This is a genomic window from Sphingobacterium tabacisoli (genome assembly GCF_017908035.1).
GTDB lineage: Bacteria > Bacteroidota > Bacteroidia > Sphingobacteriales > Sphingobacteriaceae > Sphingobacterium > Sphingobacterium tabacisoli.
Genome location: NZ_JAEQMU010000002.1, coordinates 57,672 through 115,342 on the forward strand (window position 1 = coordinate 57,672; position 57,671 = coordinate 115,342).

Here is a 57,671-nt window from a genome sequence, read left to right on the forward strand (position 1 = left end):
ACTCCTAAAATTCGCCTCCTGCCGATCCGCAAAATACTTGGAAGACAATCAGGCGCTCGTTACGGATGTAGATATGAGTGGTGTGCCCAAAGAACTGAAAGAGTCTGCTTATGCCCATGTCTCGAATGAAATCAGACCCAATTCGGTACTGAATTTAACCATCTATAACCTCTTTAATACAAAGAAAGGACGTTATAAGACCCAAAAAATAAGACAGGTTGGCGAAGCGCCACATATGCTAGACTCTTCGCTTGTTGAGCTTTCGACCGATCAGATCCAACGTTTTCTCTATACCAAAGGATACTTTAGAGCTCATGTTTCTCCGTATTTACAAGTCAACAAAAAGAAAGCCAAGATTGACTTTGTATCACAACTGGGCGATCCTTTCTATGTTCAGAAGATAAATTATGATTTTGAAGATTCTGTTTTCTCCCAGATCTATGCAGATGTCGTCAAGCCGTCCAGTATGTTGCAGGAAGGTATGCAATACGATGCGACAAAACTCGGAGAGGAACGGGAGAAGTTTTTTCATGCCGTAAAAAACAAAGGATATTTTGATTTTTTGCGACAGTATATGCGAGTAGGTGTCGATACGACCATGGAGGGAAATAATACTGCGCTTTTTTTCAAGGTATCCAATCCGGATAATGGCACACATCAACGTTATAAGATAGGGCAGGTCAGTTTGCATGTGCTTCCTGGTGATGGCAAGAAGCGTGAGGTTGCTCAAGAACGGGATCCAGTTACAGGTATCGTCTTTGCCGATCAGACCTCTCGGTACCGACTGAAGCCCATCGCACGCTATATGTATATACGTCCCGGGCAAACGTATAACCTGAGTAACGAAAACCTATCGTACGATCGTCTATACGAGATGAATGGGTTTCGCAGTGTAAAGATCAGCTATGAAAAAGTAGACAGTAACCTGTTGGATGTGTCCTATGAGCTTATTCCACGCCCATTAATGGCCAATCAGGTCGAGGGAGAGTATACCTTTAGTTCCGGGATGAGCGGTTTTAATATCGGTAATACATTTTCGCATCGTAACGTTTTTGGTGGCGCTGAGCTTCTAGAGGTGAAGTTGCGGTATGGCGTTCTATTTGACCCAAGGCTGGCTGGGAACCTAAAAGACAAAATTTTCAACAATGATTTTCAAGTCGGTGTTAATCTGGTTGTCCCACGGTTGCTATTGCCGTTTGGTATTCGCAGTTCCGGTCAATTTGGGCTTCCGCGGACGATGTTTTCTTCGAGCCTACAGCTGTTCAATCAGGATGGGACATATTCCAACCGCTATTTTATCAATACCCTGAATTATTCTTGGTGGCAGTCGCGCAATCTGCAGCACAGCTACACCCCTTTAGTACTCGAGTATAGGGCCGGGCGATTTGATCCTGGATTCAGGGATCGATTGATAGAAGAAGGATATCAGCTGTATGTAGAGTCCAATGACCGGCAGTATTTTGGATGGGGGTCGCAGTATGCTATTACTTGGAATGCCCCCAAGCTTCAGAAACTAGGAGATTTTTCCTTCGCCCGTGGGGTTGTAGACCTGAGTGGTAATACTTTGGGGATATTGAGTTCTTTGTTCCGTTTTAGGGAGAATGCAGCAGGGATGAAGACTCTATTTGGAGTCGCTTATCTTCAATATGCCAAGGCGGAGGCAGACTACAGGCTCTATCGTTATCTTGGTGGCAATCGGCAGTTTGTATTTCGATTCAATGCAGGAGTGATTGTGCCTTATGGTAATAATTCTGAACTATTGATTTTTGAAAAGAGTTTGTTTTCCGGAGGTATGAACGGTATACGGGCTTGGCAAGCGAGAACGTTGGGACCCGGGGGATATAACAGAAGTAGTATTAAAGCTTCGGATGATGCTAAAACCGAGCAGTTAAGGCTCAATCTGCGGAACCTAGATCAACTCGGAGAGTTAAAACTGGAATCTAATTTTGAATACCGTTTCCGTCTTTTGGACAATTTTTTAGGTGCCAAGATGAATGGGGCCACTTTTGTGGATATGGGGAATATCTGGAGACTACGCCCCAATACCCTAAACCAGGAGGGAGAGTTCAAATTTGATAAATTCCTGTCCCAGATTGCAATAGGAACAGGCTTTGGCCTGCGTTTCGATATGGACTATTTTACGATGCGTCTGGATGCCGGTCTGAAGGTCAAGGATCCCCAGTTTAAAGATGGAGACCAATGGGTGATCAGGCATCTTTTCGATGCCAAGGATTTCAAGGATAAGTACCGGCAGACCAATAGTCCGGATCGTTACGGTTTTTTTCAGTACAATTTCGGAGTAGGATTGCCTTTCTAGAAAAAACTCTTTAACACTTCAAATGCACTCTCCAGGATTTGGCTGATGGATAGCCCTTTACTGAAAGAAAAGTAACCATAAATAACAGCTAGTACAACAAATGTAGTTAACAGGCGTTTGAATGCATAGGCCAATAAAAGTAATACCCCTGGGATGATAAGGAGTAGAAGACCGTTTATTTTTACGGGGGTTATTTTATTTTCCTTTTTGTAGAGAAAATAGAATTTTCCTGAACTGCCATTTTGATTTTTATGCTTGAAGTAGGCAAATGTCGATCCATCTATAGGATGTGTTGGTACACCTACTCCTTGATGAAAGGATAGTGTCTGTTCAAAGCCGTTGATACTGAATTTGAAGGTTCCATTGATAGCTTCATTTGCAACTTCGTTAGAGTCAACAGCGATTATGGCTACTTTCCCATTTGCGGTCAAGTTTTCTTTGACAATAAAGTTGTCGATATACTGCGGGCTGTTCTGACCGTGGCTATAGGTAGAGGCGCATAGAAGGGCGAAAAAAAGGAATAGTATTCTCATGTCTGTAACTTCGGTACAATATTACTAAATAATTCGGCTAAAGAATTGTGCCTTTGTTTTAAATCGTCAAAATATTTTTAAAATGTAGATATACTTTGTACCTTTGGCGAAAGAAAAAATAGTATACAATATCATGGAAAATACAGCAGCACATAGACAGCCTAAAAAAACAGATAACAATGCCAACCAAACGCATTATTACGTTACGTTGACTATCGCCATTATTATTGGTTTGTTTGGCGTTTTTGTAAGATTTGTACCCGATGTGATTAGCGCATTGGATCAATATACTTTCTTGTTTTCATTGATCGCAAACGTTTCTGTTATTATTGCTACCCTTATTGCATTCAAAGTCGTTTTTGGAATCTTAGGTTTCGGAAGCAAAAAATAGCTTATACAAAAAGAATAATATCCTAATAATAAGAGAAGGGCAGTGTCGTAAAGACATTGCCTTTTTTTATGCCCTCTATTTTTTTCTTAACCGATTCTTAATTGCGACAATTTCGTTAGAATTATTATTTTAATGAATATTCGATAGTATTAATTTTGTTTATTTACAAAAATCATAACAATATTTAAATATTGTTATGATTTTTGTAAATCATTTTGTTTCTTTGTTCTGTCATTAATAATAAAGAGCATTAAACAAGAATATTATGTGTGGAATAATAGGAGCATTTGATTTAGTAGAGTCCGGGTCGGCAATCAGATCCCGCGTGCTGGAGATGGCTAAACGGATCCGTCACCGCGGACCGGATTGGTCAGGTGTGTTCAGTACAGAAGCAGCAGTCTTGGCGCATGAGCGCCTTGCAATAGTCGATCCCCAGTCGGGTAGTCAACCCTTGTATAGTAGCGATGGGCAAGTTGTATTGGTTGTCAATGGTGAGATCTACAATCATCAAGAGTTGCGAAGATCCTTGCCGGACTACGATTTTAAGACAGCATCTGATTCAGAGGTTATACTAGCACTCTATCTTCAGCGCGGGATTTCTTTCGTCGAAGAGCTTAATGGTATTTTCAGTTTTGCACTTTACGATTCCCGCGATGGTTCTTATTTTATTGCCCGTGATCATATGGGGATTATCCCTTTATATTACGGTCGCGACAAGTTGGGGCAACTTTTTGTGGCTTCCGAGCTAAAGTCTCTCGAAGGGTTTTGCGTAGATATGGATCAGTTCCCTCCAGGCAGTCAGCTGTATAGCCGAAGCGAGAGTGGGGAACCTCAGCGCTGGTATTTCCGTGATTGGGAATCATTTGATGCGGTCTCTGCTAGCGTGGCGGATTACAACGTACTTCGTCCTGCATTAGAAGAGGCGGTACAGCGGCAGCTGATGTCCGACGTGCCCTATGGCGTACTGCTGTCTGGAGGTTTAGATTCATCTGTTATTGCGGCGATAGCCCAAAAGTACGCCTCATCTCAATTGCATTCATTTGCGGTCGGCCTCAAGGGAGCGCCTGATCTTTTGGCGGCTCAGCGTGCCGCCGATCACATTGGTACAATCCATCACGAGATCAATTTTACAATTCAAGAGGGATTGGATGCCATACGGGATGTAATTTATCACCTAGAGACCTACGACGTCACTACGGTAAGAGCGTCGACTCCGATGTATCTTTTAGCGCGGGCTATCAAGTCTTTGGGGATTAAGATGGTGTTGTCAGGCGAAGGATCAGACGAGTTGTTTGGAGGCTACCTCTATTTTCATAAGGCGCCCAATGCGCAGGAGTTTCACGAGGAAACAGTGCGTAAGTTGAAAAAACTCTATCTATACGACTGCCTACGGGCCAATAAATCCCTTGCCGCCTGGGGCGTAGAGGGAAGAGTGCCCTTTTTGGATAAGGAATTTATGGACGTCGCTATGCGTCTCCACCCTGCGGATAAAATGATCAGCGAACAAAGAATGGAAAAGTGGGTGTTGCGCAGGGCATTTGAGGATTATCTTCCTGAGGCTATAGCTTGGCGGCAGAAGGAGCAGTTTTCTGACGGTGTTGGTTACAGCTGGATTGATACCCTAAAAGTCCAGGCAGAAGCATTAGTTGCCGACTCGGATTTTGAGATGGTTAGTTTGCGCTATCCTATCAATACACCCAAGAACAAAGAAGAATACTATTACCGTACGATATTTGAATCACATTTTCCGTCGACTACAGCGGCCAGCACGGTGCCTTCCGTCAAGTCGGTAGCCTGCAGTACGCCGGAAGCGTTGTTGTGGGATGCCTCGTTTCAGGGGGTGAATGACCCTTCCGGTCGGGCGGTAGCTCATGTGCATAAAGAAAGTTATGTCAATGCGGATTCTCAAAGTGGTTTAAAACGAGTAGGTTAGTCTGTGATAAGCTAGCCTATGATTAAATAAACGCATAAAATGTAAAAATATTTTGGAAAACTCTAGTCTAAGCTGTATCTTTGTGTCACTTTAGAAGGAAGTACTTCTAATATGATTCCTGAATAGCTCAGTTGGTTAGAGCATCTGACTGTTAATCAGAGGGTCGCTGGTTCGAGCCCAGCTTCAGGAGCGAAAAAGTGAAACCGACTATTATTAGTCGGTTTTTTTTTTCTTAAAGTATTTAATCTTAATGGACATCAAGAACTTTCATGTCTGTTGGTGATCCAAAGGAATCATGAAAGTTTTGTTTTACGTATAATGTACAGATCATGAGTTTGGTTATTGTCGGTACGGTGGCCTTTGACGCTATCAAAACACCTTTTGGAGATACAGATAAGATTGTTGGAGGTGCAGCAACCTTTGCTGGATTGGCCGCTTCTTTTTTGTACGATAATGTGAAGCTGATCAGTGTTGTTGGTGATGATTTCGGAGACAATATGGATCTTTTTAAAGGCGAGAATATTGATACTTCAGGGATAGAGGTCGTTGCTGGTGGAAAAACCTTTTTTTGGTCCGGCAGATATCATAATGATATGAACAGTCGGGATACCTTGGCGACAGACTTGAATGTGTTGGCCGATTTTGATCCTAAGATACCAGCGTCTTACCAAGATTGCAGTTATCTGTTGTTGGGGAATCTGACTCCTCAGGTGCAGATGGATACCTTGGCCCGTCTTCAGAATAAACCTAAGTTGGTTGTTTTAGATACGATGAACTATTGGATGAACGTTGCTTTGGATGATCTTAAGCTCGTTTTGAAAAAAGTTGATGTATTGACGATTAATGATGCTGAGGCGAGACAACTTTCTGGCGAATACTCCTTGGTCAAAGCTGCTCAAAAGATAATAGAGTTAGGTCCGAAATATTTAATTATTAAGAAAGGTGAACACGGTGCTCTGTTATTTGGTGAGGGACAGATCTTTTCTGCACCGGCATTGCCACTTGCGGAAGTCTTTGATCCAACCGGTGCGGGCGATGCATTTGCGGGCGGTTTTATTGGTTATCTGGCGCGTGTGAATACGGTCAATTTTTCTAATATGAAGAATGCTGTTATTTATGGTTCTACTATGGCTTCCTTTTGTGTAGAACGGTTTGGTACCGAGCGCTTGCAGAACTTGACACAGGACGAGATCCGTAACCGGATACAGGATTTTATTTCCCTTTCAAAATTCGAGATAAGCGAATAGCAATTCGCTTATCTCCTTTTATATATTGCTTAACCTAAGCGGCCCACCACCGGGAATTTTTGAAATACACTTTCTGTATGAGGTGCGTCAGCCAATTCTGCAGTTAGATCTTGCCCTGCCCAGTGCTCATAGTGCATACCCCTCTTCCATAGTCTACTAGTAGATACGTCATATATCAGGCCCTGATAAGCGACCCATATGGCAGGCTTGTCCTGACCGTTTCTCAGAGCCAGTTGTCCTTTTGTATAGTAGGGGAGTTCTTCACCATCTATTATCATGGTGCAAAACTACAGAACTCAATTGATTTTATAGGCAGATAGCGATTTTTTCATCATTTTACGTGCTACGTGTATCCTCGTTTTTACCGTACCTATTGGAATGTCCAGGTGTTCGGCTATTTCATGGTACTTGTACCCCTCAAAATACATTGTAAATGGGGTGTAGTAGTCTTCCGACAGCATGGTGAGAGCTGTGTTGATGTCCTCCATGATAAACTTGTTTTCGCCATTATTCATCGTGGCCGAAACAAGTAGATTTGATGGAGAGATTTCCTCTTCTTGTGTAATGAAAGTGTTGGTTTTGGTAATCCTGCGGTAATTGTTAATAAAGGTGTTTTTCATGATGGTGTAGAGCCAACCTTTGAGATTGGTTCCATCCCTGAAGTTCTTGAAATAGGTAATCGCTTTTACTAAAGTGTCTTGTACTAAGTCATTTGCGTCATCCTGATCCTTGGTGAAATTTCGGGCATAAGACTTTAACGAAATCGAATGCTGAGTCACAAGGTTGTTAAATTCCATTCTGTTCATAGCGGTAGTGTTTATTCGTTATTACAATAATTCGTTTTTATTCCAAAACGATGGCTTCCCTCCCGAGGTACAGAAAATATACCGGCTCTCTCAGTTTATTAAATGAACTGCAGTTCGGTAAATGAATAGCAAAGACTGTGCTAGTTTTTATTGAGAAATATTAAATTTTTGTTATTATAGGGTAAATTTTAGTCAAAAACTACGCTCACGATTATTCTAACGCATATTTTGCGTTTTTGTTTTTGAGAAGTTATTAAGAAATGTGGAAAACTTTTTTAGAAAATGTTCACTTCCCGTTCTAATTTAATACCAAACTCCTGAAATACAGATTCAATGATCCGTGTGGATACATCAAAAATTGCTTGTCCTGTGGCCTCTCCTTTGTTGGTTAGGACCAGAGCTTGGTTCTTCCAGACGGCGACTTCTCCGATTTCTTTGCCCTTCCATCCCGCCTGTTCGATGAGCCAGCCGGCTGCTACCTTGGATTCGTTGTTTCCTACTGGGTAAAAAACTAGCGTTGGATGCCGCAGGAGCAAATCATTTAGTTGTTGGTTCGGAATAATGGGGTTCTTAAAAAAACTACCTGCATTTCCTATGGTGCTGGGGTCAGGGAGTTTTTCAACACGTATATGAGATACGACCTCTGCGACATCTTTGATTGTTGGTGCAGTGATACCTCTTTGTTTAAGCTCAGACTCTATTGCTCCGTAGCTGGTATTGAGTTTGGCATGTAGGTGTAATCTATAGGTTACGGACAAGATGATAAAACGACCTTTATATTTACTCTTGAATATACTGTCCCTATAGGTGAAAGCACACTCTTTATTGGTGAATGTCTTAAACTCGCCTGTGCGTGTGTCGAATGCACGGCAGCTATAGAATACATGCATCAGTTCTGTGCCGTAAGCACCAATATTCTGCACAGGTGAAGCACCTACAGTGCCTGGGATTAGTGCCATGTTCTCTAGCCCCGGAAAGTTATGTTCTATGCAATACCAGACCAAATCATTCCATACTTCGCCACCTGCGGCTGTAACAAATATGTGCGAACCTTCGATAAAGTGCTGTATACCTGTATTGGCTACTTTGATGACGGTGCCGTCAAAGTCCTTTGTGAACAGCATATTGCTGCCGCCACCGAGAATAAGGAATTTTTGTTGGAAATAGCCTTTCCTGTAGAGGTTTGTAAGTATTTTTTCTTCTCGTATCTCGATGAAATTTTTGGCTATAGATGGTACACCAAAGGTGTTTAGATTCTTTAAAGAGATGTTGCTTAATACGTCCACAGAGTATTGATTTGACTTTTACTTTTAGAAATTCAAATTAAAGTACTACCTTTAATCGTTTTGTTGCGTAAAGATAGCAATAAAGCGTACGATTTGAACAAACTTATTTTATTTCGAATATGCCGAAAAATGCAGATGAAAAGCGACTGAAGATTTTAGAAACGGCCAAGCGGAGATTTGCACACTATGGAATGGCCAAGACGACAATGGCTGAGATCGCTAAAGATCTTTCCTTTTCAAAAGCCCTTTTATATTACTATTTCCCCGATAAAAATAGTTTGTATGCCGCTGTCCTTGAGCATGTGATGGAAGAGCTGGAAGAAGATATTACCAACTCCCTAAAATCTATCGTTTCTGTTTCCGAGTCCATTGTTATCGTATTGGAAAAACGTATGGAATTCGTGAAGAAGTATTACTACATTCTCGAATATACGGTTCTCATGCGCAAAGATTTATCTTCGGAGCTCGACCAGCTTTTGATTGATTCCTTCGAGAGCCAAAAAGAGATAATCCGTAGTGTTTTTCGTCAGGGAGTGGAGCGGGGCGAACTGATGGATGTCGATCTAGAGGAAATCTCCAAGATTTTCCTGTTTTCGTCTATGGGTATGCGTCTAGTCGTAGTCAAAGATCTAAAGAGTAGCTTTATTCCCGATAAGGAAGAATTTGATGCTATCCTCGCCATGCAAAAGAAAATGGCAACGATTTTCATCCGTGGACTTAAGGCTTAGTCTTAGCCCGGATCGAGGCGACAATCAGATCAGCGTGTATTCTTGAGTTTTCGATAAACCATAGGTGGGTATTCAATCCACCACATACTACCCCCGCAAGGTACAGACCTTTGATATTGGTTTCCATTGTGGCCGGGTTGTGGTTGGGTATCATTGGTGCTACTTCCGGAATATCGATATTGAAGCGACGCAATAGCTCAAAATTAGGACGGTACCCCGTGAGGGCGATTACAAAGTCGTTCGCAATGGTTTCTGTTCCTTTTGGCCCGCTGATATGCACCTGCTGTTCCTCTATTTTTGTGAGGTTACTGTTGTAGCGTACATCGATCTCTCCTGCGGTAATTCTATTTTCAATGTCCGGTTTTACCCAATATTTTACCCTAGGGCTGATTTCATTCCCGCGGATTACCAATGTTACTTTAGCCCCTTTTCTATAGGTTTCTAAAGCCGCATCGATAGAAGAGTTGCTGGCACCTACCACTACTACACGTTGCCCGGCATAATAGTGCGGGTCGTTATAGTAATGACTTACTTTAGCTAGATTTTCTCCCGGGATATTCAGGTACATCGGGATATCATAAAAGCCTGTGGCCACAATAATGCTTTTGGCCTTATAATTTCCTTTTGAAGATTGTACCTGAAAAATGTCACCTACCTTAGTGCAACTTATCACCTCTTCAAACAGCCTGATGTTTAAGTCAAAGTGGGTATAGGCCCTCCGGTAATATTCCAGTGCTTCGGCGCGTTTGGGCTTCGGATTGGTAGATACAAAAGGCACATTGCCGATTTCAAGCTTTTCGGCCGTAGAGAAAAACGTCATATTTACCGGATAGCGGTACAGCGAGTTGACCAGGCATCCTTTATCCAGAATGAGGTAATCCAGGTTTTCATTTTTTGCTGCGATTCCGCAGGCCAGTCCTATAGGTCCAGCCCCTATAATCAGGACATCATACAGTTTCTCCATTTGCAGGTGGTTTTATACGTTCTAGGTCTTCACTTTTAGTGATGAGGTCCGCTGTTATTTTCTGTATATCTGTTGCTATTTTTATGAGAAATTGCAATTGCTCTGTGATGAGTCGTGCATCATCACTTTCGGTTTCCTCCGTATCTAGCCGTTCTATTCCTTTGAACGGTTGGAATGGAGTGTCTTCTTCCTGACTAACTAACGCAATTGTTTTCTCTAAAGTCCCTAGCGCTTTATAGAGCTGCCTAAGGTGTGCATTATTGAAATGATGGTCATCTGCATCCTGTAGTTGCGTCATTAGGGTCGCGGTGTACGAAGAAAATACGTGATTCAGGATTACAAAACGGTTTACTTCTTTGGTTACATTCTGTCTCCACTTGGGTTCGGTCAGTAGACGCTGAAAAGTAGAGCCCATATTGGCAGAGGCGATGTATACTTCCTTGCGGGCCAGTTTATATGATGTAATATCATCCATATTACCAGACAATACCCGTACAGCTTGCGCAAGGTAGTGGTAATTCGCTATTAATAAGCCCCGGATATTGGTACGGATCTGGAAGCTTTCCCAGTTCGGAAAGATAATGTAACTGGATAAAAAGGCTAGGGAGCCTCCTATGAAAGTATCTAGGATCCGCTCTTGCGCCATCTCTAGGGTATTGACCCCAGTAAAACTGAGCATGATCAGTACATAGGGCGTCATAAAGATTACTGCCATGATATAGTTGACGCGGAATAAACTATAGGCAATTAGGAAGAAGATGATCAAAATAATGAATCGTGCCGTGAGGTCCGGTATCATGACCAGTACAATACCTCCTAGGATACCACCGATTACCGTTCCGATCAATCGCTGTACATTTCGTTCCTTTGTCAGTCCAAAACCAGGCTTCAAGATGACGAGTATGGTCAGTAATATCCAGTACATCCCAAAGTGAGGGTAGTTGATCAGATTGAGCGTGAGGTATGTTCCGGAAAGCATAATCGACATACGTAGTGCATGTCTGAAGTTACTGGAGTTTAAACTAAGGTTGTCCCTGAATTTTTCCCAGTTGAGGGCCTCATTTCTTAAAAACTTACGGCTATGCTGTATTTCCTCTTTTTCGACACTGACAGACTTAAATTGACCATAGTTGTATATATCCCGGATATGCTTGGTGATCGTCCGGATATTGATCAATATCTTCTTCAGGGGGATCGCACTCTGTTCAGAGGACTTATCAAACTCGTCTACTGCAACTCGGAGCTTGTCGATTTCCGCTTCCAGATCGTATATAGGTTTTGGGATACGGTTGGCGTTGATCTTGTAGGCGATATTATCCAGTTCATGTGTCGCTTTCAGGATCACCCCTTTGATATTGTCCAATATACCTGATGGGCCATAGTTTATCCTTACCTTGTCGTAATCATAATGCGTAGTCATGCTCTGTTCGAAGAGATCGATGACATCATTGAATATTAAGGAAAGAAAGCGACCTTCTTTGGTCGTATCCTTTATGGATCGTTTACTACGGAACAGGATATCCCTTACATTCTCCTGATGCGAGTTGACGGCTATCTGGCTTTCTATAAGCTTGATATAATTGTCGTCTACTCCTATGCGTGTGTCATAGAAGTTAGCCTTTAGTCGGAGGTACTCTGCTACTTGGAGTATAGTCTCTGACAGCTCCTGTTGTGCCAGTCGATAGGGGCGTACCTGCATGATCGAAAAGCTGATGAGCATATACCAGGAGGCGCCGATCAAGAAATAGACGAGATAGGTCATTTCCTCTTTCAGGGTATGTACGTCATCTACATTAATAAGCATGATCAGCAGACACATAGTGCCAATCGTAGCGGCACGGGTATTGAATACCGCTAGCATAGAAAATAGAAAGGCCAGTATAGCTATAATAACCGTCATCAAAGGCAGAATGCCGTTACATAGTGCTGTAATGAGAATCGTTACACTACCTAATAGGGTACAGTAGGCCATCCCGAATTTTCGGTGTCGGGGAGCCCCTGGTGTATCGGATAGTCCAACGATCAGTGCACCTAAGGAAATGAGCGTACCTGTTTTGAATTCACCAAAGAAGGCACATATCACCACCGGGATAATCGTACCCATCGTGATCCGTAGTCCTTCAGCAAAGTATTGACTGTAAAAAAAACTGGTTATCTCTTCCGTCTTTCTCATATTGGTCTGCTAAAGCTGGTCTAGGTATTTTCTGTCCATTTTTTTGTCAGAGCGGAAAGTCGAGGCAGATACCCCTACAATTTCCTTAAACTGTTTACTGAGGTGTGCCACACTACTATAGTTTAGGCGATAGGCGATTTCTTTCAAGGACAGTTCATTGTAAGAGAGCAGCTCCTTAGCCTTTTCAATTTTCAGCTGTATATAATACTTTTCTATGGTAATTCCTTCCTGTTGGGAGAATACCGAGCTTATGTTGTGATAGTTGATCCCCAGTTTTTCGCTGAGATAAACCGATAGCTTGATCGATTCCGTATCTAAGGCACTGACCAGTTCAATCAGCAGTGTTTTTACTTCTTTTATTAAGTTGTCTTTGGGATCCTCAATGAGCTCAAACCCGATGTTTTCCAGTGCGGCACGAATCCGCTCGGTCTGCTTTTCCGGTATAGCCGATTCAAATTGGATCGTACCTAGCTGTACGTTTGAAAAAGGGATCTCCAGTTGGTTAAGAATGTCCTCCACTGCCGATACACAACGCTTACATACCATATTCTTGACAGCTAATTCCATTTGTACCTCTTCTATTTTTGTTTAGATTGTTTTTCGAGTATAAACTTAACGAAAATTGCCTTTATATGCAATATTGAAAGCTTGCATATAAAGGCAATTTGTAGATAATCCGCTAACTGGATTATAGCGAGACGACTAGTTTTTTACAGCCTCTACATAGACAATGATTTCTACTGTTGGAGCGACTGCATCTACACCCGTAGGAAGCTTGTCATTATATTTAATGTTGTAGTCAAAACGGTTGATCGATGTTGTTGCTGTAAAGCCTGCGCGGGTTTTGCCCCAAGGATCCGTAATGATACCTCCATTTTGTTTCACCTGGAATGTTACTTTTTTAGTGACATCACGGATCGTCAGATCTCCGGTTAGGACGAACCCACCTTTTCCCTGATTGAGGGTCGCATTGGTCAACGTCATCTTAGGGTATTTTTCCGCATTGAAGAAATCGTCACTTTTTAAGTGGTCATCACGCATCTGTACACGTGTGTTAATACTATTTACATCAATAGAAAAGTTTACTTTAGCCTTGTCAAAGTTGGTCGCATTTGCTGTTTCCACTGTGCCTTCCAGTTTGGTGAAAGCGCCGTCTACGATAGCGATACCTAAGTGTTTGACCTCAAACCTAGCATTAGTATGTGCAGGGTCTATAGTCCAACCTACTTGCGCGAAGCTGATGTTCGTAAAAAGGACGAGTGCGATAAATACGTTTAATACAGTTTTCATATTTTCTTGTTTTTGTTTGTACACTGCAAAGGTCGATCAAGTTTTTGGTACGAAACTTAATCTACATTAATAAACAAAAAAAAACAGGATAGGTTTTTATTCGAGTCCTTCCCACCAATGTGGATAGGATTTATACTGCTCTAAGGATACAATTTGACCTATTTTGGGAGTTACGATCGCTATATGTTGTGCTGTTGCAGCTTCCGTCACCCGCTTTAGGGGTTCGTCCCAGGCATGGTTGGCTAAGGGGAACTTGGCCGAATGTACCGGGATCAGGTAGTGAGCCTGTAGATCTTGCGTTGCAGTAATCACCTCCTCAGGCATCATATGTATATATTTCCACATCGCATTGTACTGTCCGTTTTCTAAGATCGCAAAGTCAAACGGACCATGCGTATTCCCGATCTCTTTAAAATGCTTGCCATAACCACTATCACCTCCTATAAATATCCGTTTAGAGCCTTTCAGTACAAATGAAGACCACAACGTTGTGTTTCGCTTGAAGGTACGTCCTGAAAAATGCCTTGCGGTGGTCGAGTGGATCTGGAACCCATCAATTTCCGCATGCTCTCCCCAATACAGTTCCGTGATCTGTCCAGCGGGATATCCCCATTTTTCCAGATGTGCACCTACACCGAGTCCGGTCACAATGTGTTTGACCTTGTCCTTGAGTTTCATAAAGGTATTATAGTCCAGGTGGTCCCAGTGATCGTGTGTGATAAAAAGGATGTCGATTTCTGGTAGGTCGTCTACCTGATAATTGTATTCACTTTCAAAGGCACGTACACTCACCCGAACTGGCGTAGCATATTTGCTGAATACCGGGTCTACCAATATCTTTTTTCCATCCAGTTGGATATAATAGGATGAGTGTCCAAACCATACATAGAGATTACTGTCTATCGGCAGGTGATGGAGATCATTTTTTTCTACAGGAATCAGGTCTTTCGGGATATTACGCACCTTCTTGGCAAAGAAAAACTCCCTTAGCATTTTCGAATAGCTGGTTCCTTCGGCCAGTGCAGGCGTATGTTCCAGATTATCAAAAGCTCCCTCCTTATAGTTGGGTTTGCTCTGCATGAGTGCCAAGCGTGAGCCACTGGCGTTTTTTCCAAATCTATCGTGTTGCATGTACAATAGTGTCGCCAGGACAAACAGTACAATGAGGGCTAGGATTACCTGCATACTTCGTTTTAAAAACTTTATCATCTCTTCTTAATATCTAAAGTTATGCGAAATATTCTAATCTAAAAGTCATAACTTTAGGAAAATACAACGATGTATAAGATACTTATGATGATACCGCTGGCTTTTAAGAGGGTTTTTCTATTTTTTTTCCTGACCCTAGGGCTTTATTTTGGTGGCTATGCGCAGGTGCTGCAGCCTGGATTTGACAAGGCCGAGTTTACAGAGATTTTAGCTATTAATTCACGTTTTTCGGAGAGCCCAGAGATGGCCCAATATATTCCGCCACCGGCGCGATCCAGGTTGCTGTATAAAAGCGGTGAGTTCGGTCTGGTCAATCATTGGCAGTTGTGGCTTATGGACGAGCGTGTTGCTGTTATTTGTACCCGGGGTTCTACACGAGAGGGCGAGAGCTGGCTGGCGAATCTATTTGCCGCACAGATTCCCGCCAAAGGAGTCCTGCATATCGAGAAGGATTTTGAGTTTGACTATACCTTGGCCGCGCACCCCCGTGCAGCAGTACATGCGGGTTACGTCTTCAGTTCGGCTTTTCTGCTTCGTGATGTGTTGCCCAAGATAGATTCTTGTTATCAGGCCGGTGTAAAGGATTTTATCCTGTCCGGGCATAGTCAGGGGGGAGGCATCACCTATATTATGAGTGCTTATCTATTGCAAATGCAAAAAGCAGGTAAGCTACCGGCAGATATGCGTATCAAGGTATATACCAGTGCAAGTCCCAAGCCCGGAAACCTTTATTTCGCTTACGACTATGAGCATAGCGTAGGAGAGGGCTGGTCACAGCATGTAGTTAATACCGAAGATTGGGTGCCACAGTCTCCTTTTACGGTGCAGACTATTGCCGATCTGCCCGACGTCAACCCCGTACCCGCCCTACGTTTTACGCTTAAAAAACAGAGCTTTTTCAAACGTTTGTTTTTTAACTCACTTTATAAGAAGATGACAAACCCATCGCAAAAAGCGGTAGACCGTTATCAAAAATACCTGGGCAAGTTTACGGGTAAGCAGATCAAGAAATATTATCCCGATTTCGTGATCCCTGATTTTGTCAATAGCAACGAGTATGTGCGTACCGGCAAGCAGGTAGTATTATATCCTGATAGTGGTTATTTTGAGAAATTTGATTATAGCAAGGATAAGACTAAGATCATGCTGCATCACTCGACGGTTGTGTACTATTACCTGCTCAAGCATACCTATGGCAAGTAAAGAGTCAGTTTTTTTAATAACTTTTCAGAGCTGTTAATTTAAATACTTACAATATGCCATCTGTAAATTTTCGTTTAATGTCGCCTTAGCGGATTGGTAATAGCACTGAGAGGCACCTCCGTTGTGCCAATACGGTACAGCGACGAGTTTTGCTCCACTTTTGAGGAAAAAGTGGATTGCCCGTCCGGCAAAGAGGACGACAAGCCAAACTGATAATCTATATATGATTTATGATCTGTTAAGTATAAGTAACTAAATGAATATCTCTATAACTTTTATTATTCGTAATACTGAGCACGTATTGTAAAGCGATTTGTCGTTCTTATCAGACTTCTTTAATTTTAATCCCATAATACGTTATAGCGAGCATGGCAAAACAAATAAAGGCATTGAAATGTCCACAATGTGGTAGTGTAAAGAAGCAGAATGTTAAAGAGGACCATTATATCTGTAACCATTGCGGTACCGAGTATTTTTTGGACAACGACGATATCAACGTTAATATCAGACATCAGTACGGAGACAATGGTCTAGATCCAAAACTTAAAAAACGACTTATCATTATATTGGGATGCTTTCTGTTTTCCATTTTTCTGATTAGTCTAATCCGAAACTGTGGAAGTAGTAATAGTACATCGACGGCTGTTTATTCAGCCATATCAACCAAAGAAAAATCCTATGTCGAGCGAATCAAGGGACACCTGGCTTTTACGGCTTATAACAGCAGTAATCCAATGTTGCTCTTTATCGTAGCCCGTGGTAAGGATAGCTTTGATAGAGAAAACGCCGAGTATTTTGCCCGTTTCTATGATCCCTTGAAGGAGAAAATTGTCAACGATATCCTATTACCAGGATGGAAAGATGACTTTTATATACAGAGTCGAACTTTCGCTGATGGCGTTCTTTATATCTGTGCTGATAAAAGTAATAAGGTGCTCAAAGTCGATCCCGCAAAGAATGAAGTCGTAGATGTAACCGAGACCTTTTTTGCAGGGGTATCCGAGTTTGCATCTGGGATTGCTACATTAAAATTTACGCAGGAAGTAGAGGGCGACGGATTCCGGATCATGACCAATGATGGTAAGGAATATTATTATTACCCTCTGGTGCGCAAAATCTATAAAGATCACTCCGAACGTCGTAATGCAGGTATAGGTATGTCATCTTTATTGCCGGGAGCAAAGCCTTTGATACGGTATGCGATTTCTGAAAAAAGTAGAGATTATCCGGACGAGAAAATCCAGTTGCTCAAATATTGGTATCAGCACAATCCTGGGTATCCTATTATGCTTCCCTATTCCTATCAGGTTGTCTGGGAAAAGGTATATAACTACCCCAAGAAATCGGGAGTTTATTACGGTTCATTTCCTTATGTCAAGAAACTATTTAAAGAACCACGGATTAATAAATTCGTAGATCTCACTCCCGACCGCTTGTATTTTGATGCCAAGATCGAGTATCAGGACAGTGTTAATGTCTATATATCCGGATTGCCCAATGCCAATCCAGAGGGTAATAGGTACCTGCAGAAGATAGATACAGAGACGGGCAAGATTGTGTGGAACTATACGCCAGCGAGTGATAGCTATTCTTTCGATACAGACATGTATGGCTATGCCGGCGGTCTTGTATTTGCCTATTATGATAGAGCTTCTACAGCCCGTTCCAATCGGCTGATCATTATGGGCAACGATGGTACAATTGTAAAAGATATAAATAAGGACGAATTATTTAAAAAGTAAAAGATGGGATTATTCAATTTTTTCAAAAAACAAGTTGCTACAGTCATCGAATGGCAGCCTCAGGCTCCTGGATTGTTGGTGTGGAAATACCCTGCAGTGACAGACGAAATAAAGAATGCAAGTAAATTGATTATTGCTCCAGGACAAGGATGTGTTCTGGTATATGAAGGCAAGATTACCGATGTGATCGATACCGAAGGAGTTTACAATATCCGTACGGACAATCATCCCTTCATCACCTCCTTGCTCAAAGTCGCTCAGTTGTTTGAGAGTGAGCACAAGATGGGGCTTTACTTCTACCGCAAGGCGGAAGTCGTTAATCAGGGCTGGGGTACGTCTTCGCCGATCAAATATATGGACGACTACTATAAGATTCCGATCCAGTTATCTGCCTTCGGTAACTTTTCATACCGTCTTAGCGATGCAGGGCGATTTTTTACAGAATATGTCGGTTCGCAAGATACCTACAGTACCGAAGCATTCCGCGAGGCGATACAGGCCCGTATCCAACAGGTGCTGACCTCCTGTTTTGCAGAAGAGAAAATGCCTTATACCAAGATCGATGCGGAGATTGCGCGGTTGTCTACGACCATGAGAGATCGGCTTGTATCGGATTTTGAAACCTTTGGTCTTGTACTCCGCGACTTCAGGATCGAAGGCAACTCATTTGATGAGGAGACACAGACCCGTATCGGTAAGATTGCAGATATTACGGCCGACAGTCATGCCGCTTCCGAGGGGGGACTGAGCTATGTCGAGCTCGAAAAACTAAGAGCTCTCCGTGATGCTGCCAGAAATGAAGGCGGTCTTGCGGGAGCAGGGGTCGGCCTTGGTGCAGGTATGAGTCTGGGTAAGGTTTTCAGCAATTCCATTGACGAGGTCACGCAACCTACCATCGGTGTAGATCCGATGGAACAATTACGCAAGCTCAAGCTCCTATTGGATGAAAATATAATTACCCAGGAGGAGTTCGAACAGAAGAAGAAGGATTATTTAAATAAACTGTAGACCATGAAGCATATTATTACATTTTTATTCATTGTATCCTTACTTGTAGTAGGCTTTGTTTCGCTCAACTATATGTGGGGCTGGGTCGAGGTCGATTATACCCAGCTTGTCAAAGTGGCTATTTCCGTATTTGTAGTTATTTTCATCGCTACCGGGTTAGCTATGGTGTTTAGTGCTGCATATGCACGTCCAAAGAACCAGCAGGACGTCGGTAAGAAAGATTAATACAAACAGCTATTCAAAAAAAGCACCGCTCTCTGAGCGGTGCTTTTTTTGAATATAACTTATATTACTTGATTGTTATTGGTGTATCAGGCCGAATAAGTTTTTTATTAAAATAAGTCTGGTCTCCTGATACCATTAGATGTCCGATGTTTGGATCATTAGATGGTCTGACTTCTGCATTCCAGCGCGAATCTGTAGGCAAATAGATATTTTTAATCGCACTTTTTCCACTTAGGTGTATTTTTAAGGAATCGATGTGTATACTTTGCTGACAATTTAAAAAAGCATCAGTTAGATTGGCTGTACATTCTTCCGTTTGTATTCCATTTAGGTAAGCTTTGGATTGATTAGACAGGTTTAGTGTTAGATTCCTAATTTTTGTCGGGCCATACGTTCTACTGATCGTTCCGTTTCCATAGTTTCTCGTGTATTCTCCTGTTCTGAGCACACAATTGTCTGCTAAGGTTACAGTTAGTTGCGCTAGGCTGTCTGTAGATTGCACCGGTATTAAGTTCAGGCCAGCTTTATTCGTACAGGAGATCGACTGTATGGGCATCGGCTGTTCTAGATGTAGATAGCTTTCTCCATTTTTCAGCTTTATCTCTAAGGTGTCTTTGTACAGTTTATATTCAAAATTCTGTTGATCATCACTCTTCATATGCTGTTTAGCTCCTTTGTTTATCTCTAAAGATAATGTGGCATCTTTGCTGCCAATGATTTTTATATGACTAATTGTTTGGTCGCTATCAAGACTGATATTACGAGGGTATAGGTTAAACCAAAATTTAGACATAATATCGGTAGGGTTTCCTTTTTGGTCTATGCTGATAACACCAAAGACTGAAGGACATAGAAAATATAGCACAGCAAAGACTATGCTGAGAAGTAGGATTATATTTGATTTTTTCATTATAAGAGTGTTTTAATGGTCTGTAGCCTTAGTTCTGTTATTGTACTTCGCTAATACTTCATCCATGGCAATATCGAGTATTTCCAGTTGGTCGAAAAACCGTGGCAGTTCTATATTCATAAACTGTTCCTTTTGTAATGCTGTTATTTTCGCTTTGGCGGCGGGATCCACGAAAAGACCCAGGCCACGTTTGTTATATACTAGGTTTTGCTGTTGCAATAACTCATATGCCCGCATTACGGTATTCGGAGTAACCTCCAGTTCAGATGCTAGATCCCGTACAGAAAGGATCTTTTGGTCCGCAGACCATTCGTCTTTCAATATTTTTTCTTTGACAAAATCAACGATCTGGAGATAAATTGCCTTTTCTTCTTTAAACTGCATTAGTGCTCCTTTTCTTTTAGTTTATAATAAAAGCTAAGCAATATCATGAAGATCAGAAATAGATAGTAGATATACCGCCATAAGGTTACAGCTATACCATTAAGTGTATATACCATATTTCCATCTGAGTTTTTTACGGTGAAAGTCATCAAAAAGATATACGTGCCTATGCCTAATATTAGAAATACTACCGTAGCATATCTTTTGAACATGAATACAAACAGGGTATAAGCAGGTATAATCATGAGTACTATTGCAGAAAACATGGACAACTGAAATTTCGTTATCGTATTGAACACACTATATTCACCAAACTGATAGTAAAATTGACCTTGACCCTCCAGATAGGCTAAGGTGTCTTCAAGATATAGGTGTTTATACAAGGAAACCAACAAGTGATCGAATAATATGATCGATCCAATCGTAAACAGATAGGTGAATACCGTAAATAAACCAATACCAATCACGCGTTCAGAAGGTTTGATGGGGTAGGTCAGTGTATTAAAACTCTTATTGAGTTGAATGAGGTACCCATGTAAGATCAACATTAGAAAAGCAGGGATTGTCAGCATAGAGAACAATTTCCCTTCATGAGTACCATGTAGTAGACTTTGGTAGAACTCGTCAGAGTCGAGGTCGCCCTTGTTTATAAACTGTTCATAGAACGGTGCTCCCGACCAAAACCCCGCTGCGGCGAAGATTGTAAATACAATGATCGGAATGCTAATAATGATGTTTTTATTCATTGCCCACATTTCATAAAGTACCACTTTTAGGGCGTTGGTTTTATTATATGGATGCATAAGTTTTAGTATTGTTAAGGTCAGGGATTGTTGTTGAGTCTGGATTAGTCATTATAGCGTTAAAGAACAATTCGATGTCGAATACATTTTCTTCGAGGTTGTCCAAAGTTTTTACGACGTACTTTTTGCCATATAGGCTTTCCTCCGAATATATAACAGTATCTTGCTCTTGTGGTGTAGCCGTTACTTTGAATAATTTCGATAGCTGTTCAACCGTTTGGTCCACGACAAAGTGATGGTCTTTTAAAATCAGCAGATGATCTATCAGTGGATGTATATCTCTGATTTGATGGGTAGATATTATTATGATTGCATCCTCGTGCGTATGTTTGGCCAATACTTTCCGTAGTTGACTTTTCGAGGGGATATCTAATCCATTCGTCGGTTCATCCATCAATAATACCCGAGCACGGGTAGCCAATCCAAAAGCGATGTTCAATTTCTTTTTCTGCCCGTACGACAGATTGCTTATGTGCATATCTGGATCTACGTCAAATTGGGAGAGGAGTTCGTCAAATAACACATGGTCAAAGCTTGTATATATAGAAGAATATATTTTTAGCCATTTTTGTAATGACCAAAAAGGTAGTTTTACCTCATCTTCAAAAAAATAGATGTCACTAAGAAAGTCTATTTTTCTTTCTTTCGGTATTTTGTCGAATACTTGAATTTTGCCTTCTTTAGGAAAAGCTATACCTGCTATTAATTTTAAAAGTGTGGTCTTGCCCGCACCATTAAGCCCCAATAAACCATAGATCTGTCCCGGTAAGAGAACGCTACACAGTCTGTCAATGACTGGTTTTTTGTTTCTTAAATAGTTAAAATGTAAGTTTTTAATGGTTATCATACTTTTATTGTATTAGTGTGTTACTTATGTAATACACTTCAAAGGTAATAATAGTTTTAATAACCCAAAAAATATTATTTCTTTTTTTAGATCAATGGTGATTATGTATTATGCTATAGGATGCTTGTGAGGTGTCTTATTTTTGTGCGATAATCGGATTTTTACCGATTATCGGTATGTAGGATGACAGGATTTACGGTTGATTATTTTTTTATTAGTACTACTTCCTAGACGTATTTTTATGACTTATTGCTTTGGTACCCTATTTTTATGCTTTGCCCCCCACTGGCTTAACTGTTTCCATATAGGGACTAATTCAAGAGCAATATCCGTTAGCTCATAATCTACTCTTGGTGGCACTTCTGCGTGTACGGTACGGGTTATTAAGCCTTCCTTTTCTAGTTCACGCAGCTGTAACGTGAGCATACGTTCTGTTATACCTGTTATCTGATTGCGGAGCTCACTAAAACGTAATTTTCCATTTTCCAGTCGACAGAGTATAAGGAGCTTCCACCTACCACCGATTTTACAGATAGCATAGGTCAGATCGCAACTTTCTACGATATAGCTTTCATTTAAGCTGTTAGTTGAGTTTTCTTTTCGTTTTCCCATTACTTACAAATTTGTTTGTACCGCACAATTAGACGCATGCTATGCGAATGTATGGAATACCCGATAAATTTGCCTGCTGTCTTAAAAGAAAATAGTATGATATTATCAGAACAAACAAAAAAGGCCTTGGCATATATTCAACATATTGAGGTGCCAACAGATCTTAATCCTTGGGAATCCGGCAGAGCATTTTATGAAAAGTTTATCCCGTTAGCAGGAGATAAGGAAGCTGTTTTTCTAGTCGAAGAGCACACATTGCTTACAAACAATCAGTCCATACCGGTACGGATTTACCGTCCAGATGATCATAACGATCTACCGGTTATTATTTATTTTCATGGAGGTTGGTTCAATGCCGGAAATCTTGAAACCCATGATACTCCATTGCGTCAGTTGGCAAAATTATCACAATCGGTAATTGTCAGCGTAGCCTATCGGCTTGCGCCAGAGCATCCATTTCCAGAGGGACTTGACGATTGTGAATTTACGGTACAATGGCTTATTGAAAATGCTTCATCACTCCACGTCAGGCCCGATCAAATAATCATAGCTGGAGATAGTGCCGGAGGTGCATTGGCCGCAACAATTACACGAAAATTCAGGCACAAAGTTGCTGCACAGTTACTTATTTACCCTGTCACTGATAATACACTGAGTAGTGCTTCTTGGACTCAATTTCAGAATGGTCCTCTGTTGGATTTAAAAGGCGGTATCCAGGCATGGGAGTGGTATCTGCAAAAAGAAGACGATACGTGTAATCCTGATGCTATTCCTTTATTAGCAGATGATCTAGAGGGATTGCCACCCACATTTGTCGCTATAGCCGAGTATGATCCGCTGAAGGATGAAGCAGTCCAATATGCCGAAAAACTAAAAGCAAGTGGGGTATACGTAAAGCTCAAACTTTATAGGGGAACTACGCATGGTTTTTTCCAGATGGGTGGGGTTATTGATGATGCAAAATCTCTAATGAAAGATATCGTTGATTTTATAGAAAGCTAGCCTTTTCATCATGAAGAAATACGCCTACATAGGTTGTCTGGGATTTATCGCTGTCATTACTACCGAATTTGGTGTTATCGGCATCCTGCCCCAGATAGCAGACCATTACAACGTCAGCATTGATAAAGCAGGGCTGTTATTGAGTGTTTTTGCCTTAGTAATCGCACTGACTGGGCCTTTTATGACTTTATTGGCATCGGGGTTCGATCGCAAAAAGGTTATGACGATAGCTGTCCTTCTTTTCCTTTTTACGGGAATTATATCCGTATTCTCTCCACCCTTTTGGTTGTTACTGCTGGTGAGGATACTGCCTGCTTTTTTACAACCCGTTTACATTGCTACGGCTTTGTCTGTTGCGGTTTCAAAGGGAGACAAAGACCATGAAAATGAATTGATGAGCATTGTTTTTAGTGGTGTAGCTATAGCGATGGTTTCTACTGTTCCCTTTGCAACTTGGGTAGCGAGCCAGTGGTCATGGGAATATTCTTTTGTCGTTCAGGCTATTGTAAGCGGTATTGCTCTATTAGCTATATGTTGCTTTCTACCGAAGATGCCTGTTGTGGAGAGAAAATCCTTTAGAAGTGAGTTGAAGATACTTGGTCAGCCTATATTTATAGTCAGTACCGCGATGAATTTTTTTATGATAGCAGCATGGTTTTCGACCTACAGCTATTTTGCCGAATACCTTAATAAGGCTAAAGGAATGGATAATACGATGGTCAGCTATATGCTCTTTGTTTTTGGGATTATTGGCGTTATTGCCAATCGTATCTCTGGAAAAATGCTTGGTAGAAATGTAACCCGTACAACTGTGTTGTTTTTGTCAGGCACCATCCTGATTCCACTTTTACTATATTTTTCGGGGCCCCATACCATAGCCGTAATTTTCGTGATTATATTGTGGGGCTTTCTGTATTCTCCCAGTTTTCTCAATGCTTCTACTTACATGATCTCTGCGGCACCTGACTCTTTGCAATTCGCCAACAGCCTTGCGACATCTTTCGGTAATATGGGGATTACATTAGGTACTACAGTAGGAGGTTGGGTAATTATGACCAGAGGGATTCAGTTTACACCGTGGATTACACTTGTTTTTGGTCTGCTTGCATTTGCTATGGTAGCCCTTAGGTTATATTTGGAAAGGACGAAACCTTAAGCTAGAGCAACTCTGAGGTTACTGATAGCTTTCAGTAATAAAAACACGCTTGGATTACCAAGTGTGTTTTTGTGAATACAGGCCGTCGTATGCGAAAAAGAATTATTAGATCTGAGCATCCGGATCTGATGATTTTTTTCTAATTTAACCTCATAAATTTATAATACGATGAAGTCGCCCAAAAGATGAGAGCCTTTATTATTTTACCGTTGGCCGTATTTTCCATAATTGGTTTCGTTCTCCTTTTTTTTGCTATTACCCAAGGTTGGGAAGTCGGTGTCGCAGGCTGGATTACCATTTCTCTATTTGCTTTTTTTCCGTTGCTTATTCTTTACGGTATACTGTTTGGTTTCTCGGTCTCTGCGAGACAGCAAACGAGAATCGAGGAGAGGCGAAATAAGCTATCTGCCGATAGAGATGGGCTTCGTATTGATATGCCGCTGTTTGATAAGAGCTGTTTTATAAGCTGGGAGTCTGTCGAAGCTATCATCTATTACAATTATATTGTGAGTAGTGATTTTACGACAATCCACCGCGGTTTTAGGTTCTATCTGAATAGCTCACCCATCTATACAAAGTATGATAGACAGTGGTGGCTCAATCGCCTATTCAGTAAGGATCCCGTAGGTAACTGTATAGATGTGTCAGACGAGACCAAGGGGTATCAGGAGATACCAGATATGATAACGAAATACCTAGGAGTAGAAGTCACTGTCGATTGCTTTACAGATTCCAGAAAGGGAAAGCTGATTTCCTCCGAAACAAAGCAACATAAAGATAAGGTTACGACTGTTGAAAGATGGAAACCGGACAATGGCGATCGTGAATCAATTGTATACAGTAGATCTAGCCAAAGTATGGAGGAAATAAAAAGAGTATTTGTATAGCTAGCAGATAGCTCTTTTTAGGTTACCTTATTGTATTCTTTTTATTTTGACTATGTAATAGTATCAATTAATTATGTGTTGCTTACTACTGAAACGATGTTTGCTCCTTGCGGTATTAATTTGTGTTTGTAACAACTTCTCACAAGGTCAAATCCGGCAGATAGAGCAGCAATTGCGAGGATTACCTTTCATCAAAGACAGTGTTGACCTGATCAACAGTTTAAACAGGCTAGGAGTACTTTACCGAACCCGAAATACGGATAGCTGTTTTTATTATGGCGTTAAGGCCAAAAGTATGGCTGTCAATTTACGTTATAAGAGGGGACAAACTGAGGCAAGTCATTCCATTGCCTATGCTTTTTACAAAAGGGGATTGTATGCAGAATCATTGGAGTTGCTCGGAAAGATATTACCAAGGTATGAAGAGCTTAATGATACCGAAAAAATCATCCAGGTACACCTGGATATGAGCGATGTTCTGAACAAGGGGGGGCTCCGATAGGAAAAAGATTGTTTCACTTTTGCAAAAGACCATCCAAATCGGGGAAACATTGAAAAAAGATAGTATCATGTCCAGGGTATATGCACACTATTGTCTCCGAAACCCGGATCTTCCTCAGGATAGCGTCCAATACTACATGGACAAATCTACAGAGATTGCAAGCCGTTACAAAGAGGCAGATATGATGGTTTACAATCAGTTATGGTACTGCGATTTATTGTTTTCAAAAGGGCGGTTACAGGAGGCTTTACCACTTACAAGACAGTCTTTATTTGATGCAACACGCATTGGCAACTCAAACCTAGTGATCAACGCACTCTTCCTCCTGACAGGAATTTACGAAAGCAATCCTAAAAAAGCACTTGAGTATCTTTATCAGGCTTATGAGGTGGCACAAAAAAGTGGAGACAGCTCCATAGAAATTTACATTCTACATAGTGCATTAGAAGTTGCAAAACAATTAGGAGATAAGGACGAGATTATCAAAGTCTATTCCGATCTAGACAAGTCGATAACAGCAGATTGGGAAAAATCAAAAGAGTTTATCAAGGATTATGTCGAATACAATGCAGTACAGGACCAAAATAAGTTATTAAGCGAAAAAAATGCACAACGCGCCTTATGGTTGTTGATTATTTCTATTTCCGCAGCGATGATTGTGTTGGCCATATATTTGATCATGCTCCGTCGGGACAGAAGGGCGAAAGCTCGGATAGAAGCACTCAATGACGTTGCAAATATGCAAATCATGACTATGGAAGAAGCAAAACATCAAGCTGTAAAAGAAGAGCAACAACGGCTTGGGCAGGATCTTCATGATGGGCTTTCATCGTCTATTGCCGCCATTAGATATCAATTAGAAACGCTAATGATGGATACCAGTGATATCGAACTGAAAAAGAGACTAACTATGCTTCAAAAGCAAGTAGAAGGTGCTTATAAAGCCGCGCGAAACAAAAGCCATGAATGGTTCAGTGCAGCTGACGGAGAGCAAGAGCAGTCTTTTGAAAAGCAAATCATATTACTGACGGACAGTTCTCTACCTGATAGCAGATATAGCAAGAATATTCATATCGACAACAGCAGCTTATCAGGTGTTGATATGGATACACGGATAGCATTACTCCGTATTATTCAAGAGGCCATCACCAATATTATCAAACATGCCAAGGCTAAAAATGTAGGTATTCTGATTTATGAAGAAGATGATAACTTATTATTAATCATCAATGATGATGGAATAGGCTTACATGAAAAGAAAGTTAATGTTGGAAGAGCTACAATAGGCTTGAAGTCTATTCACCGTCGTATTCAATATCTAAATGGTGAAATTAGAATTAATTCGGATGCCAGAGGCACTGAAATTATGGTGTCCATCCCATTGGAGAAATCTTGAAAGATAGATTTTCCAGCCGCTATTTTCTAGCAGCTGTGATGTGTAGTTTGGTACATTATTGGAAAAGAACTCATTTAAATTGGAATTACTCAAGAAACCTAATATCTACGTCATATCTGGTTGCAATGGTATAGGCAAAACTACTTTTAGCAATACCGTTTTGTCTAAAATTCTTAATTATAAAGAGTTTGCCAATGCAGAAAGTATTGCAGCGTGGATGTTTGGTTAGGAATGATTTATCTCTAATAATACAATTCAATATTGAGCGATTTTAGGTTTTAAAAGTAGGTGGAAACAAAAAACGCTATTTTATCCGATGCTTATATTGAAATTATTTAATGGCGTTTATTTTATTTAGGATGTTTTTTTCAAAATCTTTCATTTCCCTGAGATTGGCAAAAAAGCCAAAATCTTTATTCATCAAACGGAGATTACCTGTTACCGTATCGACGAAACTAACTAGATAGATGCTAGTGTTATCACCATTATCCCTAATTAGAGCATGAACAATTTCCTGTCTGTCTTTATAGTAAAAATCTACTTTTTTCCAATACCCTGTATGGTCCTTTTTAAAGGATAATTTGCCTTTTTCAAAAAATAAGTCAGGTTCTATTTCATGAAGTTTTATTAGTTTACGCTCAGTATCTTCTATAGATCCAGCAATTTGCCATACTTCAGCAAAAGGATAAGAACCTGCGAAACCTCCTATTTGTCTTCTGAAAAATTCAAAACAAAAGAAACCGATAACTAAAAACAAAACTCCTAAAAACAACTTTTTTAAGTGGCTTTTATTTGATGTTAACATATAAACGAATTTGATTTTACGAAAAGTAAGCATTGATCTTTAAGCTGATGTTAATAGGAGGTTAACTTTTAGTAGAGAATAGAGGATGGTTTTCTTTCTCAGGGTAATATTCGTGTTGGCAATAGCTTAATAATCCTGTGCAGACCGGTTTTGTTCAGGAAAGGCCTTTTGGGTGTTATAGTGATGCGGTAGATTACAGTGGCGGGGCAGGAGATTGGTAAAGTTGAAAGCTTTGTGATAGAATAGATGATTTATAATCACCATTTTAGGGAAGTGATGTCAACGGATGGCTTTTAATTTTTGTTAATATTCTCTTAATCTTAGAGTGTTACATTTGAATGGAATTATCACGAGAATAAGGACAATTAGACTTAAGTTATATTTCATGCTTATACTATCAAAAAGAGGTGTTTTTTATGCTCTATGGCTCACATGTTTAATTTTTAGCGGCTGTAGGGATGGATTCAAGTTGAGATTTGGAGATAGTTCAGACATGCCAATATATCGGTATACCGATTCGTCGTTCTATTTTCAAGAGAAAAACTTTACGATTCTACCTCGAACGAACCCTTATATACCAATCAATAGTCGTATAGTTTATGATAAAAAAGGTAATCCGGATACCTTGGAAGTTTATTTGGCAAAAGCGGGTTTTGATTCTTTACGTCATAAACAGGCTGTCATAACTGTTTCTAGAGTGAGTAGTTTTGCTGATGTCTATAGCCCTAAAAACTGTGAAGATGTGATTGTCAAGGGAAAGGTTTTTTTGAAATTGAAATATGAACTTGCTACAAGGAAGGGAAATAGTCTTTTCTTTTTTCCTACTAAAGATTCGTTGGTGAGATTATATTAAAAGAATTAGACAGCTTCATTCTGGATACCAATAACAACTGTTCTTGCCTTAGTAAAGCTTTTTATTATTGCTTTACTACTATTAATGATGATTTACCTATATAAAAAAAATAACTATTATAATAGACATTATCGTATTCCAGATACAATATGTGTGTTATTTTTATTAAACCAGGTTGGTTATGTTATTTCGGACATTGTTAATCAGTGATGTTTTAGATAACAGCAATTCTTTAGAAGATGGATTTTCTGATGTATCATGCCCAGTCATTTAAATCTTATTTTTCGTTCTTCTAATGATGAACTCCAGCGATTATTACAGGATTTTAAGAAATATATAGCAAAGCAAGTTATTCAGGCGATCAAAGATAATATTCAGGAAAGTCGAAGAGAATGGCTAACTTGAATGATGGAAAGAGCAGGAATAAAAATAGAGTGACAACATCAATTTTGGCAACATCATAATAAACCAATTGAACTTTGGAGCAGGGAGATTATAAATTTCAATATCACGGAGCAGCGTGTAGATTGGAGAAACATGGTGTTATTTGTGAATATGACCTTTTACCGGAAAATGAATATCCTGTTAAGTTTTCGAATTGGGAGTTGAATGAATTTATCAATACCAGTGAGAAGTGGAAGACCGTAAAATATAGTTTAGAAGAACTTCATGAGATATTGCTTCAATTGGTTGAAGATAAAAAAGCTTCTTCTTTTGGAGATAGAGTATATAACATTTTCTGTCTTTCAAATAAGAGATACGAATGCATTTAAAGATTAGGTAGAGTTCTATACCAACCGAAACAGCCAATCATATGATAAAAATTCAATTAGGTAACCCTGAGGTTCTTGTATTAAGAATCGATAAATCAATGGGGGTGGAAGATGTTCTTGAAAATATCTTCCCTTTAGACACCGATTATTCATTTCTTATCTGGAATAATATTTTTATTCCACTTTCTTACAAATATGATATTCCAGTTATGGTTTTTGATTTTATTAAGATTTTATCTTTCCTCAGGGATGACAATGTTTTAGATTTGGAAGTACATTGGGCTTCCAATACTTTTGCAAGTATTTGGATCTTGAGGAAAACCGATCATCATGTCCACATTAAAGCAGAATGGAAAGATGTAAATGGAGGATTGGAAGGCTTACTAAACAACTCGAATTATACAAACGTAAATGTCTGTGAGTTCGATGAGCAGATAAAGAAGGTTTTAATGTTCTTACAAGCAGCTATCGTAAAAAGTAAAGCTAACCTTGACCTTATATATGATTACAAAAAGCTACATCATTGGGTAGGATAATTTTTTTATTTATGAAAACGAAATGTAATTTTTTAAAAAAAACTATTATCAAGAGGCTAGTAGAGAAGGCTTATTTATTTGGAAGTTCTGTCGTTCCGTTAGTAATTCCTATATTAAAACATAATTCTTAATTAATATAAATGAGATATATTAAAGTCTTATTAGTTGTTTTATTGATAGTGGTGGTTTATGTGGCCTTATTTAAGGTAGCGAAGCTTGGACAGCAATATTTAGATAAGAAAATGTCTAGTTTAACATCAGCTATTCCCAAAGAATGCTTGGCTTTATTGAGCATTGATTCAACTGATATTAGTTTTTCAAAAACTGTATTTGTGGATCAATCCGCGATTTCTTCATTTGCATATAAAGATTCTATTTTTATTACTGCGGTGAGGCTGGATGCTTCTCCAATGTTGAGCTTGACTAGAGGTGTCAATTTGCATAAGGATCTCATAAAAACTGGTATCGATGGAGGAGTCTTTTATGCTGGCGTTGAAAATTTAATGACAAAAATTTCTTACTCTTATGATTACGAACTTGTTCGTGTTAATTCGATTGATATTCATCTTCCTAGATCTGGTGATATTAAAAGCTTAATCCAAAATGATACCTTATGTTCTTATTTTATACCCAATAGTTATGGTTTTAAAGTGAGATTGAACGATAGAAATCATAGTGATATCGTAATTGAGACGTCTCCAAAAAGTATATTTGAAGAAAATAATGAGAAGAATAATGGCACTATGAATATGTTGCTTTGCTTAAGAAGGTATCAGGATCATGTTTATTTGTTTTTGTTTAATAGATTGAACAGAAGCTCGAAAGAAATTGATGAGAGTGCGTTGAATAGGTTTATTGTAATAGAAGACTAAGTATGGATAAAGTTGCTTTTTCACACAAAAATAGATTTAGAATTATTTTGTTCGTGATTTTTTCTGTTGTTTTTATTCTTTCTGGAATTCCTGGAGTATATAGAGAGTCTGTATTATTTGGTACAGGATATTTCATGTCCAATACATTTCTGATAACACTTCTATCATTTGTCCCCTTTATTTTGTGTACATTATATTTCTTTTTAGTAGCACGTCGCAAATATGTTCTCCTGCTAGATGAGAAGGGAATCTTGGACAAACGTTATTTATTTGGAAAAGTCTTTATACCCTGGGAGCGTATTGCATCCATAGATTTAAACCGAGATAAGAGAAGTGAATGTCTTTTAATTAAAATAGGGAAAAATGTAAAGATGGATGCTGATTATGTTATTGACCAAGATGTAATAACCTATAAGATTCCATTAAAATATATTGACTATAATGAAAGTGAGCTTAAAGGTGTTTTATTATATTATATTCCTGCTAAGCCGACTCTCTGAAAATTATTGTAAATGCTACCGATACTTCTATTGCTATTCAGAGTCTGTCACAAAGAGTAATCGACATCGCATATACTAGTATGTTTTATTAAGTCAGCTTTAATCTCATCAAAATATTAACTATGGACAAACAGACAAAAATCAATTATTTTTACTACTACCATATTGTTGCATATTTTGTGTTAATTGGGGCTTTATACGGGCAATCTTTTGTCGGTGAGTTTTTCTGGGGGGAAATAATTCAATTTCTGCATTTATTTTTATTAATCATTACTCTGCCAATAAATTTTATTAGTCTTGCATTGGTGTATTTTGGTTCTGCAAGTTTACTTTCTATTACAATTGTTCAAGGTTTGTTTTTCGTGATAAGTTTGCTGATTTTTAATTCTGTTGTTAAGGAGTCGAATCAATCCGATGAAATTTCAGAATAATAAGAAACAGTTGAGCAATTATATTATAAAAAGATAGTGGTTGCGTTTGATTCGAAGTTGAAAATATTAAGGCAATTGGGTGGATGTATTTGTCCGAAAATTATACGCTGACATTGCAGTGGATTCGTTAAATTACTGCGTTAGGGAAAAAGGAATGCAAGTTTATTCTTGGTGTATCATGCCTAGTCATCAATCAGGCACCTCAGCGATTGATACAGGATTTTAAGAAATATACGGCAAAGCAAGTTATTCAGGCGATCAAAGATAATATTCAGGAAAGTCGAAGAGAATGGCTAATTTGGATAATGGAAGGAGAGGGGATAGAGGCAGGTTTTGTTCGGGAAGGGCATTTTTTGCAATATTGTAATGCGATAGATTACAGTGGTAGCAGGGGATTGGTGAAGTTGGAAACGGTGTGAATGAATAGATAATATATATTCTGATAATGCAAATCAATAGGCTGTAATTAATAGGCTGATAGAGGTTAATAAAAGTTTAAAAAAGTAAAAATGCAATTTAAAATAATGTTTCCTGCACCATATCAAGTGCTTGATATCTACAATGATAACCTTGATTTAAATATTGTTCTAGAGAACGGTGAAGTTTATTTTGGAACACTGTTTACTTTGCAAAATATTAAACATCTTATGGAGAGCGATAGTGATATATATTTTTGGTCGACAGATATGCTTATTCTGAAAGATTTGTCCTATGAGAGTATATCTATTGTTGTTAAGAAACTATTAAATGACGGAATACTAAAACAGGTGTTTTCAAAAATAGGTACAATAGAATCTGTTTTTTCACATTTAGGTTGGAATGATTATTCTGACGTATCATCGTAATTTTAATGAGTGAGATTATAAGTTAAATAACAACAACGCCCAATCCGATAAAGATTGGGCGCTGTTGTTGAAAAAAGATCCATTGTTGTTAAAAGATAAGAAAAGTGGAGTTAGTGAAGTAGAATGGCATTTTTTCCCTGGAAAAACTGGTGTTGGACCAACGCCGCAACTGGAGGATTTACTCCGAAAGAATGATTTTAGTATTTTTATTCACAAATAATATTTATGGCATATCCACTTTTTATACCACCAGAGAAATTTTTTTCGACTAAAAACTTCGATTGGTCATTGAAAGATTCTAAAGAATACTTTAATTGGTTTATATCTACAAAGAGCAATAGATCAAATTATTACTTAGAATATTTATCTATTCAAAGACACGAAATAGATTTTGATATCTTGTGTGACCGGATACGAGATACCTTATTTAGTGAAGAGTTTTCATTAAAGACTGAGGGCGGTGTTTTTGATCTGACAAATGCAGGATATGCTTTTGCTGCAGATACTTCTATTGTACTGTCTGATTATGTCATAGATAAGTATAAGGGGAAGGTTTATTGGGATATTGTTAAGAAACCTAAAAGTGATATATCTTTTCATTTACCTGCATTATTTGGTTTTAAAAAATTACCTTACGTGGAGTTAATGAAAGCGAGCATTGGACATGCAAAGTATATTTTAAGAAAAAAAGAAGATCCTCATGTGTGGAAAATGATGGTTGATCTGGATTACCTGTTTTAATGGATATAGCTTGATCTTCTGCAGCCCAATCTTTCACCGGATTGGGCTGTATATTTTAAATGTATTTGTTTATTCTTTACTTATGGATTACTCAATTTCGAGAATCTTTTTACCATGTTCAGTAATGATGTAATAGGAAAGGAGACCTTCTTCTGTGTTTTTTTGTTGAAGTTTTAGCCAGTCTGCCTCGACACAGGCTTTTATCGTTGCAGTCATTTTAGCACTTTTACGCTTGAGGCCAAGATGTGAAAGTAATTCTGATTCGAGCTTTTCTTCCTGGCAGAAAGGAAGAAATTCTGATATACGTTTTATATCTTGTGTAGTCAAACTAAACTGACTTATTAAATTCTTTTCAGTAAGCTCTTTTGTAATGTTATTAATAACCTTTTCAGAAGGAGTAAACTCTTCTTTTAGTTCTAGATCATCAAAGAGGTCTTTGTGCATCTCGTAACCATTTTCGTTTATAGCTTTTGCTATTAATTCTAGTTCGCTAGAACGTAAATAATGGATTGATTCATAGCATAGCCAAGTCATCCTTGTTTGGTGGATGCCAGTTCTTCTAGATACTTGAGCCTTATTGACTGATCTTTTCTCTAGATACTCTCCTAAAGCATTTAAAACTCGTTTTTTCTTTTCCATAGTACTTTTATAGAATATTTAAAAGTACTTGTTGCTTTAGTTTATACATATTATAGTTGTTTTTATACATATAATATGTATATTTGTTTTGATTAGTGTTTGGTAAAAAAATGTAATATCACTAGGTGGTATTATAAAATATTATACTTTAAAAATCTTGCGGAGAAAAGTAGGACATTCGAGTGCAAGGAGTAGGAAAGACCTAGGTCTTATGCTATATTTGTATAGTCATAAGACTTGGTCACTCTGCTTGCTCTGTGCTCGGCTGTCGAAAGACAGTGGCTGTCCTACGCCTTCTCGGCAGAGCAAGCAAAGGGGTGGCTTTTTTTATGCCCGCTTTTATGTTCTGCTGAATTTCTCCCCGAAATAGAAATATAAAAGCAATGATAACAAAGAATCAACAGTACAAAAACATTTTTAAAGCTCCCGAATAGTTTGGGTAAGCTTAGTCATTAGCATGACTTTTCTATTCTTGTGATGTGTATCATATACCGATTATTAAAACTTAAATTATCTTCTAAGCACATCCTTGATAATCATTTAATCAATTTTTTATTAAAACGTGTGGCTTGGTCACTACTTTTTCTGTTTTCTTTTCAGCTGGCTCGGCTTTCTTTTCCGAAGCATTTACTGCAAAATATCCTGCACTAAGTGCAAGTGTTAATCCCATGATAGCTTTAAGCCAATTTGTTTTTAGTATTTGCATAGGGCAAATTGTGCACTTGAAGATGAGTGCGAACTTTAGTTTATAATATTGAAATGTTACTGTCTGTGTCTCCCTGAGGTGACGATGATCCTAATGGATCGATCTGTTGCGGAGTCACGATCTGCCGATGGTGGATCTCCATTATGCCTTTACCTACGGGGTGCCCGAAATAATGCGAATTTCTCCCTTACGGTATAGACATTTTTCTTGTTGCGATGTATCATAGTGCTAAGCTATAGAAGACAAGCTCTTTTTTTAGATGTGTTAATTCGCAAATGTGATGAATTAAGTGTCAAGGGGATGTCTTTTGCACTTTTTGTACGAATTAATTCGTAATTTTTTGAAAATGCACGTGTCTTCTTTGCTTTAATCTCTCTTGTAGGTTATCTTGGGGTGTATTGACCATACGGAAGTTATCTAAAGGTGAGCTCGCTAAAGCTCGGTTGTAAACGCTTTAAAATGTTTTGATTATGGAAGAAATGGCCAGGCCTAAGTTTAAAAAGTGTAGGGGTACGGGCAAGGTATCCTTTCCCAATAAGTTGGAGGCGCAATGGACGATGCTCAAGCACAAGTGGTCTGCTTTGATACGCAATAAGATCGATGGCCGGCGGGTCAAGCACCGCCAGGGCAAGCAGGCGCAACGGCGCATCTACTATTGTAAGGTATGCAAGGGCTATCACCTTACGAAATGGACCAAGCAGAATTTTGATAACTATACGCGCTATCGGGATGAGAATAGGTTTTAGTTACTTATTCTTCTGAAACCAGCGTAAACTCATTTTCAGATAGCTAGCTTTTTGCTCGTCCGTGATAACGTAAAAAATGTCCTTGTGGTCGTCCCTAAACTGTGCTATTCTTTCTTTGGCATCGGTCCGCTTGATCCAACGTATGTGCTTCTTCAGTTTACTGTTCTTTTGTGCCAGAAAGCGGTTGACATAGTAGTTGAGTTCGGTAAATTGCTCCCGTATCCGAAATAGATCGATCAGGTCGATCTCGAGTGTGGTGCTGGCTATTGGAAATACAATCTCCACGTCGCTGATCCGATTCTCTAGCGAACTGCTTGCATGGATAATGACCTCGTTCGGACTCCAGATCCAGTCCAGGTATTTTTTTTGCTTTACTTTTTCCAATGCGATGGCTTTGCCCTCCTGTATCAGTACGATCTTGGTATAGATCTCGCTCAAGCGGAGCAATACTTCTTTGTCTTCGTAGCTTTTGACACGGCTATTGTGGAGTATGGCTTCCAAGAGCTCTTCGCTCGGTATTCTGTAGCGGCTCAAAATACCTTTTAGAAATTGGTAATTCAGATCCTGTTGCATAGTGTATTGTTTTTATTGCTTCAATAAATCTCCCATAGAGCGGACTTTCTGCTCCGTAGGGGATGAGATGATAGGAAAGAGGTACGGGCAGAGATGACCAATGGCAGCTATGCCCCAGAGACACCGAAGGTGAGCGGACGGTTATAATATGGACCGTACATCGCAAAGGACACCAACCGCCGAAACCACAGATGCGGTCGGGTATAAACGGTAATGTATCGATGAGATGTAACCATAAAAATGATATAATAAGGACCTGTAAAACGGATGGGCTCGAATAGAACGGGACTGCTATAATTGGACAGGCACAATTGATATTTTTACTAAGTTAATAAATTAAGATAAATGTTTATAATATTAATTTATCAAAACTATTTTAAAATAAGGGAGTTATATATAAAGTAGTGGCTTTTTTGCAAGTAGTGGAGGAGGTACACGATATAGGATGATAGGGAGGGATCCCAACCAATTAATAATTTATAAATCTAGTTTTTGTTTTAACCGCATAGTAGCTATGGCCGGACTTTGACTGTGCATGTCATTTTTGTTATTATGAAAGAGATGTTTCAGAAATTTATCGAAGAGCAGACTGTGGGCAATGAATTGTTGAAGGATATTAAAGAATTAATGAAGTCCTTTTTATGTCGAGATGTTAGGAAGGATAACGGTACTGAAAAAGAAGAAGTCCGCGACATGTGGAAAAGAAGGGGATACCTCGAAGAAGAATTGGTGACGGTTAAGGAAGCTCGGGGTATACTAAAGGTCAGCCGTTGGAAGATCGATGACCTCCGCTCGCAGAAAGTACTTACGACGGTCGATAAAGAGGATATTGCCGGGGTACGTCTGATACGAAGTGAAGTGGAGGCTCTGCTGTATTCCTATTCAAGACCAAAAGGAAAAATTTAAGAAGCCAAATAGTAATCTATTTGGCTGAGGCGAGTAAATCCTGTAAGGTTCTGCCCTGGATCCTTATGGGTTTGCTTTTTACCGATAGAGGTAGGGAGCATTGCATGATAGTAAGGCCATGCTGATGTATGGAAACAAGAAACAAACTTATGGAAGTGTGGATTCGTGTTACTGGTTGAGGTGAAATCCACACGGAACTGCCGATGGGACGGAGAACTGTACGTTATACCCTTACGACTTTTTTGTATTGCCATAATGCTGTAGGATGAAGTGCAAGGGAAGTATCGTATAGACGTATGGAAGTACATCCCACCTGTTTGACTATACGAGATATAGACAATGATATGAAGAAAACTTGTAAGGAAATACGGGTTTGAAGTAGGGCAGCGATCTATTTCCTTAAGGGGTTGCAGAAAAGGTATATGGGGATATGCGCGATCCATAGGGGTAAACGAAAAAGTCATATTACGATTCAGTCCGGTCATATGGATAAATCAATCGGACGTAAGGAAGTGGTGTATACCTATAGAGCTATACGGCATAAGCTGAAGGAAGTAGGGAATATTCTTATAGATTTTCTTTTTAGACGTAAAGGGATGCCGGGACCCCTTATGGTTATATCGGTTTTTTGATCTGATTTTGTATGGTGGTGCATGGGAAAACTGCCATTGCTGTACGTTGTTGCCTGCTGTTGCCTGTTTTTTAGGTTTGCAGCTGGGGCTGGGCCATCTTTGGTTATGGATTCAAAGAAAGGAGAGAAAATGTACCGAATTAAAGCCCATCGCATACGTGCTGAACCGCAGGGGCCGGCAAGGAGAAACTATCAGCTGCCGAAGGCCGCATATTATTTACAATAATTAAATTTTATAATAAAATGAGAAGAGATCGAGTGTATATCGCTTATCAAAAATGGGATGATTATTCCCTATCGAGTCTGGCGGGCAAGACATTGACCGCGATGAAGAATAATCCTTTATTTCCTGATCCGAGACCGGAGATGGCGGATTACGAAATACTGGTCAACGACTACAGGACTAAACATGAGGTTGCCGCAATACGGGGCAGTCAGTTGGAGAAAAAAGCCAGAGACAATGCCCGGGATAAAGTGCTGGACGCTATGCGGCAATTGGCTTTTTATGTCAATATAACAGCGGATGGAGATGGAGAAATTCTAGCCAGTTCTGGCTTTATGTTGGTTCCCCCTCCAAAATCTGTGGGCTATCCTACCGTAATCGTGGGGATGCGCCTGGAAGATGGACGTACATCTGGAGAAGTAAAGTTTAGTTTTACACCACAGAAGAATATCTCGGAATACGAGTACTGCTATACAACGGTATTAGACTCGGAGAATCAGCAGGTATGGGGAGATATCCTAAGTACGGGGAGCTCGAGGGGCAATTATATCGGTGGTCTGTCCCCTGGAGATAAGGTCTACTTTCGTGTGCGCGGACGCAATAACAAGGGAATAGGCGATTGGTCAGAAAATATTTATCTAATCGTAAGATAAGGAGGTAAATCATCAATGGTTAATGATAGATGACTAATGAGAAGAGTTAGAGGGTGAGAAAGTTAGATGGTTAATCGATCTAACTCCCTCTAACCTCCTTTAACTATCTAGTGTTATCTAATACCTTAGCCTGGTTGGGTAATCACGGTTCTTCATTTTAACTATTTCTAACTCTATAACTATTTTATAACATGACAACAATAACAGATAATCCTTCATGGCTAGCCCAGGGCTGGCGGGGAGAACTTACGCTTCGGGAGAAGCTGTTCTTCGGCTTTCTTTTCCTGATTATCGCTTGGGTAGGCGTATCGGTCATACTACAGCTTATCGATCCAGCTATCGGCGTATTGGATTTCGGGATACTGACGGTTGCGGTCTTCGGACTGCTGCTGGGATGGCTCGCTGTCTATATCAGTGTCTGGCTACAGGAACTGCTGTGGCATCCATTTAAATCTTTTCGTAAACAGTTTGGTCAACATTTTAACCAATTGACATCATGGCAACAATGTATTCTTTATTTCTCAGTTTTCTTTTTATTGCTGTATGCAGTGATAATGGTGATGAAAGTGGTGTTTTAAGTTCGCTCAGGCCACAGCTGTCATTTTCCATGACGAGGACATACTTTTTTTCCGCTAAAAAGTATGCAAAAAACTCATCGCTTAAAATTTTTGACACGAAGTCCGTGCATCCCAGTACAATTGTCAAAATTTTTGTAGGCGATAAATTGGGAGAATGGATGGTATTTGCTAGTAATTGCTTACCCTCTACATTAATATCTCCTGTGAAGCAGCTAGCTATTAAGGATGACCTTTTAGCATATGGAGTCAAAGGTCGTAAAGCGACGAATAGCAGTTCTGTACATTTTGCACTAGATCAGGATTCCCAGTCGAAGGGGAGAATAGAAGGGCAGGGGACCTTGGGGACCGCCTGTGTAGCTTTGCGAAGCCGTGATGAACATAAGCTAAACAGTCTTGATCTTTGTGGCACTTTCTATCAAGGGAAAGTGCCTAGGCAGTCCGCCAATGAGGACAAGAGCAACTTAATAATAGCAATTGCTTCAAAAGAACTTGACGTTCGCGAAGCTACAGGCAACAACGACGGAAAGCGTGTGGAGGAATACCTTCGCTATACGAATCTTGGTAAAGGGCACGAATGGTGTGCAGCGTTTGTCTCTTGGTGTTATGGGCAAGCTGGTTTACCTGTTCCACGTAACCCGTGGTCTCCGGCCTTGTTTCCAAAAGCTAAGGTATATTGGAGAAGTGGTGAGAAGGTGAATGCGTTAAAAAGTGAGAATGTAAAAGCTAATGTATTCGGAGTATATGGAGTTAAAGCAAAACGTATCAATCATGTAGGCTTGGTGAAAGAAATCGCTAATGATTATCTGATTACCATAGAAGGCAATAGCAACGATCGGGTGGAATCCAGACGAAGACATTTGAAGACGGTGTATGCTTTGGCGGATTGGGTTAAATAGTATTTAGTACCTAGTATTTAGTATGGAGATTATCACTTTCTTTAATTCTATTATTATGAAATACTCATGTTTAGCGAAACACAAACACTCATAGTCCGCCAGCTGGCGGATGACCATTAAAAAACAGATTATACACATATGAAACATATCACTCTTGTCCCGATTATCGGGTGCTTCACTATCATAACCTTCAGCATCCTCTTCACTTTCTCTTCTTGCCGAACGCTAAAACAAAAGACATTCGAACAAGAGTCAATGATACAGAAACAATATACGGGTGTACAGAGCCGGCAGGCGGCAATGTCAGAGTGGTGGGACAGTACAGGTCGGTATTGGTTCTTTAGCACAGACAGTGCTTTCTATTACCACCCCGATAGTGGATTGTATGCTACACAAGGCATGCTGTCTATGAGCGAAAGTAACCTACAGGTACATCGTCAAGAGTTACTGCTCGATAGTATCCATACGGTTACGGCCCAACAGGAAAGCTACAATGTCTGGAAGACATATTATCGTCGGGTAACGGATAGTAGGTGGACGATACTGTTAGTTGTGGTCGTATTATTGGGTTGTGGCTTTCTCTTTAAACGTATAAGACGGATGTAAAGCTATTACCTACATCCGTCTTAATACTCAATTTTTGATGTTTATAAACTATTTTAAATAGCCGTAGAAAAAGTCACCAGCATTGCTCTGAGGAGATAGTCCGCCTAGAGGTTCTGTAACTTTCGATGAACTACTACTTACCCAGTCAATTACAAAAGGACCTTTCAGAATGTAATCTTCTAATACACTAAGCTGTGCCAAACGTGAAGTCCAGTTTCCGTTGGAGAAATCTCGCTTTGGATCGGTGAGTCTCAGTACGTTCTGGTTAATGGTGTATGTAAAAGACATATCTGCTATATAATTTGTCGTACCTGATGAGTAATACACCGTTAAGGTCGCCTGATTTTCCGATATCAATTTAAATTCTATATATCGGATGGCCCGTCCAGAGCTTGTAAAGTTAGTATTAACTGTTTTCCAAAGGTTGTTGAAAGTCGAGTTTACACCATCTGGCAGTGTATTATTGCTGGTGCCAATGATAGAGTATGTCTTTTTGAAACCAAATTGTAGAATAAGTGGGAAAACCGGTGTTGGATTGGCCTGTACCTCGATCTGTTGCCCGCCAACGGTCACTAGGTAGGTTTTCTTTTCATTATCCCATTTGAATTCTTCTATTAAATTTCCCCCAATCTTCAAGAAAGTGGATACTATCCCCTCGGGGGTATAAAAAAAGGACGAAGACAGATTAGTAATGGTCGTACCATCTGCTTCGAGCCAGCTCAAGGTTACCTGGCGACTTGTCTGATCGATAGCAAGTGCTATTTTTTTATTGTCGACCAATATGTAAGGATATTTATGACTATTCATAAACGTAGTCAATAGCTGTCTTGACTGTCCTAAGCCACCCTCAAGAAAGCTTTTTTGTTCAGCTTCCGTTGCTTTTATGAGAAGAAGCTGAGACGTGTTTTTATTCCCGATTAATCCTACCGTATCACCGCTGAATTTCAGAAGGCTATAATCATTGTCACCAAACAAACCTTGACCATTAGTTCCTCCATTGACTGATCCCTGAGGATCGGCTAGCATGGAGATGTAATTGTAGGTGTCAAAAATTACACTTGGACGTTGTAACGCTTTTAGGCGATAACTGCTGGATTGTAACTTCACTGCCGAGTTTCCATCAAAATCAGACAACATATTTACACGGCCGTCTTTATCGAATTGCATAAAAAAAGCAAAGGTCTTTTCTGCCCTTGTAAATAAGGTAGCTTTGTAGCCATACGGGGCTTCTGTGAGAGTCTGTAAACTCTTTTCCAGGTAGGTATTCAGTCGACTATCTGGATCCTCCAGGATTGGGTCGTCTTCTTTTTTGCAAGCAAAAAGTGAAACAAGTAGGACCACAAACAGGAGACTATGTATTTTTCTTAAATTCATCTTAATAACTATTTTTTAACAAACCATACATATAATTTTCTGGATTATCATCTCTTCGCATCTTGGCATATGGGGTCGGGTAAATACCATCATTGGACCAAGAGAAGTGGAATGTCTTACCATCAAAATAATTGATCATTTCGCGCAGATAGGGTAGTACAGCATTTGCATTGCCACCAGCAGTCGAATTTAGATCTGTTGAAGTCCCTACAAATGCAAAAGTTGTCTTCTTCGTATTGGCATTCTCTACATAGTTAAATTTGAAATCCGCGTTATAGATAGAAGTCGGTGAGTTTGGATTCTTATATTTTAACCGGAGCATCATATTGTTTTTGTTGTAATAGATGACATTTACATCCTCAAGGTATCGTCCTACATTGCCATAAGTTCCCAAAGAAGCTGATGCTTTTTCAAAAGTCTCTTTAAACAAGGGAGACCAATTGGGAATATCAGTGGTATTGGACGTGAACAGTACAGAGGAAGATCGTTCAAATCCAAGCTGTTCGAATGCACTCGGTGGAGGAGAGAGCTTATTGATTGCTGCTTCTGTTTTCTGCTGCAGTGCATACAGGTCAATATTCCAGGTCTGTCTGAAATAATTCAATACAACCTGTTGTTTCTGACGTATTTTTTCTACTCCCTGTGGATCAGTGATGGATTTGATAATCTCTTCAAAGGGTTCATAGCCTTGTGTCAGCATAATCGACGCTATTTCTACAAAGTCTTCATCTGGTCCGGACATCGCATATGAAGAAATAAAGCCAGCTTTGCGAGCATCAGCGACATTCACCTGATTCCAGGTCGAGGTGTAATCGGCCGCTGTAATGGCTTCAAATTCCTTAGGGTACATTACAGTCTGGTGTAAGATGTGTGCAAACTCATGGTGTATGGTTTTTAGCATTGCCTGTACCAATGCACGGTCTTTTACATCGAACCAATTGACCCGATAAAGGACAATTTTTGCTCCTGCTTCGGCCGTACCCAATGTAATTGTTCCGGAAGAGTTATACTCGGGGCTGCCCACTAACAGATATTGGCGGGGAGCAAATTTCTTGATAAAATCTTCTCCAGCTATTTCTACATAAGGCTCAATCCATCCCTTCATAATCATCTCCATTACAGGAATAACTTTATCCTCTTTTGGCGGAACCAGATTGTTTACAAAACTTACTTCAGAAGCATTCCAGCGATACAGAACGTCGATGTTATAGGGCTTTGTAAATTGCTGGTAGATATATTGGTCAATTTCATTCTTTACCCATTTCTCCCCACCAAGGCCTACGATATCCTTGTCAAGGTCATCCTTTTTAGCACATGAAAGGGTAAAAAGGGATAGGGTAAAAAGAAAAATATAATTAATTAATTTATTGATTTTCATAACATATAAATTATTCATTATCAGTACTAGGTCGCGGATTCAGCTCGATATTAGACAGGCGTACTTCATCAGGAAGTTGTAATACACGTCTTAGATCATTGGGAGCCAATGTAATAGAAGAACTATTGTATACGGCATGTGTCACTGGTATTTTGTGGCGTAGAATATCAAACCAACGTAATCCCTCATGCATGAACTCGGCACGTCTGAACTGTAAACAAGATTGGATTAATCCTGCTTTTAGGTTTGCATCTGTGAATTCATCCTCCGTAAGATCTTTATAGAAAAAGGTTCGGATTTTGTTTTTATCAATCACGCGTGTTCCGTTATAATCAGCAGGCTTAATTCTGTTTTTGGCATAACCGTTCAAATCATTCATCGCTTCTTCATACTGCCCTAAATTGGCATAGGCTTCGGCACGACTCAATAAGACCTCTTCTGTGGTGAATAAAGGTACCATATTGTACCCTACACCCGTCGTTGCATTGATGCTGTTTCGTACAAAGTGCTCCATGGACTTGCGGGTATAGTAGGACTGACTACTGATAGACCAGGTGCGGATCGCGGTCAGTGCGCCGGCCACTGTATTTCGGGTAATCTCGTTCATCAATGCCGATGTTGTTGAATAACGGTATTGACGAAAGCGACGTGCCCACCAAGAGGTGGTCTCCGCAATCAGAAGGTTAGCCCGTTCTGTAGACTGTGTGTAGGTCCGAGCAAATTCCTCGGAGCCAAAGGTCGCATATTTTCCATTGAGATCACGCATGTTTGCTTCAATGTTTCCTTCCGGAAATGCAAAGCCTGCATGAGCCACAACTTTAGGATAATCGCCTTTGAACAAGTAAAAACGAACAGCAAAAGCATGGGCTGCCTTTCTTGTAAAGTGGTATGATGGCACTTTATAGTTGTCCACGATCAACGGCAGACCTGCCGTTAGATCACGCTCAATCTTTTCGTATACGGTACTTACTGTATTCCGTTCGTAGTTTTTCCAAACCACGGTTTCAGGGACTTCTACATATGGAATACCCAAATCAGAACTAGCGGTAGCTGGATCGTAAAATTTGGAAAATAAGTTGACCAACATAAAATGGGCATATGCACGTGCGACCAAGGCTTCTCCTTTCTTGGCGGCATAGTTTGCTGGATCTCCAGCTTCTTGGATTGCTTTTAGAACCTCGTTGGCCGCTGCTATGGCGCGATATGCATTATTCCAATAATAGATCGGCGAATCCTGACCTACTGCATTTACATCCATCCAGGCATAGCTATTGGTATTGATCTCATCGTTGGTGGTCATTCCAAAGTTGTCGGTGACATTGTCCCCCATAGCTTCACAAAAGGTGATATAGTTGCCAGAAGGGTAAGCCGAAACCAATAGCTCAGACAGCTTTTCGCCATTGTTCAGAATGGTACGCTGATCGGGTAGAGTGTCCAAGTACTTTTGGCAGCTTGAAAAACCCAACGCTAATGCGCAGAGCGTGATAGTATATATATAACGATTCTTTTTCATCTCTAGATTCCGATTTTTAAGGTTAATGTAAATTGTTTAGGCATGGGATTGGCTACCCCGCCTGAATTGAAAAACTCCGGATCCTGACCTTTTAATTTTTTGTCTGCATAGATCAACCAGATGTTGTTCGCATTAAAGGCTGTAGAAAGTGACTTCACTTTAAGATAGGAGCTGATATGCGCTGGTAACTGGTAGTTTAATGCAATTGTTTTTAACCGAACAAAAGAACCATCCACCACTCTTTCTGTTGAGAAATTGTAGTTATTATAAGGATAGGTACTGCCCAAGAATTCTTTTATCTGCCCATCAATAATAGATGGAATATTGGTGGTCGCTTCATCGCCAGGCATTGTCCAGCGATCTAAAAATTCTCTAGGGGTGGCATCCAGATCACTGTATTCGCTTTTGAATACCCTGTCCAGACGGATCTTATTGCCCCACTGGTAGGTTACAAAGACATTTAGTGTAACACCCTTGTAGGAAACCACATTGGATAAACCACCTGTATAGAGTGGGTCTACAGAGCCTTCCATTTTCAGATAGTCTGTATTGGTGCTTTGTAGGTATACATGTGGGTTTAGCGAACCATTATGATCGATGAAAGTCGGAACTCCGGTCAATGGATCTAGCCCTTCAAATGCGACCGAATATAAACCTCTAACTGGCCCGCCTATTTTTGGTCCTCCTTCAGGAATAACTAAATCAAAGATCCGAGGTAAGCTGCGAAGGTTTTTGATTTTATTCTTAACATAGCCCAGGGTAAAATTGGTACGGTACTTCCAGTCCGATTCGCGGAACCAGCTCATACCCATGGTGATGTCTATCCCGTTGGAAGTCATGTCCGCATAATTTGCCGACTTGGTCGCTTGACCACCGATACCAGAAGTACGTACGGTATTGATTAACTCAAAGCCATTTCTGTGGAAATAATCTGCAGATAATGTGAATCTATTTCGGAATATTCCTAGATCAAGTCCTGCATTGGTCTCGTATTGTTTTTCCCAGGTCAGTTCGGCATTCTCTAAAGCTGAGATTACGATTTTGGATTCAATCTCTGAAACATACGGCCTGTTGGTCTGGGTATTGTTAAAGATTGCTGTCGAGTTGCGCGCATTTCCAATATTGGCCGTTAGACCATAGGTACCACGGAGTTTTAACATGGATATGGCCTCGACGTCCTTCATAAAAGGTTCTTCGTCTATATTCCAGGCACCGGAAAACGTCCAGGTAGGTAACCATCTTGACTTGCGTGTATTTCCCATCTTGTTAGAACCATCGTAGCGGCTAGAGAAGCTGAATACATAACGGCTCTTATAATCGTATTGTACATTTCCAAAGAATGAAACAAACCGATCATAGTTGTAGTCCATGCCAAAGTAATTATAGTTTCCTTCTAGCATCTGTTTGACAATACGGTAATCAGTGAAAGGAACGCCTCCTTTGTCATACTGGTAACCATATCCGTTGTTATAGCTATTCTGGCGGTCTGCAAAACGGATATCCTGTCCTACAAACGCATTGATCCGATGGCCATCCAAGAAATCTGTCTTGTACTGCAGGGTGTGACGGCCATAGTAGCTCTTTAACATATCATCGCCACGTAGATAGAAACCTCCCTCTGGCAGCACAATCTGTTTCTCCTGATACGGTTTGTCGGGGTCATTGTACAAGAAGTTGTTGCGATCCCGGATTGTAGAGTTGTTGGCAGCACGATAGGCCCCTGACATATTCGAATATTCAGTAATCATATTCTCTCTGCTGCTCTTTACATAGCGTACTGATCCTAATGCTTTATATTCTAGATTTTTAAGGATCTTTACTCCCAGTTCTCCCTGAATTTTAAAGTCTACCATGTTGACTTGGATCTTGTTGTTCTCCAGTTCATGGATGATATTAAATGGTGCGTAGTTACGGGTGAAAAATTCAAGATCGCCATTTTCATCATATGGAGTAAGTGTGCGACTCGTATTTAAAGCATAAGAATAGGGATTGATATCAAAGTTACGTGTATATTCACCGCGTACGACATCATTCTCCCGTGCTAACGTTCCAGGAACTTTCTGATCCCGTAAGGAGCCATTTACAATAACACCAGCCGTTACACGGTCCCCGATTTTATATTCCGAACGCATGTTGCCAGTAAACCGTTTTACATTATCAGCAATAGTATAGCCATTATCGTTGTAATAACTGCCCGAAAAATAATGACTGGCTTTATCGGTCCCTGATGATATGGAGATGGAATGCTCCTGTACAAAGGAGTTACGGAATAAGACGTCAAACCAATTGGTATTGGCTTTAGCGTAGCGGCTCAAAAATTGTTCTCTAGCTTCGGTTGTATTCTCCAGGAGAAATTTTCCTGTAGACTCGTCATATGTGTTAATAAGGTTGTACATTTTGGTGTAAACCCCACCATTCGCTTTACGAAGTGCCGGTGCGAGATTAAGCAATCCCTTACGGTCCATTTCAGAGTATACAGACATCTGATCTGCAGAGTTCATGATGTTGAACGTAGAATAGGAAGGTTTTAGGTAGGTAGAGAAATTTCCTGTATAGTTTACCATAGGTGCACCAATTTTTCCTTTTTTGGTGGTGATGACCACTACACCATTCATCGCACGTGCACCATACAAAGCTGTTGCTGAAGCATCTTTCAGGATTTCGAAAGATTCGATATCCTCGGCATTGATCCCTGCGACCGAAGAACCAATTAAGGTCAGTGCATCACCACTTGACAGTTGATCGTTGGAGATATTTACGATATCCTCTAATACGACACCATCAACGACCCATAATGGTTTGTTATCTCCAGTAATTGAGGTGGCCCCACGGACCCGTATTTTGGGAGCAGAACCGAAGGTTCCGGAGACATTCTGTACGGAAACACCTGCAACACGGCCTTCCAGCATACGTCCGATATCTGTCATCCCCTCGATCTTTGTGTCTTCCATTTTTACCGAAGCAGAAGCACCCGTGAATAGCTTTTTGCTGATATTCTGAAACCCTGTGACGACGACTTCTTCCATTTCGTTGTCACCTAAAACTAATACAACCCGAAGTGGAGCATCTTGATAAGGGCGTGTTACAACATTATAGCCAAGCATATTGATGCGTATGCTAGCATTTCGCCCCTGTACCCGGATATGGAAGTCTCCATTACCATCGGTAATTGTTGTCAGGGGCCCCCCGACCTCAGTAACGGTGGCACCAGCAACCGGTTTTCCCTGTTCATCAACGACCTTTCCCGACATCTCAAGCTGTTGTGCCGCTTGCGAACGTTTTGTTGTTTCGTCAACAGGGGGGGCTTTCCTTGGAGCGATTGTTATGATTTTGTTATTCAGGCTATAACCGAAAGGTTGCTGTGCAAATATGGCATCCAATGCCTGCTGTATAGGCGTGTTTTTTAGTTCTATGGAAACTGTCTTTGCTTTACTTAAGTATGCCGCATTGATAAAGAAATCATAAGTCGTTTGTTTTTGTACCTCATTAAGCGCCTGCTTCAGCGGGACGTTCTTAAGCGACAAGCTAACATGTTGAGCCATACTGTTGCCCATAGCCTGTAAGTTAATACACAGAAATATAAAAAATGTTAATCGCATACAGATCAAACTAATAGAACGGGTGAAATCTATCTTTTTACTATTTTTTCGGTGAAATGGAACAGTGGATACTGTTATATCTTCCATAATTATTTAATTGGATCGCACAAATACAGGATACCAAATCCATTGATATCTTTATATTTGTACAATAAGGTTAGTTATTCTGTTTACTTATTCAGTGTGAAAACCTTAGCTTATGTTCCAAGGGTGTTGCAACCACCCTTGGTTCTTTATATAACTAAGGACAAAGTAGAGTTTACATGTCCATAAATATCCTCCTTCCTTTCATTGAAAACTTATAGGACGTATTTACAGATAATACTGTCAGCAGCTGATCTAAAGCTACATTTTTTGACAGGCTACCTTCAATTAGGATTGGAGGGATAGCTCCCTTGTGGACGAACTCAATATCGTACCAACGCTCAATATCGCGCAAGACTTCCTCTAAGGGAGCTCTTGAGAAAATAAACCGATTCTGGATCCAGCCTACATATTCTTCTGTTCGTACAGGTTGCACCTGGATCTGTTGGCTATGAACGGTCGCCTGTTCCCCCGGTCTGAGCATAACACTCGTAGGGGTAGGAGTATCTTCTAGACGTACTTTGACGGTACCTTCAATAAGGGTGGTCGCCATTGTGTTTTCTTCTGCATAAGATTTGATATTAAATGTGGTTCCCAGTACTTCTATAGCCTGTTTTGCAGTATGCACGACAAAAGGGGCTGCAGGATTCTTTACCACTTCAAAATATCCCTCTCCCTCAAGGTATACTTCGCGTTTTCCGGCCTTAAATGCCAAAGGGAAACGAAGTGTCGATTCTGAATTTAAATACACCTTGGTACCATCTTCCAATAAAAACTTGGTAAATCCGCCTTTAGAGGTATGGATTCTATTCATCTGTTGGTTAGCCTGTTGCTGACCTTCGTTTGTATACAGCAATTTTAGTTCTCCTGTTTCGGATTGAACGATATGGATATCCTCATCTTGATATACGGTGCCGGGCATATTTTCCTGTATTACGACAACCTTTCCATCCGGTAGCGTAATTTTAGAAATATTTTCTGAAGAATAGACTGTCGCCGGTGAAGTGAGTGGTAATTCCTCAGGAGAGGGAGGGGCAGTCAGGTACCAATAAAGCCCAAAGACGGTCAAGAGCGTGGCTGCTACACCGGTCCAGATGCGGAATTGTAGAGTACGCTTGTTTTTCTTGGGAGATAAGGTGGACGTTGGTACTGTTCCAGATGCCGTTGCTATGTCAATATTCTCCCACAGCTTGTTCAGTTTTCCGTGCCATAACTGGGGTCTTTGATCTGCAATTTGTTCCCAATCAGAATCGTCTAGTCCCAATGTTGTTAGGAAAGCGACCAGCTCATCCTTATCGACATGTTGCAGCTCTTTTAGAAAAGCTTCTAAGGGATGCTGGTCCAATTGATTGGATAGAAAACGTACTACATTATGTTTAAACTCCGTGGTTAGTGGCATAACAAATTAAGGTTTAACAAAAGTTAATTTAATAGGAATACGAAATGAAAGATGAAAACACACTATTGGAGAAGTGTGTTTTTTTAAAAAAAGCTGTAAATATTTGGTATTAAGACTGTTAAAATAATAATGTCTTTGTGTTTGCTGAACTCTTCACGCAAGGTCTTAACACCCATGACCAGTTGATTGCTTACTGTCGATGTAGAAATCCCCAGTTCGTCAGCGACTTCTTGGTAGGAGTAGCCCTCTAACTTGCAGCGCATAAAGATTAAACGTCTTTGGGGAGGAAGGGAGTCTAATAGCTGATCAATTAGTGTCGCTTTTTCCTTAATTAAAAACTGTTCTTCTACCGATAGTGCTAGTTCGTTCATCTGTTGGTACAGGTGTTGTTTCTTACGTTCTTGCTGGGCAATCTGACGGAGTGTATCAATGCAGAGGTTTGAAGCGATCTGGAAGATATAAGCATCAAATAGCTTTTCCTCATCGATATGCTCCCGGTTATTCCAGATACGGACAAAAGTGAGTTGTAAGACATCGTCTGCAAGATCGACATCTTTTACCAGTTTGAAGACAAATGAATAGAGTCGCTGTGCATAAGCATGATAGATCTTTTTGAACGATAAGTAATCGCCTTTTTTTAACTCTATCAATATATTTTTATCTACTTGCCCCGCGCTATTCATAACTTAGTTTATTATAAAGATAGTTTTATTTTCGCTTATAATAAAAGAGTTCGTAGAAAGACCGGTTCTCTGCCTCTTGTAGGGAATGTTTTCACACGACGTACTATTCCTGGTTTTTATAAAACGATAAGCAATCCGTTGATAACAGATTGCTTGTTGTTTAATTTCATTTGTCTTCGCATGCTGCTCTAACTGTTCGATATCCTTGTCCTGCTGTATAATATATAAGGTGAGCTCTTCGATTTTCTCTAAGATAATTTTATTCATCTCGCTCTGTGCAATGCCTTGTTCTGCCCCTTAGCTGACCTTTTCTGTGTAAGCAAAATGATCTCTATCGAATTGCTCAGCGTGGAGTAGCTCCCTTTATCTGAAAAAGTTGCTTTGTTTCGTTTTGTTTCTTGTTGCTCACGTATTCTGAATCTCAATCGAGGTCTTCATCTAAACTTAACATAAGGTTAAAGATATAGTAATCGCCTTTATTGGGCTTTTGTTGGGGGGCTGTGTAGTTTTGCAGCGTTAAAAATATAACACCACAAACTGATATTAACTTGTATTGTATGTTTCTGATAGTTTCGGATTTTATTGAGAAGTTTTTGTTTTGTTTCTTTTTTGTCCAGAGTCATTTTGGAAATGAAGCTTACTCCCTAACCTTTGAGCATAATTAACCCCATATATGTTATGAAAAAAAGTAATCTATTAGCATTTCCTTTGTTATTGTTGCTGCTTTTTTCTTCTTGCAAAGAAGATGCTGCAACAACACAGAGTGAGCATGATCCTAATAAGCCGATCGTGTTGACCTCATTTTACCCTGCAGAAGGTGGGGCAAAAGACAAAATTCTATTGAATGGTGAGAATTTTGGTTCTGATCCTAAGAAAATCAAAGTTTATTTTAACAACGCCAAAGCAGCCGTAGTTTCAGCTAGTGGAGGTCGTGTTTATGCTATCGTTCCGCGTTTGCCAGGAGACAATCCAAAGATATCGGTAGTAATTGGTAAGGATTCCGTCGTATATGATAATACATTCGCTTATCATGTACAAGCGCAAGTGACGACAGTTACAGGAACAGGCTCTCGTGAATTTATTGCGGGTACGCTAGATCAGGCGCGCGTTTGTGCTAAATATTTGGAGCTGGACGCTGAGGGTAATCTATTTATGACCTGGCGGGATGGTAAAGATAACGCAAAATTTGGTGTCGGGCGTGTCAGTGAAAAGGAAAACTTGGTTACGGCTATGTATCAGGTAAAGGAAAGTCCCTATCCTTATGCGAATGGAGTTACAGTGGATAGAAAGACTGGAGTAATGACGGTCTCGCATGAGTCTGTTGTTGAAACATTTTTCTCATTTGATCCTATCGAAGGTTGGTATCCCCGTCAGCGTAATGCCAAATTTGCCCAGGCTCACGGTATACCCAATGGGGATCAATATATGAACTTTATTACTTTCAGCCCATATGATGGTTATCTCTACAGCCGCTCGCGGGATGGAAGTGTGATCAAGATACATCCAGATACGTACGAAGCGACACTGGTTCATAAAGGATCAAAAGCAGCAGGATCTACATGGCCATATGGATCGCAGTATGGACAAGGGATCAATCCGGCCAAACCATGGGAGCTGTGGATGACACTCCACTCGAATGCTAGTCCGATAGAATACCGTCAGGGACTTATGGTGTTGGATTTACGTCCGGAGCATATCGGAAAAGGATTCCGTCGTGTGAACGGTACAGGCGGTAGTGACCATCGGGACGGACCGATCGAAGACGCAATATTCAACTATCCAAAGGATATTAAGTTTGATAATGCTGGTAATATGTTTATAGCAGATTCGGGCAATCAATGTATCCGTATGGTGTCTGCCGATGGAATCGTTACGACTGTAGCAGGTCAGCCTAAGGTAAAAGGCTATAGAGATGGTGGTCCGTTGGAGTCTATGTTCAATGAACCGTGGGGAGTAGCAGTCAACGAACAGGGAGAAATCTATATTGCTGACTATGGTAACTCGCGAATTCGCAAACTAGTTATTGAATAATTAACCTAATTCTATATCATGAGGATTATTTACATTCTGTGTATGCTACCGCTATGCCTATGGTTTACGGGGGTATTTGCACAACAAACAGAAGAATTGATAATTACAGGTACTGTTGTCAATGAAAAAAGTGTACCTGTACAAAGTGTTTCTGTATATATAAAGGATAGGCCGGCAGGAGCAGCGTCTACCGATCAGAACGGAAAATTCAGCATTAAAGCGATATATGGCGATATGTTGGTGTTCAGTTATGTAGGTTACGAATCGATAGAGCATCTCGTTACAAAGTCTGAAGCTAATTTGAGTATTAAGCTTGCAGACAAAAGTCTTGATGTGGAAGAGGTGGTAGTTGTCGGACTGGGAGCTACGCAACGGAAAATTAGTTCAGTCGGAGCCATCACCACGGTAGATGTCAAGCAGTTGCAGAGTCCAGCACCATCGATGTCTAATCTCTTGGGTGGACGAGCTGCAGGAGTGATCTCAATGCAGACGTCCGGAGAGCCAGGTGCTAATATTGCCGATTTCTGGATACGTGGAATCGGTACATTTGGAGCTAATAGTAGCGCTCTAGTACTTATCGATGGATTGGAAGGAGACCTGAATACAATTGATCCAGCAGACGTCGAAAGCTTCTCTATTTTGAAAGATGCGTCGGCTACAGCGGTATATGGTGTGCGTGGTGCGAATGGGGTGGTTTTGATAACCACTAAAAGGGGGACGGTAGACCGTATACAGATTACTGCACGAGCTAACTCTACACTCTCTACGCTAAATAGGTTGCCTAAATATCTAGGTGCTTATGACTATGCAAAGTTAGCTAATGAAGCAGCTTTCTCGCGTGGAGAATCACCGATATATAACCCTACTGAATTGGGGATTATTGAGCATGGGCTAGACCCGGATATGTACCCCGATGTCGATTGGCAGAAGGAGATCTTGAACAATAGCTTCTGGCGTCAGAGTTATTATGCCTCAGGACGTGGTGGATCGGAAATCGCACGTTACTTCTTGAGTCTTGGTGGTAAGAGTGAAACGGCTGCCTATAAAGTAGATAAAAATAGCCCTTATAGTTCTAATGTAGGATTCAATACCTATAATTATCGTGTAAACTTGGATTTGAACCTAACTAAAACGACCAAAGTATATCTGGGGTCGGACGGGTATTTATCCAGACTGTTACAGCCGGGCATCTCGAATACAGATTATATATGGGGGGCACAATCTAGTCTGACCCCACTGTCAGTTCCTACAAAATATTCTAATGGTTTGTTTCCTGCGGCAGGAGGAGGGGAGCTTTCATCGCCTTATGTATTGATCAATCGTACAGGCCGTGCTTCGGAGGAGTGGTATAAAGGTAAGACTACGCTCGCTATAGATCAAGATCTTACTAACCTATTAGATGGTCTTAAATTCCGCATGCAGGGAGCGTATGATATTCATAGTAATTTTGACGAGCGTCGTTGGGTGCAACCGGCTCTTTATCAAGCGATGGGTCGTAATTATGACGGGTCCCTTATTATGAAGGAAACGGTGCAGGAGCGTTCAGCGATCTACGGTAAAGCATTAAGACAGTTTCGTAAATACCATTTCGAAACTACACTTAACTATGATCAGAAATTCGGAGAAGATCACCGTACGTCAGCATTGCTTTATTATTATATGAGTGACTCTAAAGACACTAAATATGCAACAAATAACCTTACGGCTATTCCAGAACGCTACCAAGGGGTGTCCAGCCGCTTGACTTATGGATTCAGAGATACGTATTTATTGGATGTCAACTTTGGATATACGGGGTCGGAAAACTTTCAGCCTGGACGTCAATATGGTTTCTTCCCTTCTGTAGCTTTAGGTTGGGTGCCGACGGGCTATAAGTATGTACAGGAGAAAGCTCCTTGGTTGGATTATTTTAAGATCAGAGCTTCTTATGGTACAGTAGGTAATGACCGTATTATTGACGGTGTCCGATTCCCATACCTGACAAAAGCGGACCAGTATTTCAGCAATGTATGGGGAGCTGGAGCTGTGGAAACGATAACCGAGACCCGTATAGGGGCTGATAATCTAGCTTGGGAAAGATCGATTAAGTCAAATTTGGGAATTGAAGGGAAATTATTCAATAACAAAATTGACTTTGTTGTAGACTTCTTTAAAGATCAGCGTAATGGTATCTTCCAGCCTCGTGTACAGGTGCCTGAATATGTAGGGGTTATTTCCAACCCTTGGGCTAATGTGGGACGGATGTGGAGCGCTGGAGCAGATGGTAATATTAGTTACAATATGCAGATAAATCAAGATATGGGATTTACGGTGCGGGGTAATTTTACCTACTCTAAAAACATGGTGCAGAACTGGGAACAGCCTTATATGGAGTATTCATACCTAGAGTACAACGGATTCCCTTATGGTTCTATCCGTGGTTATCAGGCTCTCGGTTTGTTTAAGGATGAAGATGATGTCAAGTATAGCCCCAAACAAACTTTTGGAACAGTATTGCCCGGTGATATTAAATATAAAGATGTAAACGGTGATGGGGTGATCAACTCGTTGGATAAAGTGCCATTGACACATAACGATTACCCATTAATGATGTTCGGGTTTGGTGGTGAATTTCGTTACAAGAACCTATCGGTAGGGGTCTTGTTTAAGGGAACAGGTAGTACACCATTCTACTATGTGGGAATGCCTAAAACGTACAAGAATGTAACAGAGATCAATGGCAAGGGTTATATGCCATTCTATAATGGTAGTGAAGGGAATGTAATTACGTTGGCCAATGATCCTGCCAACCGTTGGATACCTCGCGAATATGCTTTGCAGGAGGGAATGGACCTGTCTCTAGCGGAAAATCCAGATGCCCGTTTTCCTCGTTTGCAGTACGGTAAAAATGAAAACAATACCCAGTTGTCTACATTCTGGAAGGATGATGCACGCTACATAAGACTACAGGAACTAACGGTTAATTATCGGGTTAACCCTAATTTTCTTAAGCGCGTAGGGGTTAAATCTATGGATCTACAGTTTGTAGGCAATAACCTGTACATCTGGGATAATGTCAAAATATTTGATCCTGAACAGGCTGCCTGGAATGGGCGTAAATATCCAATACCATCCACTTATTCGGTGCAGGTATATGTTAATTTTTAATACGATTAGATATAGATCAACGATATGAAGACGTCAATAATCATAAAGAGAATAGTGAAAGCGGCCTTTATTATTCAACTGTTTTTTCTGGTGACATCCTGTAAGGATTACCTGAATATCGATAATTATTTCGATGATGAATTTAATATAGACTCCGCTTTTAGTAATGCGCGGAATATGGAAGCTTATATGTGGGGAGCGGCAGCTATGTTTCCAGACGAATCCAGAACGATAAGAGGAAACTATACGCCGGGGCCGATGGCTACAGATGAGGGCTTTAACGGCTTGACGGGGGCTGGAACTACGAATATCTATTATGGGATGGATTTTGCAACAGGGAATATCACTCCAGATAAATTTGGTGGGCTTAATCAATGGGGCAATTATTACAAAATAATCCGTAAGTGTAATCTAATCTTGCAGAATCTGCAAAAACCAAAGGATATCACTTCGACAGATAGACTTCGTATAGAGGGGTATACCCGTTTTATCAGAGCTTATGCTTATTACAATATCTTAGTGGATTACGGTCCTCCTATTTTATTGGGCGATGAGGTTGTAAATACCAATGAAAGTATGGAATACTATGACCGTCCGAGATCTACCTATGATGAGGCCATGGAGTATACCTGCGCAGAATTTGAGAAAGCGGGTACACTAATGCCTCCTGATGTCGGTCTTTTGAATTTTGGACGACCTACTCGAGGTGCTGCTTTTGCTATGATCGCTCGTCTACGTTTGATACATGCTAGTCCTTTGTATAATGGAGGTAATGCGGCGCGCTCTTACTTCGGAAGCTGGACACGTAAGACTGATGGGGTCCATTATGTATCACAGCAGTACGATGAGAGTAGATGGGCCGTGGCAGCGGCAGCTGCGAAACGTGTTATGGATATGGGAAAGTATCAGTTATATACTGTTCCTGCAGACAATATGACCGCTCAACTACCTTCGGGGGTAACTTCGGATCCAAATTTCTATGGATCATATCCTAATGGTGCTTTGGGTATAGATGCATTTAAATCCTATTCGGATATATTTACCGGTGAGTCTGTTGCGGCGATTAATCCGGAGTTTATCTGGGGAGTTAGTGCGCCATATATCAACTCGGACATCAATCAGGGGGCTTTCCCGCCTACACTGGGTGGATGGGGGCGTTTCTGTGTAACGCAGAAAGTAGTGGATGCTTATCTGATGGAAGACGGACGTAGCATACAGGAAGCTCGTGGTGATACCTATTTTGAAAGCGTAGCCGATCTACCTGCAGGCGGAACTTTTAATGACCTCTTTACGGAGCAGTCTAAAACTTTCTCTGGATACCCACTCAATGCTGGTGTGTATAAAATGTACGCAAATCGTGAAATGCGATTTTATGCCTCTGTTGGTTTTAACGAAG

At 40.3% G+C, this 57,671-nt stretch carries 59 protein-coding genes and 1 tRNA gene (2 of these 60 cut by a window edge); 35 read left to right on the top strand and 25 right to left on the bottom strand.

The genetic code is table 11. The annotated features are described in order from the left end of the window. A protein-coding gene (gene tamL / locus JKG64_RS11160) for a translocation and assembly module lipoprotein TamL (protein WP_210354395.1) crosses the window boundary here: on the top strand, positions 1-2,317 show its 3' portion. The gene continues 47 nt to the left of window position 1, outside the view; only the last 2,317 of its 2,364 coding nucleotides appear in the window; its start codon lies beyond the left edge, outside the window; it ends in the stop codon at positions 2,315-2,317. Here the strand turns inward: tamL and JKG64_RS11165 are convergent. Beyond that, positions 2,314-2,850, bottom strand: coding sequence for a hypothetical protein (locus tag JKG64_RS11165; protein WP_210354396.1), 537 nt, complete (start codon positions 2,848-2,850; stop codon positions 2,314-2,316). The genes tamL and JKG64_RS11165 overlap by 4 nt on opposite strands. A 133-nt stretch (positions 2,851-2,983) precedes the next feature. Here JKG64_RS11165 and JKG64_RS11170 point away from each other — a divergent pair, with 133 nt between their 5' ends. The 4 genes from JKG64_RS11170 (at position 2,984) to JKG64_RS11185 (ending at position 6,421) form a co-directional block, all read left to right on the top strand. Further along, positions 2,984-3,241 (top strand): hypothetical protein, encoded by a 258-nt coding sequence (locus tag JKG64_RS11170; protein ID WP_210354397.1) that lies wholly within the window; start codon positions 2,984-2,986, stop codon positions 3,239-3,241. 265 nt (positions 3,242-3,506) lie between these two features. Next, complete coding sequence (gene asnB / locus JKG64_RS11175; RefSeq protein WP_210354398.1) at positions 3,507-5,174, top strand: asparagine synthase B; 1,668 nt, start codon at positions 3,507-3,509, stop codon at positions 5,172-5,174. A 116-nt stretch (positions 5,175-5,290) separates the two neighbouring features. Continuing rightward, positions 5,291-5,364, top strand: a tRNA-Asn gene (locus JKG64_RS11180). A 139-nt stretch (positions 5,365-5,503) separates the two neighbouring features. Beyond that, positions 5,504-6,421: a PfkB family carbohydrate kinase gene (locus tag JKG64_RS11185; RefSeq protein ID WP_210354399.1), complete on the top strand. Its 918-nt coding sequence runs from the start codon at positions 5,504-5,506 to the stop codon at positions 6,419-6,421. Positions 6,422-6,450: 29 nt separating this feature from the next. On the opposite strand, the gene JKG64_RS11190 is transcribed toward JKG64_RS11185, so the two are convergent. From JKG64_RS11190 to murB, 3 genes are all read right to left on the bottom strand, one after another. After that, complete coding sequence (locus tag JKG64_RS11190; RefSeq protein WP_210354400.1) at positions 6,451-6,699, bottom strand: cytochrome b5 domain-containing protein; 249 nt, start codon at positions 6,697-6,699, stop codon at positions 6,451-6,453. 18 nt (positions 6,700-6,717) lie between these two features. After that, entirely contained in the window at positions 6,718-7,227 is a 510-nt protein-coding gene (locus tag JKG64_RS11195; protein ID WP_210354401.1) for an RNA polymerase sigma factor, read from the bottom strand. A 275-nt stretch (positions 7,228-7,502) separates the two neighbouring features. Then, positions 7,503-8,513, bottom strand: a complete 1,011-nt coding sequence (gene murB, locus JKG64_RS11200; protein ID WP_210354402.1) for a UDP-N-acetylmuramate dehydrogenase — start codon at positions 8,511-8,513, stop codon at positions 7,503-7,505. Positions 8,514-8,632: 119 nt separating this feature from the next. Here murB and JKG64_RS11205 point away from each other — a divergent pair, with 119 nt between their 5' ends. Beyond that, the gene (locus JKG64_RS11205; protein ID WP_210354403.1) at positions 8,633-9,241 is read left to right on the top strand and encodes a TetR/AcrR family transcriptional regulator; all 609 of its coding nucleotides are present in this window, start codon (positions 8,633-8,635) and stop codon (positions 9,239-9,241) included. Here the strand turns inward: JKG64_RS11205 and JKG64_RS11210 are convergent. From JKG64_RS11210 to JKG64_RS11230, 5 genes are all read right to left on the bottom strand, one after another. Then, positions 9,231-10,205, bottom strand: coding sequence for a YpdA family putative bacillithiol disulfide reductase (locus JKG64_RS11210; RefSeq protein ID WP_210354404.1), 975 nt, complete (start codon positions 10,203-10,205; stop codon positions 9,231-9,233). The genes JKG64_RS11205 and JKG64_RS11210 overlap by 11 nt on opposite strands. Beyond that, on the bottom strand, positions 10,189-12,378 hold the full coding sequence (locus tag JKG64_RS11215; protein ID WP_210354405.1) for an FUSC family protein: 2,190 nt from the start codon (positions 12,376-12,378) through the stop codon (positions 10,189-10,191). The genes JKG64_RS11210 and JKG64_RS11215 overlap by 17 nt, the downstream gene beginning before the upstream one ends. Before the next feature lie 9 nt (positions 12,379-12,387). Continuing rightward, positions 12,388-12,945: a helix-turn-helix domain-containing protein gene (locus tag JKG64_RS11220; RefSeq protein ID WP_210354406.1), complete on the bottom strand. Its 558-nt coding sequence runs from the start codon at positions 12,943-12,945 to the stop codon at positions 12,388-12,390. A 135-nt stretch (positions 12,946-13,080) separates the two neighbouring features. Then, positions 13,081-13,668: a YceI family protein gene (locus JKG64_RS11225; protein WP_210354407.1), complete on the bottom strand. Its 588-nt coding sequence runs from the start codon at positions 13,666-13,668 to the stop codon at positions 13,081-13,083. Positions 13,669-13,764: 96 nt separating this feature from the next. Continuing rightward, positions 13,765-14,877, bottom strand: a complete 1,113-nt coding sequence (locus JKG64_RS11230) for an MBL fold metallo-hydrolase (RefSeq protein ID WP_246512568.1) — start codon at positions 14,875-14,877, stop codon at positions 13,765-13,767. A 69-nt stretch (positions 14,878-14,946) separates the two neighbouring features. Here JKG64_RS11230 and JKG64_RS11235 point away from each other — a divergent pair, with 69 nt between their 5' ends. The 4 genes from JKG64_RS11235 (at position 14,947) to JKG64_RS11250 (ending at position 19,055) form a co-directional block, all read left to right on the top strand. Further along, entirely contained in the window at positions 14,947-16,080 is a 1,134-nt protein-coding gene (locus JKG64_RS11235) for a lipase family protein (protein ID WP_210354408.1), read from the top strand. A 368-nt stretch (positions 16,081-16,448) separates the two neighbouring features. Next, positions 16,449-17,822: a hypothetical protein gene (locus JKG64_RS11240; protein ID WP_210354409.1), complete on the top strand. Its 1,374-nt coding sequence runs from the start codon at positions 16,449-16,451 to the stop codon at positions 17,820-17,822. Between the two features lie 3 nt (positions 17,823-17,825). Beyond that, a complete protein-coding gene (locus JKG64_RS11245; RefSeq protein WP_210354410.1) occupies positions 17,826-18,830 on the top strand; it encodes an SPFH domain-containing protein in 1,005 nt (334 codons plus the stop codon). A gap of 3 nt (positions 18,831-18,833) precedes the next feature. Further along, positions 18,834-19,055 (top strand): hypothetical protein, encoded by a 222-nt coding sequence (locus JKG64_RS11250; protein WP_210354411.1) that lies wholly within the window; start codon positions 18,834-18,836, stop codon positions 19,053-19,055. 64 nt (positions 19,056-19,119) lie between these two features. On the opposite strand, the gene JKG64_RS11255 is transcribed toward JKG64_RS11250, so the two are convergent. The 5 genes from JKG64_RS11255 to JKG64_RS11275 form a co-directional block, all read right to left on the bottom strand. Beyond that, positions 19,120-19,965 (bottom strand): hypothetical protein, encoded by an 846-nt coding sequence (locus tag JKG64_RS11255; RefSeq protein WP_210354412.1) that lies wholly within the window; start codon positions 19,963-19,965, stop codon positions 19,120-19,122. A gap of 12 nt (positions 19,966-19,977) precedes the next feature. Next, positions 19,978-20,349: a GntR family transcriptional regulator gene (locus JKG64_RS11260; RefSeq protein WP_210354413.1), complete on the bottom strand. Its 372-nt coding sequence runs from the start codon at positions 20,347-20,349 to the stop codon at positions 19,978-19,980. Then, entirely contained in the window at positions 20,349-21,152 is an 804-nt protein-coding gene (locus JKG64_RS11265; RefSeq protein ID WP_210354414.1) for a hypothetical protein, read from the bottom strand. The genes JKG64_RS11260 and JKG64_RS11265 overlap by 1 nt, the downstream gene beginning before the upstream one ends. Then, positions 21,139-21,999: an ABC transporter ATP-binding protein gene (locus JKG64_RS11270; protein ID WP_210354415.1), complete on the bottom strand. Its 861-nt coding sequence runs from the start codon at positions 21,997-21,999 to the stop codon at positions 21,139-21,141. Before JKG64_RS11270 ends, JKG64_RS11265 begins: the two co-directional genes overlap by 14 nt. A gap of 246 nt (positions 22,000-22,245) precedes the next feature. After that, the gene (locus JKG64_RS11275) at positions 22,246-22,611 is read right to left on the bottom strand and encodes a winged helix-turn-helix transcriptional regulator (RefSeq protein WP_210354416.1); all 366 of its coding nucleotides are present in this window, start codon (positions 22,609-22,611) and stop codon (positions 22,246-22,248) included. A gap of 96 nt (positions 22,612-22,707) precedes the next feature. Here JKG64_RS11275 and JKG64_RS11280 point away from each other — a divergent pair, with 96 nt between their 5' ends. The 5 genes from JKG64_RS11280 to JKG64_RS11300 all read left to right on the top strand — a co-directional run bounded on the left by JKG64_RS11280 (position 22,708) and on the right by JKG64_RS11300 (position 27,554). Continuing rightward, positions 22,708-23,613, top strand: coding sequence for an alpha/beta hydrolase (locus JKG64_RS11280; RefSeq protein ID WP_210354417.1), 906 nt, complete (start codon positions 22,708-22,710; stop codon positions 23,611-23,613). Positions 23,614-23,623: 10 nt separating this feature from the next. Next, a complete protein-coding gene (locus JKG64_RS11285) occupies positions 23,624-24,769 on the top strand; it encodes an MFS transporter (RefSeq protein WP_210354418.1) in 1,146 nt (381 codons plus the stop codon). 185 nt (positions 24,770-24,954) lie between these two features. Beyond that, positions 24,955-25,656, top strand: coding sequence for a hypothetical protein (locus JKG64_RS11290; RefSeq protein ID WP_210354419.1), 702 nt, complete (start codon positions 24,955-24,957; stop codon positions 25,654-25,656). Positions 25,657-25,951: 295 nt separating this feature from the next. Then, positions 25,952-26,158 (top strand): hypothetical protein, encoded by a 207-nt coding sequence (locus JKG64_RS11295; protein ID WP_210354420.1) that lies wholly within the window; start codon positions 25,952-25,954, stop codon positions 26,156-26,158. Positions 26,159-26,225: 67 nt separating this feature from the next. Beyond that, the gene (locus JKG64_RS11300; protein ID WP_210354421.1) at positions 26,226-27,554 is read left to right on the top strand and encodes a sensor histidine kinase; all 1,329 of its coding nucleotides are present in this window, start codon (positions 26,226-26,228) and stop codon (positions 27,552-27,554) included. 331 nt (positions 27,555-27,885) lie between these two features. Here JKG64_RS11300 and JKG64_RS11305 read toward each other — a convergent pair whose 3' ends face one another. After that, positions 27,886-28,359 carry a hypothetical protein gene (locus JKG64_RS11305; RefSeq protein ID WP_210354422.1) on the bottom strand — a complete coding sequence of 158 codons (474 nt, stop codon included), beginning with the start codon at positions 28,357-28,359 and terminating at the stop codon, positions 27,886-27,888. Between the two features lie 385 nt (positions 28,360-28,744). Here JKG64_RS11305 and JKG64_RS11310 point away from each other — a divergent pair, with 385 nt between their 5' ends. The 10 genes from JKG64_RS11310 to JKG64_RS11355 all read left to right on the top strand — a co-directional run bounded on the left by JKG64_RS11310 (position 28,745) and on the right by JKG64_RS11355 (position 33,910). Further along, positions 28,745-29,212, top strand: coding sequence for a hypothetical protein (locus JKG64_RS11310; protein WP_210354423.1), 468 nt, complete (start codon positions 28,745-28,747; stop codon positions 29,210-29,212). Between the two features lie 479 nt (positions 29,213-29,691). Further along, positions 29,692-29,985: a DUF6896 domain-containing protein gene (locus JKG64_RS11315; RefSeq protein WP_210354424.1), complete on the top strand. Its 294-nt coding sequence runs from the start codon at positions 29,692-29,694 to the stop codon at positions 29,983-29,985. Between the two features lie 41 nt (positions 29,986-30,026). Continuing rightward, positions 30,027-30,521, top strand: a complete 495-nt coding sequence (locus tag JKG64_RS11320) for a hypothetical protein (RefSeq protein WP_210354425.1) — start codon at positions 30,027-30,029, stop codon at positions 30,519-30,521. A gap of 140 nt (positions 30,522-30,661) precedes the next feature. After that, complete coding sequence (locus tag JKG64_RS11325) at positions 30,662-31,393, top strand: hypothetical protein (RefSeq protein ID WP_210354426.1); 732 nt, start codon at positions 30,662-30,664, stop codon at positions 31,391-31,393. A 2-nt stretch (positions 31,394-31,395) separates the two neighbouring features. Further along, positions 31,396-31,893: a hypothetical protein gene (locus JKG64_RS11330; protein WP_210354427.1), complete on the top strand. Its 498-nt coding sequence runs from the start codon at positions 31,396-31,398 to the stop codon at positions 31,891-31,893. 122 nt (positions 31,894-32,015) lie between these two features. Then, entirely contained in the window at positions 32,016-32,324 is a 309-nt protein-coding gene (locus JKG64_RS11335) for a hypothetical protein (protein WP_210354428.1), read from the top strand. A 209-nt stretch (positions 32,325-32,533) separates the two neighbouring features. Beyond that, positions 32,534-32,743, top strand: coding sequence for a hypothetical protein (locus tag JKG64_RS11340; RefSeq protein ID WP_210354429.1), 210 nt, complete (start codon positions 32,534-32,536; stop codon positions 32,741-32,743). Between the two features lie 90 nt (positions 32,744-32,833). Beyond that, entirely contained in the window at positions 32,834-33,169 is a 336-nt protein-coding gene (locus JKG64_RS11345; protein WP_210354430.1) for a hypothetical protein, read from the top strand. Positions 33,170-33,236: 67 nt separating this feature from the next. Next, on the top strand, positions 33,237-33,389 hold the full coding sequence (locus JKG64_RS11350; RefSeq protein ID WP_210354431.1) for a hypothetical protein: 153 nt from the start codon (positions 33,237-33,239) through the stop codon (positions 33,387-33,389). A gap of 5 nt (positions 33,390-33,394) precedes the next feature. Next, positions 33,395-33,910, top strand: a complete 516-nt coding sequence (locus JKG64_RS11355; protein WP_210354432.1) for a hypothetical protein — start codon at positions 33,395-33,397, stop codon at positions 33,908-33,910. Between the two features lie 87 nt (positions 33,911-33,997). Here the strand turns inward: JKG64_RS11355 and JKG64_RS11360 are convergent, their stop codons facing one another. Together JKG64_RS11360 and JKG64_RS11365 are read right to left on the bottom strand one after the other, a co-directional pair. Further along, a complete protein-coding gene (locus JKG64_RS11360; protein ID WP_210354433.1) occupies positions 33,998-34,549 on the bottom strand; it encodes a helix-turn-helix domain-containing protein in 552 nt (183 codons plus the stop codon). A gap of 544 nt (positions 34,550-35,093) precedes the next feature. After that, the gene (locus JKG64_RS11365; RefSeq protein ID WP_210354434.1) at positions 35,094-35,255 is read right to left on the bottom strand and encodes a hypothetical protein; all 162 of its coding nucleotides are present in this window, start codon (positions 35,253-35,255) and stop codon (positions 35,094-35,096) included. Between the two features lie 470 nt (positions 35,256-35,725). Between JKG64_RS11365 and JKG64_RS11370 the strand changes: the two genes are divergently transcribed. Beyond that, positions 35,726-36,001 (top strand): hypothetical protein, encoded by a 276-nt coding sequence (locus JKG64_RS11370; protein WP_210354435.1) that lies wholly within the window; start codon positions 35,726-35,728, stop codon positions 35,999-36,001. Here JKG64_RS11370 and JKG64_RS11375 read toward each other — a convergent pair whose 3' ends face one another. Next, the gene (locus tag JKG64_RS11375) at positions 36,002-36,574 is read right to left on the bottom strand and encodes a Crp/Fnr family transcriptional regulator (protein ID WP_210354436.1); all 573 of its coding nucleotides are present in this window, start codon (positions 36,572-36,574) and stop codon (positions 36,002-36,004) included. A gap of 552 nt (positions 36,575-37,126) precedes the next feature. Here JKG64_RS11375 and JKG64_RS11380 point away from each other — a divergent pair. Then, positions 37,127-37,480: a hypothetical protein gene (locus JKG64_RS11380; protein ID WP_210354437.1), complete on the top strand. Its 354-nt coding sequence runs from the start codon at positions 37,127-37,129 to the stop codon at positions 37,478-37,480. Here JKG64_RS11380 and JKG64_RS11385 read toward each other — a convergent pair. After that, entirely contained in the window at positions 37,477-37,734 is a 258-nt protein-coding gene (locus tag JKG64_RS11385; protein WP_210354438.1) for a hypothetical protein, read from the bottom strand. The genes JKG64_RS11380 and JKG64_RS11385 overlap by 4 nt on opposite strands. Positions 37,735-37,965: 231 nt before the next feature. Between JKG64_RS11385 and JKG64_RS11390 the strand changes: the two genes are divergently transcribed. The 5 genes from JKG64_RS11390 to JKG64_RS11410 all read left to right on the top strand — a co-directional run bounded on the left by JKG64_RS11390 (position 37,966) and on the right by JKG64_RS11410 (position 41,067). Further along, complete coding sequence (locus JKG64_RS11390; protein WP_210354439.1) at positions 37,966-38,112, top strand: hypothetical protein; 147 nt, start codon at positions 37,966-37,968, stop codon at positions 38,110-38,112. A 242-nt stretch (positions 38,113-38,354) separates the two neighbouring features. Beyond that, positions 38,355-38,987 carry a fibronectin type III domain-containing protein gene (locus JKG64_RS11395; protein WP_210354440.1) on the top strand — a complete coding sequence of 211 codons (633 nt, stop codon included), beginning with the start codon at positions 38,355-38,357 and terminating at the stop codon, positions 38,985-38,987. 191 nt (positions 38,988-39,178) lie between these two features. Further along, positions 39,179-39,565: a hypothetical protein gene (locus JKG64_RS11400; protein WP_210354441.1), complete on the top strand. Its 387-nt coding sequence runs from the start codon at positions 39,179-39,181 to the stop codon at positions 39,563-39,565. Then, on the top strand, positions 39,484-40,461 hold the full coding sequence (locus JKG64_RS11405; RefSeq protein WP_246512569.1) for a CHAP domain-containing protein: 978 nt from the start codon (positions 39,484-39,486) through the stop codon (positions 40,459-40,461). The genes JKG64_RS11400 and JKG64_RS11405 overlap by 82 nt, the downstream gene beginning before the upstream one ends. Before the next feature lie 138 nt (positions 40,462-40,599). Further along, positions 40,600-41,067 carry a hypothetical protein gene (locus tag JKG64_RS11410; protein ID WP_210354442.1) on the top strand — a complete coding sequence of 156 codons (468 nt, stop codon included), beginning with the start codon at positions 40,600-40,602 and terminating at the stop codon, positions 41,065-41,067. Between the two features lie 48 nt (positions 41,068-41,115). Here the strand turns inward: JKG64_RS11410 and JKG64_RS11415 are convergent, their stop codons facing one another. From JKG64_RS11415 to JKG64_RS11440, 6 genes are all read right to left on the bottom strand, one after another. Continuing rightward, positions 41,116-42,441, bottom strand: coding sequence for a DUF4302 domain-containing protein (locus JKG64_RS11415; protein WP_210354443.1), 1,326 nt, complete (start codon positions 42,439-42,441; stop codon positions 41,116-41,118). Between the two features lies 1 nt (position 42,442). After that, the gene (locus tag JKG64_RS11420) at positions 42,443-43,819 is read right to left on the bottom strand and encodes a zinc-binding metallopeptidase (RefSeq protein ID WP_210354444.1); all 1,377 of its coding nucleotides are present in this window, start codon (positions 43,817-43,819) and stop codon (positions 42,443-42,445) included. A 10-nt stretch (positions 43,820-43,829) separates the two neighbouring features. Next, on the bottom strand, positions 43,830-45,332 hold the full coding sequence (locus JKG64_RS11425) for a RagB/SusD family nutrient uptake outer membrane protein (RefSeq protein WP_210354445.1): 1,503 nt from the start codon (positions 45,330-45,332) through the stop codon (positions 43,830-43,832). Between the two features lie 2 nt (positions 45,333-45,334). Next, positions 45,335-48,931 carry a SusC/RagA family TonB-linked outer membrane protein gene (locus JKG64_RS11430; RefSeq protein WP_210354446.1) on the bottom strand — a complete coding sequence of 1,199 codons (3,597 nt, stop codon included), beginning with the start codon at positions 48,929-48,931 and terminating at the stop codon, positions 45,335-45,337. Between the two features lie 259 nt (positions 48,932-49,190). Continuing rightward, positions 49,191-50,414, bottom strand: a complete 1,224-nt coding sequence (locus tag JKG64_RS11435; protein WP_210354447.1) for a FecR family protein — start codon at positions 50,412-50,414, stop codon at positions 49,191-49,193. Between the two features lie 83 nt (positions 50,415-50,497). Continuing rightward, the gene (locus JKG64_RS11440; protein ID WP_210354448.1) at positions 50,498-51,097 is read right to left on the bottom strand and encodes an RNA polymerase sigma factor; all 600 of its coding nucleotides are present in this window, start codon (positions 51,095-51,097) and stop codon (positions 50,498-50,500) included. A gap of 678 nt (positions 51,098-51,775) precedes the next feature. Between JKG64_RS11440 and JKG64_RS11445 the strand changes: the two genes are divergently transcribed. The 3 genes in view from JKG64_RS11445 to JKG64_RS11455 are tightly spaced (at most 24 nt apart) and all read left to right on the top strand, a layout consistent with a single transcriptional unit that may run on beyond the window. Beyond that, positions 51,776-53,128, top strand: coding sequence for an IPT/TIG domain-containing protein (locus JKG64_RS11445; RefSeq protein WP_210354449.1), 1,353 nt, complete (start codon positions 51,776-51,778; stop codon positions 53,126-53,128). 18 nt (positions 53,129-53,146) lie between these two features. Further along, positions 53,147-56,275: a SusC/RagA family TonB-linked outer membrane protein gene (locus tag JKG64_RS11450; RefSeq protein WP_246512570.1), complete on the top strand. Its 3,129-nt coding sequence runs from the start codon at positions 53,147-53,149 to the stop codon at positions 56,273-56,275. A gap of 24 nt (positions 56,276-56,299) precedes the next feature. After that, positions 56,300-57,671 carry the 5' portion of a RagB/SusD family nutrient uptake outer membrane protein gene (locus JKG64_RS11455; RefSeq protein WP_210354450.1) on the top strand. Its footprint extends 683 nt past the window's final position, so 1,372 of the gene's 2,055 nt are visible here — the first part of the coding sequence; the start codon lies at positions 56,300-56,302; its stop codon lies off the right edge, out of view.

Coding starts and splice junctions, on each gene's coding strand:
- JKG64_RS11165 (WP_210354396.1), bottom strand. CDS start 2,850: ATGAGAATACTATTCCTTTTTTTCGCCCTTCTATGCGCCTCTACCTAT.
- JKG64_RS11170 (WP_210354397.1), top strand. CDS start 2,984: ATGGAAAATACAGCAGCACATAGACAGCCTAAAAAAACAGATAACAAT.
- asnB (WP_210354398.1), top strand. CDS start 3,507: ATGTGTGGAATAATAGGAGCATTTGATTTAGTAGAGTCCGGGTCGGCA.
- JKG64_RS11185 (WP_210354399.1), top strand. CDS start 5,504: ATGAGTTTGGTTATTGTCGGTACGGTGGCCTTTGACGCTATCAAAACA.
- JKG64_RS11190 (WP_210354400.1), bottom strand. CDS start 6,699: ATGATAATAGATGGTGAAGAACTCCCCTACTATACAAAAGGACAACTG.
- JKG64_RS11195 (WP_210354401.1), bottom strand. CDS start 7,227: ATGAACAGAATGGAATTTAACAACCTTGTGACTCAGCATTCGATTTCG.
- JKG64_RS11205 (WP_210354403.1), top strand. CDS start 8,633: ATGCCGAAAAATGCAGATGAAAAGCGACTGAAGATTTTAGAAACGGCC.
- JKG64_RS11210 (WP_210354404.1), bottom strand. CDS start 10,205: ATGGAGAAACTGTATGATGTCCTGATTATAGGGGCTGGACCTATAGGA.
- JKG64_RS11215 (WP_210354405.1), bottom strand. CDS start 12,378: ATGAGAAAGACGGAAGAGATAACCAGTTTTTTTTACAGTCAATACTTT.
- JKG64_RS11220 (WP_210354406.1), bottom strand. CDS start 12,945: ATGGAATTAGCTGTCAAGAATATGGTATGTAAGCGTTGTGTATCGGCA.
- JKG64_RS11225 (WP_210354407.1), bottom strand. CDS start 13,668: ATGAAAACTGTATTAAACGTATTTATCGCACTCGTCCTTTTTACGAAC.
- JKG64_RS11230 (WP_246512568.1), bottom strand. CDS start 14,877: ATGATAAAGTTTTTAAAACGAAGTATGCAGGTAATCCTAGCCCTCATT.
- JKG64_RS11235 (WP_210354408.1), top strand. CDS start 14,947: ATGTATAAGATACTTATGATGATACCGCTGGCTTTTAAGAGGGTTTTT.
- JKG64_RS11240 (WP_210354409.1), top strand. CDS start 16,449: ATGGCAAAACAAATAAAGGCATTGAAATGTCCACAATGTGGTAGTGTA.
- JKG64_RS11245 (WP_210354410.1), top strand. CDS start 17,826: ATGGGATTATTCAATTTTTTCAAAAAACAAGTTGCTACAGTCATCGAA.
- JKG64_RS11250 (WP_210354411.1), top strand. CDS start 18,834: ATGAAGCATATTATTACATTTTTATTCATTGTATCCTTACTTGTAGTA.
- JKG64_RS11255 (WP_210354412.1), bottom strand. CDS start 19,965: ATGAAAAAATCAAATATAATCCTACTTCTCAGCATAGTCTTTGCTGTG.
- JKG64_RS11260 (WP_210354413.1), bottom strand. CDS start 20,349: ATGCAGTTTAAAGAAGAAAAGGCAATTTATCTCCAGATCGTTGATTTT.
- JKG64_RS11265 (WP_210354414.1), bottom strand. CDS start 21,152: ATGCATCCATATAATAAAACCAACGCCCTAAAAGTGGTACTTTATGAA.
- JKG64_RS11270 (WP_210354415.1), bottom strand. CDS start 21,999: ATGATAACCATTAAAAACTTACATTTTAACTATTTAAGAAACAAAAAA.
- JKG64_RS11275 (WP_210354416.1), bottom strand. CDS start 22,611: ATGGGAAAACGAAAAGAAAACTCAACTAACAGCTTAAATGAAAGCTAT.
- JKG64_RS11280 (WP_210354417.1), top strand. CDS start 22,708: ATGATATTATCAGAACAAACAAAAAAGGCCTTGGCATATATTCAACAT.
- JKG64_RS11285 (WP_210354418.1), top strand. CDS start 23,624: ATGAAGAAATACGCCTACATAGGTTGTCTGGGATTTATCGCTGTCATT.
- JKG64_RS11290 (WP_210354419.1), top strand. CDS start 24,955: ATGAGAGCCTTTATTATTTTACCGTTGGCCGTATTTTCCATAATTGGT.
- JKG64_RS11295 (WP_210354420.1), top strand. CDS start 25,952: ATGGCTGTCAATTTACGTTATAAGAGGGGACAAACTGAGGCAAGTCAT.
- JKG64_RS11300 (WP_210354421.1), top strand. CDS start 26,226: ATGTCCAGGGTATATGCACACTATTGTCTCCGAAACCCGGATCTTCCT.
- JKG64_RS11305 (WP_210354422.1), bottom strand. CDS start 28,359: ATGTTAACATCAAATAAAAGCCACTTAAAAAAGTTGTTTTTAGGAGTT.
- JKG64_RS11310 (WP_210354423.1), top strand. CDS start 28,745: ATGCTTATACTATCAAAAAGAGGTGTTTTTTATGCTCTATGGCTCACA.
- JKG64_RS11320 (WP_210354425.1), top strand. CDS start 30,027: ATGATAAAAATTCAATTAGGTAACCCTGAGGTTCTTGTATTAAGAATC.
- JKG64_RS11325 (WP_210354426.1), top strand. CDS start 30,662: ATGAGATATATTAAAGTCTTATTAGTTGTTTTATTGATAGTGGTGGTT.
- JKG64_RS11330 (WP_210354427.1), top strand. CDS start 31,396: ATGGATAAAGTTGCTTTTTCACACAAAAATAGATTTAGAATTATTTTG.
- JKG64_RS11335 (WP_210354428.1), top strand. CDS start 32,016: ATGGACAAACAGACAAAAATCAATTATTTTTACTACTACCATATTGTT.
- JKG64_RS11345 (WP_210354430.1), top strand. CDS start 32,834: ATGCAATTTAAAATAATGTTTCCTGCACCATATCAAGTGCTTGATATC.
- JKG64_RS11355 (WP_210354432.1), top strand. CDS start 33,395: ATGGCATATCCACTTTTTATACCACCAGAGAAATTTTTTTCGACTAAA.
- JKG64_RS11360 (WP_210354433.1), bottom strand. CDS start 34,549: ATGGAAAAGAAAAAACGAGTTTTAAATGCTTTAGGAGAGTATCTAGAG.
- JKG64_RS11365 (WP_210354434.1), bottom strand. CDS start 35,255: ATGCAAATACTAAAAACAAATTGGCTTAAAGCTATCATGGGATTAACA.
- JKG64_RS11370 (WP_210354435.1), top strand. CDS start 35,726: ATGGAAGAAATGGCCAGGCCTAAGTTTAAAAAGTGTAGGGGTACGGGC.
- JKG64_RS11375 (WP_210354436.1), bottom strand. CDS start 36,574: ATGCAACAGGATCTGAATTACCAATTTCTAAAAGGTATTTTGAGCCGC.
- JKG64_RS11380 (WP_210354437.1), top strand. CDS start 37,127: ATGAAAGAGATGTTTCAGAAATTTATCGAAGAGCAGACTGTGGGCAAT.
- JKG64_RS11385 (WP_210354438.1), bottom strand. CDS start 37,734: ATGGCAATACAAAAAAGTCGTAAGGGTATAACGTACAGTTCTCCGTCC.
- JKG64_RS11390 (WP_210354439.1), top strand. CDS start 37,966: ATGGATAAATCAATCGGACGTAAGGAAGTGGTGTATACCTATAGAGCT.
- JKG64_RS11395 (WP_210354440.1), top strand. CDS start 38,355: ATGAGAAGAGATCGAGTGTATATCGCTTATCAAAAATGGGATGATTAT.
- JKG64_RS11400 (WP_210354441.1), top strand. CDS start 39,179: ATGACAACAATAACAGATAATCCTTCATGGCTAGCCCAGGGCTGGCGG.
- JKG64_RS11405 (WP_246512569.1), top strand. CDS start 39,484: ATGGCAACAATGTATTCTTTATTTCTCAGTTTTCTTTTTATTGCTGTA.
- JKG64_RS11410 (WP_210354442.1), top strand. CDS start 40,600: ATGAAACATATCACTCTTGTCCCGATTATCGGGTGCTTCACTATCATA.
- JKG64_RS11415 (WP_210354443.1), bottom strand. CDS start 42,441: ATGAATTTAAGAAAAATACATAGTCTCCTGTTTGTGGTCCTACTTGTT.
- JKG64_RS11420 (WP_210354444.1), bottom strand. CDS start 43,819: ATGAAAATCAATAAATTAATTAATTATATTTTTCTTTTTACCCTATCC.
- JKG64_RS11425 (WP_210354445.1), bottom strand. CDS start 45,332: ATGAAAAAGAATCGTTATATATATACTATCACGCTCTGCGCATTAGCG.
- JKG64_RS11430 (WP_210354446.1), bottom strand. CDS start 48,931: ATGCGATTAACATTTTTTATATTTCTGTGTATTAACTTACAGGCTATG.
- JKG64_RS11435 (WP_210354447.1), bottom strand. CDS start 50,414: ATGCCACTAACCACGGAGTTTAAACATAATGTAGTACGTTTTCTATCC.
- JKG64_RS11440 (WP_210354448.1), bottom strand. CDS start 51,097: ATGAATAGCGCGGGGCAAGTAGATAAAAATATATTGATAGAGTTAAAA.
- JKG64_RS11445 (WP_210354449.1), top strand. CDS start 51,776: ATGAAAAAAAGTAATCTATTAGCATTTCCTTTGTTATTGTTGCTGCTT.
- JKG64_RS11450 (WP_246512570.1), top strand. CDS start 53,147: ATGAGGATTATTTACATTCTGTGTATGCTACCGCTATGCCTATGGTTT.